At 66.7% G+C, this 44393-nt stretch carries 41 protein-coding genes and 1 riboswitch; of the genes, 22 read left to right on the forward strand and 19 right to left on the reverse strand.

Annotated elements, in window-relative coordinates; genetic code table 11:
- Window positions 1-181: 181 nt before the first annotated feature.
- The 3 genes from ACPT9U_RS14175 to cueR all read left to right on the forward strand — a co-directional run bounded on the left by ACPT9U_RS14175 (window position 182) and on the right by cueR (window position 3901).
- Window positions 182-760 (forward strand): YceI family protein, encoded by a 579-nt coding sequence (locus ACPT9U_RS14175; RefSeq protein ID WP_418363399.1) that lies wholly within the window; start codon window positions 182-184, stop codon window positions 758-760.
- 166 nt (window positions 761-926) lie between these two features.
- The gene (locus ACPT9U_RS14180; RefSeq protein WP_435751389.1) at window positions 927-3458 is read left to right on the forward strand and encodes a heavy metal translocating P-type ATPase; all 2532 of its coding nucleotides are present in this window, start codon (window positions 927-929) and stop codon (window positions 3456-3458) included.
- 11 nt (window positions 3459-3469) lie between these two features.
- Complete coding sequence (cueR, locus tag ACPT9U_RS14185; protein WP_435751390.1) at window positions 3470-3901, forward strand: Cu(I)-responsive transcriptional regulator; 432 nt, start codon at window positions 3470-3472, stop codon at window positions 3899-3901.
- On the opposite strand, the gene ACPT9U_RS14190 is transcribed toward cueR, so the two are convergent.
- From ACPT9U_RS14190 to ACPT9U_RS14235, 10 genes are all read right to left on the reverse strand, one after another.
- A complete protein-coding gene (locus ACPT9U_RS14190) occupies window positions 3889-5016 on the reverse strand; it encodes an aminotransferase class V-fold PLP-dependent enzyme (protein WP_435751391.1) in 1128 nt (375 codons plus the stop codon). The genes cueR and ACPT9U_RS14190 overlap by 13 nt on opposite strands.
- Before the next feature lie 158 nt (window positions 5017-5174).
- On the reverse strand, window positions 5175-5609 hold the full coding sequence (locus tag ACPT9U_RS14195) for a DUF1841 family protein (protein ID WP_418363396.1): 435 nt from the start codon (window positions 5607-5609) through the stop codon (window positions 5175-5177).
- A 94-nt stretch (window positions 5610-5703) separates the two neighbouring features.
- Complete coding sequence (nth, locus tag ACPT9U_RS14200) at window positions 5704-6336, reverse strand: endonuclease III (protein ID WP_435751407.1); 633 nt, start codon at window positions 6334-6336, stop codon at window positions 5704-5706.
- A gap of 17 nt (window positions 6337-6353) precedes the next feature.
- Window positions 6354-7067 (reverse strand): electron transport complex subunit E, encoded by a 714-nt coding sequence (locus ACPT9U_RS14205; RefSeq protein WP_435751392.1) that lies wholly within the window; start codon window positions 7065-7067, stop codon window positions 6354-6356.
- 2 nt (window positions 7068-7069) lie between these two features.
- Complete coding sequence (locus tag ACPT9U_RS14210) at window positions 7070-7738, reverse strand: RnfABCDGE type electron transport complex subunit G (protein WP_418363394.1); 669 nt, start codon at window positions 7736-7738, stop codon at window positions 7070-7072.
- Window positions 7735-8751 (reverse strand): RnfABCDGE type electron transport complex subunit D, encoded by a 1017-nt coding sequence (locus tag ACPT9U_RS14215; RefSeq protein WP_435751393.1) that lies wholly within the window; start codon window positions 8749-8751, stop codon window positions 7735-7737. The genes ACPT9U_RS14210 and ACPT9U_RS14215 overlap by 4 nt, the downstream gene beginning before the upstream one ends.
- A 7-nt stretch (window positions 8752-8758) precedes the next feature.
- On the reverse strand, window positions 8759-10498 hold the full coding sequence (gene rsxC, locus ACPT9U_RS14220) for an electron transport complex subunit RsxC (RefSeq protein WP_435751394.1): 1740 nt from the start codon (window positions 10496-10498) through the stop codon (window positions 8759-8761).
- On the reverse strand, window positions 10495-11046 hold the full coding sequence (gene rsxB / locus ACPT9U_RS14225; protein WP_418363391.1) for an electron transport complex subunit RsxB: 552 nt from the start codon (window positions 11044-11046) through the stop codon (window positions 10495-10497). Before rsxB ends, rsxC begins: the two co-directional genes overlap by 4 nt.
- Window positions 11047-11059: 13 nt before the next feature.
- Window positions 11060-11644, reverse strand: a complete 585-nt coding sequence (gene rsxA, locus ACPT9U_RS14230; RefSeq protein ID WP_418363390.1) for an electron transport complex subunit RsxA — start codon at window positions 11642-11644, stop codon at window positions 11060-11062.
- Window positions 11645-11803: 159 nt separating this feature from the next.
- Window positions 11804-12352, reverse strand: coding sequence for an NUDIX hydrolase (locus ACPT9U_RS14235; protein ID WP_418363389.1), 549 nt, complete (start codon window positions 12350-12352; stop codon window positions 11804-11806).
- A 158-nt stretch (window positions 12353-12510) separates the two neighbouring features.
- Here ACPT9U_RS14235 and ACPT9U_RS14240 point away from each other — a divergent pair, with 158 nt between their 5' ends.
- The 10 genes from ACPT9U_RS14240 (at window position 12511) to ACPT9U_RS14285 (ending at window position 23050) form a co-directional block, all read left to right on the forward strand.
- On the forward strand, window positions 12511-14469 hold the full coding sequence (locus ACPT9U_RS14240; protein ID WP_435751395.1) for a sensor domain-containing diguanylate cyclase: 1959 nt from the start codon (window positions 12511-12513) through the stop codon (window positions 14467-14469).
- A 141-nt stretch (window positions 14470-14610) separates the two neighbouring features.
- On the forward strand, window positions 14611-14928 hold the full coding sequence (gene flhD, locus ACPT9U_RS14245; protein WP_418363387.1) for a flagellar transcriptional regulator FlhD: 318 nt from the start codon (window positions 14611-14613) through the stop codon (window positions 14926-14928).
- Window positions 14929-14938: 10 nt separating this feature from the next.
- Entirely contained in the window at window positions 14939-15517 is a 579-nt protein-coding gene (flhC, locus tag ACPT9U_RS14250) for a flagellar transcriptional regulator FlhC (protein WP_435751396.1), read from the forward strand.
- Window positions 15518-15761: 244 nt separating this feature from the next.
- On the forward strand, window positions 15762-16616 hold the full coding sequence (motA, locus tag ACPT9U_RS14255; protein WP_418363385.1) for a flagellar motor stator protein MotA: 855 nt from the start codon (window positions 15762-15764) through the stop codon (window positions 16614-16616).
- Window positions 16617-16691: 75 nt separating this feature from the next.
- Complete coding sequence (gene motB, locus ACPT9U_RS14260; RefSeq protein ID WP_435751397.1) at window positions 16692-17705, forward strand: flagellar motor protein MotB; 1014 nt, start codon at window positions 16692-16694, stop codon at window positions 17703-17705.
- 90 nt (window positions 17706-17795) lie between these two features.
- Window positions 17796-18770, forward strand: coding sequence for a chemotaxis protein (locus tag ACPT9U_RS14265; RefSeq protein WP_435751398.1), 975 nt, complete (start codon window positions 17796-17798; stop codon window positions 18768-18770).
- 9 nt (window positions 18771-18779) lie between these two features.
- The gene (locus ACPT9U_RS14270; RefSeq protein WP_418363382.1) at window positions 18780-19730 is read left to right on the forward strand and encodes a chemotaxis protein; all 951 of its coding nucleotides are present in this window, start codon (window positions 18780-18782) and stop codon (window positions 19728-19730) included.
- A gap of 46 nt (window positions 19731-19776) precedes the next feature.
- The gene (cheY, locus tag ACPT9U_RS14275; RefSeq protein WP_418363381.1) at window positions 19777-20175 is read left to right on the forward strand and encodes a chemotaxis response regulator CheY; all 399 of its coding nucleotides are present in this window, start codon (window positions 19777-19779) and stop codon (window positions 20173-20175) included.
- A 30-nt stretch (window positions 20176-20205) separates the two neighbouring features.
- On the forward strand, window positions 20206-21060 hold the full coding sequence (gene cheZ / locus ACPT9U_RS14280) for a protein phosphatase CheZ (protein WP_418363380.1): 855 nt from the start codon (window positions 20206-20208) through the stop codon (window positions 21058-21060).
- Between the two features lie 85 nt (window positions 21061-21145).
- Window positions 21146-23050, forward strand: coding sequence for a chemotaxis protein CheA (locus ACPT9U_RS14285; RefSeq protein WP_418363379.1), 1905 nt, complete (start codon window positions 21146-21148; stop codon window positions 23048-23050).
- A gap of 60 nt (window positions 23051-23110) precedes the next feature.
- On the opposite strand, the gene tal is transcribed toward ACPT9U_RS14285, so the two are convergent.
- From tal to xseA, 4 genes are all read right to left on the reverse strand, one after another.
- A complete protein-coding gene (gene tal, locus ACPT9U_RS14290; RefSeq protein WP_418363378.1) occupies window positions 23111-24187 on the reverse strand; it encodes a transaldolase in 1077 nt (358 codons plus the stop codon).
- Complete coding sequence (locus ACPT9U_RS14295; RefSeq protein WP_418363377.1) at window positions 24184-25053, reverse strand: pseudouridine synthase; 870 nt, start codon at window positions 25051-25053, stop codon at window positions 24184-24186. Before ACPT9U_RS14295 ends, tal begins: the two co-directional genes overlap by 4 nt.
- A gap of 116 nt (window positions 25054-25169) precedes the next feature.
- Complete coding sequence (locus ACPT9U_RS14300) at window positions 25170-25754, reverse strand: superoxide dismutase (RefSeq protein ID WP_418363376.1); 585 nt, start codon at window positions 25752-25754, stop codon at window positions 25170-25172.
- Between the two features lie 137 nt (window positions 25755-25891).
- A complete protein-coding gene (gene xseA / locus ACPT9U_RS14305; RefSeq protein WP_418363375.1) occupies window positions 25892-27313 on the reverse strand; it encodes an exodeoxyribonuclease VII large subunit in 1422 nt (473 codons plus the stop codon).
- 305 nt (window positions 27314-27618) lie between these two features.
- Here xseA and ACPT9U_RS14310 point away from each other — a divergent pair, with 305 nt between their 5' ends.
- The 8 genes from ACPT9U_RS14310 (at window position 27619) to ACPT9U_RS14345 (ending at window position 34208) form a co-directional block, all read left to right on the forward strand.
- Window positions 27619-28227, forward strand: coding sequence for a MotA/TolQ/ExbB proton channel family protein (locus tag ACPT9U_RS14310; protein WP_418363374.1), 609 nt, complete (start codon window positions 27619-27621; stop codon window positions 28225-28227).
- 12 nt (window positions 28228-28239) lie between these two features.
- Window positions 28240-28665, forward strand: a complete 426-nt coding sequence (locus ACPT9U_RS14315; protein ID WP_435751399.1) for an ExbD/TolR family protein — start codon at window positions 28240-28242, stop codon at window positions 28663-28665.
- 10 nt (window positions 28666-28675) lie between these two features.
- A complete protein-coding gene (gene lpxK / locus ACPT9U_RS14320) occupies window positions 28676-29683 on the forward strand; it encodes a tetraacyldisaccharide 4'-kinase (RefSeq protein WP_418363768.1) in 1008 nt (335 codons plus the stop codon).
- Window positions 29664-29855 (forward strand): Trm112 family protein, encoded by a 192-nt coding sequence (locus ACPT9U_RS14325; protein ID WP_004312605.1) that lies wholly within the window; start codon window positions 29664-29666, stop codon window positions 29853-29855. The genes lpxK and ACPT9U_RS14325 overlap by 20 nt, the downstream gene beginning before the upstream one ends.
- A complete protein-coding gene (kdsB, locus tag ACPT9U_RS14330) occupies window positions 29855-30640 on the forward strand; it encodes a 3-deoxy-manno-octulosonate cytidylyltransferase (protein WP_418363372.1) in 786 nt (261 codons plus the stop codon). Before ACPT9U_RS14325 ends, kdsB begins: the two co-directional genes overlap by 1 nt.
- Window positions 30641-30725: 85 nt before the next feature.
- Entirely contained in the window at window positions 30726-31379 is a 654-nt protein-coding gene (gene adk, locus ACPT9U_RS14335; protein WP_418363371.1) for an adenylate kinase, read from the forward strand.
- A gap of 140 nt (window positions 31380-31519) precedes the next feature.
- A complete protein-coding gene (locus ACPT9U_RS14340; RefSeq protein ID WP_435751400.1) occupies window positions 31520-32776 on the forward strand; it encodes a 6-phosphofructokinase in 1257 nt (418 codons plus the stop codon).
- A 94-nt stretch (window positions 32777-32870) separates the two neighbouring features.
- The gene (locus tag ACPT9U_RS14345; protein WP_435751401.1) at window positions 32871-34208 is read left to right on the forward strand and encodes an SLC13 family permease; all 1338 of its coding nucleotides are present in this window, start codon (window positions 32871-32873) and stop codon (window positions 34206-34208) included.
- A gap of 70 nt (window positions 34209-34278) precedes the next feature.
- On the opposite strand, the gene ACPT9U_RS14350 is transcribed toward ACPT9U_RS14345, so the two are convergent.
- Window positions 34279-36891, reverse strand: a complete 2613-nt coding sequence (locus ACPT9U_RS14350; RefSeq protein ID WP_435751402.1) for a glycosyltransferase family 2 protein — start codon at window positions 36889-36891, stop codon at window positions 34279-34281.
- A 304-nt stretch (window positions 36892-37195) separates the two neighbouring features.
- Here ACPT9U_RS14350 and ACPT9U_RS14355 point away from each other — a divergent pair, with 304 nt between their 5' ends.
- Window positions 37196-37633, forward strand: coding sequence for a hypothetical protein (locus ACPT9U_RS14355; protein WP_435751403.1), 438 nt, complete (start codon window positions 37196-37198; stop codon window positions 37631-37633).
- Here ACPT9U_RS14355 and ACPT9U_RS14360 read toward each other — a convergent pair.
- The 4 genes from ACPT9U_RS14360 to gcvT all read right to left on the reverse strand — a co-directional run bounded on the left by ACPT9U_RS14360 (window position 37529) and on the right by gcvT (window position 43759).
- A complete protein-coding gene (locus ACPT9U_RS14360; protein ID WP_435751404.1) occupies window positions 37529-39148 on the reverse strand; it encodes a beta-1,6-glucan synthase in 1620 nt (539 codons plus the stop codon). The two genes, ACPT9U_RS14355 and ACPT9U_RS14360, sit on opposite strands and share 105 nt — an antisense overlap.
- Before the next feature lie 122 nt (window positions 39149-39270).
- Window positions 39271-42165 carry an aminomethyl-transferring glycine dehydrogenase gene (gene gcvP, locus ACPT9U_RS14365; RefSeq protein ID WP_435751405.1) on the reverse strand — a complete coding sequence of 965 codons (2895 nt, stop codon included), beginning with the start codon at window positions 42163-42165 and terminating at the stop codon, window positions 39271-39273.
- A gap of 2 nt (window positions 42166-42167) precedes the next feature.
- Window positions 42168-42554: a glycine cleavage system protein GcvH gene (gcvH, locus tag ACPT9U_RS14370; RefSeq protein WP_418363364.1), complete on the reverse strand. Its 387-nt coding sequence runs from the start codon at window positions 42552-42554 to the stop codon at window positions 42168-42170.
- 113 nt (window positions 42555-42667) lie between these two features.
- Window positions 42668-43759, reverse strand: a complete 1092-nt coding sequence (gcvT, locus tag ACPT9U_RS14375; protein WP_435751406.1) for a glycine cleavage system aminomethyltransferase GcvT — start codon at window positions 43757-43759, stop codon at window positions 42668-42670.
- Window positions 43760-43957: 198 nt separating this feature from the next.
- A riboswitch (glycine riboswitch) is annotated at window positions 43958-44052 on the reverse strand.
- Window positions 44053-44393: the final 341 nt, after the last annotated feature.

The raw sequence follows: 44393 nt of genomic DNA on the forward strand, positions 1-44393 counted from the left end.
CCGACCACGTTCTTGCAGAACTGGATCGAACGACAGGATCAGCAAGAAATGGCAGCATGAGGACGACCGCTTGGAAGGCGGAAAACGTAGGGCACCTCATTGCGTGCGCAGAGCAACGCGAACCCCAACCCCAACCCCAACCCCAACCCCAACCCCAAACCAACCCAGAGAGGATAGAACCATGAACCGTTTCGCCCGATTTTCCGCTGCCCTGATCGTCTCCGTCGCTGCCGCTTCGCCGGTACTGGCGGCGCCCGAAACCTACACCATCGATTCCACGCACACGTTCCCGAGTTTCTCCTACAGCCACTTCGGTATGTCCACCCAGGTGTCGAAGTTCGACAAGACCTCCGGCACCGTCACCCTGGACAAGGCGGCCAAGACCGGCGCGGTCGACATCACCATCGACATGACCTCGGTGAACACGGGCTACGCGACCTTCAACGAGCACATCCAGGGCGAGGACTTCCTCGATACTGCCAAGCATCCGACCGCCACCTTCAAGTCGACCCAGGTCACTTTCGATGGTGACAAGCCAGTCACGATCGATGGTGAGCTGACCATCAAGGGGGTGACCCGGCCCGTGACACTGACCGTGAACCACTTCGCCACCATGCCGCACCCGATGCTGAAGAAGGACGCCATCGGCGCCAACGCCAGCGCCGTGATCAAGCGCAGCGAGTTCAACGCCGGCAAGTACGCACCCAACGTAGGGGACGCGGTGACGATCACCGTTTCGCTCGAGGCGATTCGAAACTGAGCGTGCCGAGGGCTTGCGGCCCGGGCAGGCAGGGGCCACCCGGGCCGCAGCTTCGTTGAGATCCGGAGAACCCCGATCGGCGCTGGCGCGGCTGCGTGCTTGACCTTCCTATCTTGGCAAGGTTTACAGTGTGGGCATGTTGCTGAACGCCCGGGAAGGACCCGCCATGAATACGAGCACTGCCGCGCCCGCCAAGGGCGTCGAGCGCACCCTGAACATCGCCGGCATGAACTGCGCTTCGTGCGTGGCACATGTCGAAAAGGCTTTGCTGAAAGTCGAGGGCGTGCAGGCGGCGAGCGTGAATCTGGCCACCGAGGCGGCAAGCGTGCGCGCGCCGGCCTCGGTGCCGCTGTCGGTGCTGATCGCTGCGGTGGAGAAGGCCGGTTATGCGGTGCGGCGCGACAGGCTGGAACTCGACATCGAGGGCATGAGCTGCGCAGCGTGCGTGGGCCGTGTCGAGAAGGTGCTGCAGCGCGTGCCGGGCGTGGTGACGGCGAACGTGAACCTGGCGGCACGCAAGGCGCACGTCGAGCTCGCCGGCGGCGTACCGACGGCGGCCTTGGTGGCCGCGGTGCAGAAGGCGGGCTTCGGTGCGCGCCCGGCGACCGAGGTGAGCGAGGACGCGCGTGAAGCCGATGCTGCGGCCGAAGCGTCCGCGCTGCGGCGCGCGGTGTGGATCGCGCTTGCGCTCACCCTGCCGGTGTTCGTGCTCGAGATGGGCTCGCACCTGATCCCCGGCATGCACGATTGGGTGATGGCCACGATCGGTCACCGCGAGAGCTGGCTGTTGCAGTTCGTGCTCACAAGCGCGGTGATGTTTGGACCGGGGCTGCGCTTCTTCCGCAAGGGCGTGCCTTCCCTGCTGCGCGGCGCGCCCGACATGAATGCGCTGGTGGCGGTGGGCACCACGGCGGCCTGGGGCTATTCGGTGGTGGCCCTGTTCGCGCCCGGGCTGCTGCCGGCGGGCACGGTCAATGTGTATTTCGAGGCCGCGGCGGTGATCATCACCCTGATCCTGATCGGCCGCCTGCTCGAAGCGCGCGCGCGCGGCAAGACCAGCGACGCGATCCGCCGCCTGATGCGCATCCAGCCGCGCACCGCGCGGGTGCGCAGGGGCGGGCTGACAGGTGCAGAGGTGGTGGAGATTCCGATCGCCGAGGTGGCGGTGGGCGACGTGGTCGAGGTGCGCCCCGGCGAGAAGGTGGCGGTCGATGGCGAGGTGGTCGAGGGGGCTTCGTTTGTCGACGAGTCGATGATCACCGGCGAGCCGGTGCCGGTGGAGAAGCGCGCGGGCGCGACCGTGGTCGGCGGTACGCTCAACGCCCGTGGCGCCTTCGCCTTCCGCGCCACGCGGGTCGGGGCGGACACGGTGCTGGCGCAGATCATCCGCATGGTCGAGGCGGCGCAGGGCGCCAAGCTGCCGATCCAGGCCATGGTCGACAGGGTCACCATGGTGTTCGTGCCGGTGGTGATGGTGCTGGCGGCACTCGCCTTCCTCGCCTGGCTGCTGTTCGGTGCGGCCTGGCTGCCGGCGGATGTGCCGGTGCTGACCTTCGCGCTGGTGAATGCGGTGGCGGTGCTGATCGTCGCCTGCCCATGCGCGATGGGGCTGGCGACGCCAACCTCGATCATGGTCGCCACCGGGCGCGCGGCACAGATGGGCGTGCTGTTCCGTAAGGGCGACGCGCTGCAGTTGCTGCGCGATGCGGCCGTGGTGGCGGTGGACAAGACCGGCACGCTCACCGTGGGCAAGCCGCAGCTCACCGACCTGGTGGTGGCCGAGGGCTTCGCGCGTGCGGACGTGCTGGCGCGGGTGGCAGCGGTGGAGCGTGCTTCCGAGCATCCGATCGCCGCGGCCATCGTTGCCGCTGCGCGCGCGGATGGGCTGGACATCGCGGCCACCGAGGGCTTCGAAGCGGAGGCTGGCTACGGCGTGCGCGCGATGGTCGCCGGGCTGCGCGTCGAGGTTGGCGCCGACCGCCTGATGCGCCGGCTTGGGCTGGAGGTCGATGTGTTCGCCGACACCGCGGCTCGCCTCGCCGACGAGGGCAAGTCGCCGCTCTACGCCGCGATCGACGGTCGCCTGGCGGCCATCCTCGCGGTGGCCGATCCGCTCAAGCCGACCTCGGTGGCGGCGGTGCAGGCGCTGCATGCGCTGGGCCTGAAGGTGGCGATGATCACCGGCGACAACGAACGCACCGCGCGCGCGATTGCGCGCCAGGCCGGGATCGACGAGGTGATCGCGGAGGTGCTGCCCGACGGCAAGGTGGCGGCGCTGCGCAGGCTGGCTGGGCGCGGTGAGGATGGGGAGGCGGCCGGCCGCCGCATTGCCTTCGTCGGCGACGGCATCAACGACGCGCCCGCGCTCGCCGAAGCCGATGTCGGCATCGCGATCGGCACCGGCACCGATGTGGCGATCGAGAGCGCCGATGTGGTGCTGATGTCGGGCGACCTGATGGGCGTTCCGCGCGCGATCGCGTTGTCGCGCGCCACCATGCGCAACATCGGCCAGAACCTGTTCTGGGCCTTCGCCTACAACAGCGCGCTGATCCCGCTCGCCGCGGGGGCCTTCTACCCGGCCTTCGGGCTATTGCTGTCGCCGGTTTTCGCCGCGGCGGCGATGTCGATGTCGAGCGTGTTCGTGCTCGGCAACGCGCTGAGGCTACGTCGCTTCAGCGCCGAGGCGGCGGCGGGCTGAGGGGGCGAGTCATGATGAACATCAGCAAGGCCGCCACCGCATCGGGCGTGTCGGCGAAGATGATTCGCTACTACGAGTCGATCGGTCTGCTTCCGGCTGCGCGGCGCACCGACTCCGGCTACCGCACATACACCGACGAGGCGGTGCATGTGTTGCGCTTCATCCGCCGTGCGCGTGATCTCGGTTTCTCGGTGGCGGACATCGGCGAACTGCTCGCGCTGTGGCGCGATCAGGGGCGGGCGAGTGCGGACGTGAAGCGCATCGCGCTCGGGCATGTCGCCGCGCTCGAACGCAAGATTGCGGAACTGCAGGGGATGGTGGATACGCTGCGCACGCTCGCTGCGCATTGCCACGGCGATGCTCGCCCGGACTGCCCGATCCTGGCGGACCTGGATGCGGGCGGTGTCGGGCGTGCGTGCTGCGGCACCGATCAGGCGAGCTGATCGAGCGCTTTCTCGAGCGTGGCGACGCTGCGCTCGATATGGTGCAGCTTGTCGAGGCCGAAGAGGCCGATGCGGAAGGCCTTGTAGTCGGGGCGCTCGTCGAGCGCGAGCGGCACGCCGGCAGCGACCTGCAGACCGGCCGCGGCGAACTTGGCGCCGGTCTTGATGCCGTCGTCGGCCGTGAAGCTCACCACCACCCCGGGGGCCTGGAAGCCGGCGGCGGCCACGCTGGTGAAGCCGCGTGCCTCGAGCAGGGCGCGCACGCGGCGACCGAGCTCAAGCTGCTCTTCCTTGACCTTGTCGAAGCCATAGGCCTTGGTTTCGCGCATCACGTTGCGCAGCGTCACCAGGCCGTCGGTGGGCATGGTGGCGTGGTAGGCGTGGGCGCCGCCCTCGTAGGCTTCCATGATCTGCAGCCACTTCTTGAGGTCGCATGCGAAGCTCGTGCTGGTGGTGCCCTCGATGCGCTCGCGTGCGGCGGCGCTGAGCATCACCATCGCGCAGCAGGGCGAGGCGCTCCAGCCCTTCTGCGGCGCGCTCACCAGCACGTCGACGCCGACTGCGTCCATATCCACCCACACGGTGCCCGATGCGATGCAGTCGAGCACGAACAGGCCGCCGACCTCATGGGTGGCGTCGGCCACCGCGCGCAGGTAGTCGTCGGGCAGCATCATGCCGGCCGAGGTTTCGACGTGCGGCGCGAACACCACGTCGGGGCGGTGCTGGCGGATGGCGGCAACGACCTCTTCGATCGGCGCCGGGATGAAGGGTGCCTGCGCCTCGGCGCGTACCTGGCGCGCCTTGAGCACCACGGATTCGGCGGAGATGTTCCCCATCTCGAAGATCTGCGTCCAGCGGTAGCTGAACCAGCCGTTGCGGATCACCAGGGTCTTCTTGCCGGTGGCGAACTGGCGCGCGACCGCTTCCATGCCGAAGGTGCCGCTGCCGGGGACGATGGCGACGGCGTGGGCGCGATAGACCGTCTTCAGCGTCGCGGACAGCTCGCGCATGACGCCCTGGAAGGCCTGCGACATGTGGTTGAGCGAGCGATCGGTGTAGACCACCGAGTATTCGAGCAGGCCATCGGGATCGACGTTGGACAGCAGACCGGGCATGGAAACCTCCTGGGGAGCGGGGATTCTTCGAGGAAAACAGGGTGGGGCAAAGGACCGGGGGTAAGGCACCGCGGCCAGCCTGTGCGGCGGCGGTGCATTGGCCCCAAAGCGGTCATTCTAGCGCTTCGCGCGACTTGCGGGCGACGCGGTGCGGAGCCTCAGAGCGCCAGTCCGGCACGCTTGCGCAGGGCAGCGACGTAGGCCGCGCCATCGGGGGGGGTGTTGTTGCGCTGGGCGTTGAACAGCATCTCGCCCAGGCATTCGAGCGCGTCGTGCATGGCCTGGTGGCGATCCCCGCGGTGTGCGCAGGCGGCTTCGAAGGCGGCGCGGATGCCAGGGGGCTGGTCGATCGAGAGCTGCTCCTCGATCGCCAGGTGCAGCGACAGGTGGAGGAAGGGATTGACCTGCCCGGCCTCGGGAGGGAAGTCGCGGTCGATCGCGTCCGGGTCCTCGACGATCGGGTGGTACTCGGGGTGCAGCGCGATGATGTCGGCGGCGATGGTTTCCATCGGCGTCAGCACTTCCCGGGCGCGGGCCTTGCGCCAGGTGTCGATGAAGAAGCTGCGCACCTGATCTCGGCTGGGGTTGAACATGTCGTGTCCTCGGTGTCGTGCGCCCTCGGGCGCGGGGGTGTTCTCACGCGGGTGAAGGCTGCGGTCGCGCGACCGTGGGCGCCCGCATGGACCTTCAGTCGGTCTTGTCGCGGCACAGGCACAGGTCGCGCACGATGCATGCGCCACACTTCGGCTTGCGAGCGGTGCATACGTAGCGGCCGTGCAGGATCAGCCAGTGGTGGGCGTCGAGCAGGTAGTCCTTCGGCACGCGCCGCAGCAGCGCCTTCTCGACCTCCAGCACGTCCTTTCCGGGGGCCAGCCCGGTACGGTTGGCGAGGCGGAAGATGTGGGTATCGACCGCCATCGCCGGCTGGCGGAACACGGTGTTCAGCACCACGTTGGCGGTCTTGCGGCCAACGCCGGGCAGGGCTTCGAGCGCCTCGCGTGTCGCCGGCACCTCGCCGCCGTGGCGTTCGAGCAGCAGGTGCGACAGCGCGAGCGTGTTCTTCGCCTTGTTGCGGAACAGGCCAATGGTCTTGATGCACTCGGCGATGCCTTCCTCGCCGAGCGTGACCATGGCCTCGGGGGTGGGCGCGAGCGCGAACAGCTTGCGTGTGGCGAGGTTGACACTCCGGTCAGTGGCCTGCGCCGACAGCACCACTGCCACCAGCAGCTGATAGGGCGAGGCGTACTCGAGCTCGGTCTGCGGGTTCGGGTTGGCCTCGTGCAGGCGGTGGAAAAACGCGCAGATCGCCTCGCGCTTCATCGATGCCATGCGGGGCGCTAACTCGCGGCCGGTTCGGCGCCTTCCTCCGCCTTGGGCGCCGGCGTGGGCGCGGGCGGCGGGTTGCGGCGCGCGCGCGCGGCCAGGCGGGCGTTGATGGCGTTGAAGGCAGCGATCAGCATGCCGAGCGCGAAGAAGGCGCCGGGCGGCAGGATGGCGATCAGGAAGCCGGGATAGTCGTCGCCGAAAACATTGATCGGCGATGCGCCCGGGATCACCATCTCGATGCCCGACAGCAGGGTGCCGGCGCCGAGCAGTTCGCGGATGGCGCCGAGCAGGCCAAGCACCCAGACCAGCCCCAGCCCCATCATGATGCCGTCGAAGGTGGAACTGAGCGGATCGTTCTTGGCGGCGTAGGCCTCGACACGCGCGAGCACGATGCAGTTGGTGACGATGAGCGGGATGAAGATGCCCAGCACCAGGTACAGGTCGTGGAAGAAGGCGTTGAACGTGAGGTCGACCACGGTCACGAGCGCCGCGATGACCAGGATGAACACCGGGATGCGGATCTCGTAGGGGATGAAGTTGCGCAGGGTTGCGATCGCGAGGTTGGCGACCGACATCACCAGGATGGTGGCCAGGCCGAGACTGACCGCGTTCACCGCGCTGGTGCTGATCGCGAGGATCGGGCACAGGCCGAGGAGCTGCGCGAGGCCGGGGTTTTGCTTCCACAGGCCGTTCCAGGCGATTTCGCGGAATGGGTGTGCAGTCATGTTCATTCTCCCAGCGTGCTGCCGGCCGGCGCGGCAAAGAGCGCATCCATGTGCTCGACGGCGAAGGCAGTGGTGCGCCCGGCGGCGCCGACCACCGCGCGCGCACTGATGGTGGCACCGGTGCGATAGCCGAAGGTGCCGCCATCCTTGCGCACCTTCCATTCGGCGGTGTTAACGTCTTTCCAGGTGGCGATGGCAAACTGGCCGATCCAGGGCATGTCCTTGCGGCGGTCCTTCTTCGGGTCGATGTAGTCGCCCAGGCCCGGGGTTTCCTTGTGATGCGTGACGCGCACACCCGTGAGCAGGCCGCTGGTGTGAACCGCGACGATGAGCGAGATCCGTCCTGCGTAGCCGTCGGTGGCCGCACCTTCGATGATGAGTGCGACCGGTTGCCCGTTCCTGCGCGCACGCCACACACGGCCGCCCTGGTCCATGCCGATCTGCGGGGCAGGGCCGAAGCGCACCACGTCTGCGAGCAGGTCGTTGTTGTAGCTGCGCGGGCGCAGAACCTCGTTGATCAGGCGCATCTGGGCTTCCTGGGCGGAGGCTTCGATGGTGGGGCGCGTGAGCTGGTAGGTGGCGGCCATCATCGCGGTGAACAGCAGCGTGAACACCACCATGATCGCGCCGGTGCGAAGGGCTGTGCGAGTCGCCGAGTAGCGAGCGGTCATTTTTTGCCCTCCCGCGGTTCGTGGCGGTGCCCGAACACCTGTGGCTGCGTCTTCATGTCGAGCAGCGGCACGCAGATGTTCATCAGCAGCACCCCGAAGGCGATGCCCTCGGGGTAGGCGCCGAAGTTGCGGATCAGCCATGCGATGAGCGCAATGCCGCCCGCGAACAGCAGCTTGCCGCGCGGCGTGGTGGCGCCAGACACCGGATCGGTGACGATGAAAAAGGCCGCAAGCATCGCTCCCCCGGTGGCGAGGTGGAACAGCGGCGAGGCGAAGCTGCCTGGTGCGGCCAGCCAGAAAGTACCGGACACCACCGTCAGGGTGCCGAGGAAGGCCACCGGCATGTGCCAGGTGACGATGCGGGTCGCGAGCAGGAACAGGCCGCCGGCGATGTAGCCGAGCGGCACCCATTCCCAGCCGCGCCCGCCGAGCGCGCCGAAGGCGTCGCCCTTGAGGACCTGGTCTACCGTCTGGGTGCCGGCGCGCAGGCCAGTGCGCAGGGCATCCAGCGCGGTGGCGCCGGTGATGCCGTCGATGTCGCGAGGTCCGCCCAGAATCAGCGAGAGCTGGGTGTCAAAAGGCAGATGGCCGGCGGGCGGCCACTGCGACATCAGGGCCGGGAAGGCGACGATCATCGAGCAGTAGGCGACCATCGCCGGGTTGAAGGGATTCTGGCCGAGGCCGCCGTAGAGGTGCTTGACGGCGACGATCGCCACCAGCACCGCACTGACCGTCAGCCACCAGGGCACGATCGGCGGGAAGCACAGCGTGACCAGCCAGGCGGTGACCACCGCGGACAGGTCGGTGACCGCGATCTGCACCGGCCGGCGACGCAGCGCCAGCATCAGTGCCTCGGCGGCAACCGCGGTGATGGTGGAGATGGCCAGGTTGACCAGCACGCCGGCGCCGATGTTGATGACGTGTGCGAGGATGCCGGGCACGAGCGCGACCAGCACGAAACCCATCGTGCGTTGCACGCTGACCGGCTTTCGGACGTAGGGAGAATGGATCATTTCGGGCTCACGGGCGGGGCTCGGCGTCGGTCGTGGCGCGCGTTTCGGCGGACTCGGATTCGGGTGCGGCTGCAACTGCGGCCTCCGCGGAGGGCGGCAGCGCGTCTGCGGCTTCGAGCACCTTGCGGCGCGCTTCGATGTCGGCGATTTCGGCCTGTGTCTGCGGGCTGAGGTTGTCGGTGTTCTGCGGCTTGATCTCGGCCTTCTGTGCCTTGGCGCGGGCCAGCGCGGCAGCGATCAGGGCTTTTTTCGGATCTTCGGCCTCGGCGGCAGCCGGTGCGGTCGATGCGCCCGCGGCCGGGTTCTCGGCCAGCTTGGCCCGCGTCTCTGCGGCTTTGGCCGCGAGCTTGGCAGCCTTTTCGGCCTTCTCACGCTCCTGGCGGAAGTTGCGGAACTCGAAGCGCTCGCGTGCCTGATCGGCGGCGGCCTTTTCGCGCTCGCGCGCCCAGATCTCGCTCTTGGCGAAGCGGAAGTAATCGACCAGCGGAATGTGCGCGGGGCAGACGTAGGCACAGCTGCCGCACTCGATGCAGTCGAAGAGGTGGTATTCCTGCGCCTTGCCGAAGTTCTTCGCGCGGCTGAACCAGTACAGCTCGAATGGTTGCAGCTCGGCTGGACAGGCTTTGGCGCATTCGGTGCAGCGGATGCAGGGTTGCTCCGGCGGGGCGGGCGGGAACAGTTTGGGGGACGCGGCGATGATGCAGTTGCTGCCCTTGACCACCGGAACGTCGAGGCGCGGCATGGCAAAGCCCATCATCGGGCCGCCCATGATGTAGCGGTCGGTGTCGGCTTTCGGGTGCGCGAGCGTGAGCAGGTCCTCCACCGGCGTGCCGATCGGGACTTCCCAGTTACCCGGGTTTTCGGCATTGCCGGTAAGGGTGACGATGCGGCTCACCAGTGGCTCGCCGTGCGCGATCGCGCGATACACCGCATGCGCGGTGCCGACGTTGAAGCATTGCACGCCATAGTCGCCGCCGAGCTTGCCGTAGGGGATCTCGATGCCGGTGAGCACGCGGATCAGTTGCTTCTCGCCACCGGCCGGGTAGAGCGCCGGCACGGGCACGATGCGCACCGGACCTGAAGCTGCACCGGCTGCCTGCTGCATCGCGGCGATCGCCTCCGGCTTGTTGTCCTCGATGCCGACCACGAGCTCGCGTGCGCCAATGAGCTCGCGCAGGATGCTCGCGCCGGCGAGGATGTCGGTCGCGCGCTCGCGCATCAGGCGGTCGTCGCAGGTGATCCAGGGTTCGCACTCGGCGCCGTTGAGGATCAGGATCTCGATGCCGGCCCCTTTGCCGAGCTTGACGTGACTCGGGAAGGTTGCGCCGCCCAGACCGACGATGCCGCAGTCGCGCAGCCAGGCGAGCGCCTCGCCACGGCTCGCGTTGTGGTAGTCGAAGGGGGCGAGTTCGACCCACCGGTCTTCGCCGTCGGGCTCGATCACCACGCAGCGGGTGTCCAGTCCGGACGGGTGGGCCATGGGGTAATCGCCGATCTCCAGCACGGTGCCCGAGGTCGGGGCGTGGACCGCGGTGCCGAGCATGCCTTCGGCTTCGCCGATGCGCTCGCCCTTGAGCACCTTCTGGCCGGGTTCGACCATGCATGCGGCGCTGGCGCGCGCGCTCTGGCGAAGGGGAACGATCAGCCGGGCGGGCAGGGGCGCGCGCCGGATTGCCGGCGTGCAGGACTCATTCTTGTGCGCGTCGGGCTTTATGCCACCGTGGAATCTGAACAGTCGCCCGATCATGATGCCTTCCTGATTTCGACCACCGGGTACTTCCATTTCCAGGTCTGTACGGTATCCGGGACGGCGACCATTTCGATACAGTCGACCGGGCAGGGCGCCACGCACAGCTCACAACCGGTGCACAGGGGGCTGACCACCGTGTGCATCTGCTTTGCGGCGCCCACGATGGCATCGACCGGACAGGCCTGGATGCACAGCGTGCAGCCGATGCAGGTCTGCTCGTCGATGACCGCCACCGCCTTGGGTTTCTCGACGCCGTGCTCTTCCGAGAGCGGCTTGAACTCTCGCCCGAGCAGGTCGGCGAGCTTGCGCACGCCTTCCTCGCCCCCCGGTGGGCACTGGTTGATTTCGGCCTCACCCTTGGCGATGGCTTCGGCGTAGGGCTTGCAGCCGGGGTATCCGCATTGGCCGCACTGGGTCTGCGGCAGGATGGCGTCGATCTTCTCGACCAGCGGATCGCCCTCGACACGGAAGCGGATTGCGGCATAACCGAGCACCACGCCGAGCACGATGGCGATACCGGTCATCACGAGGATTGCAGTGAGCATGCTTACGGCGGCCTCAGTGGAAACGATCCAGGCCGGCGAAGCCCATGAAGGCCAGGCTCATGAACCCGGCGGTGATCATCGCGATCGCAGTGCCCTTGAAGGGCAAGGGTACGTCGGCACCGTCCAGGCGCTCGCGGATGCCGGCGAATAGCACCAGCGCGAGCGTGAAGCCGACCGAGGATCCGAATCCGAACAGCAGAGACTCGAGCAGGTTGTGCTTCATGCCGACGTTGAGCAGCGGCACACCGAGTACCGCGCAGTTGGTGGTGATCAGCGGCAGGTAGATGCCCAGCACCTGGTGCAGCAGCGGGCTGGTCTTCTGGATCACGAGCTCGGTGAGCTGGACGATGGCCGCGATGACGACGATGAAGGACAGCGTGCGCAGGTAGGCGAGATCGAAGGGTTGCAGCAGGTAATGGTCGATCAGGTAGCTCGTGCCGGAGCCTAGGGTGAGCACGAAGGTCGTCGCCGCGCCCATGCCGATTGCGGTCTCGAGCTTCTTCGACACGCCCATGAACGGGCACAGCCCGAGGATACGGACGAGTACGACGTTGTTCACCAGGACGGCGCCGATTACGACGAAGATGTAGCTGGTCATGATCCGCGCGCAGAGTGGGGAAGGGGAAAGGGGGGAGTGGGTGAGGTCGGCCTTTTGGCTCTGAGCGCGATTATCCTCCGCACGGCAGGGGGGCTCAACCCTGATGCACTAATAGGTTTATCAGGCAGATTGAGGCCTGTCGCCGGCTGGCTCCGGCACTCAGCGCCATTCGAGCGGTGGCGGCGGCAGGCTGGCGGTGTGCACCTGCCAGCGTCCGGCCCGCCGGTCTTCGAAAAAGTGGCGCAGGCTGAGCGAGATGGAGCGGAAGGCGATCTGCTCCCAGGGGATCTCCTGCTCGGCGAACAGTGCCGTCTCGAGCGACTCTTCCCCGGGGCGGAACTCGGGCTCGATCAGCCGAGCGCGGTAGATGATGTGCACCTGGCTGATGTGCGGAACGTCGATCAGGGTATAGAGCTCGCCCACCTCGATGCGGGCGCAGGCTTCCTCCAGCGTTTCTCGGGCGGCGGCCTGGGCGGTCGTTTCCTCGTTTTCCATGAATCCGGCGGGCAGCGTCCACTTGCCATAGCGGGGTTCGATCGCACGCCGGCAGAGCAGGACCCGATCCTCCCAGGTTGCCAGCGCGCCGACGACGACTTTGGGGTTCTGGTAGTGGATGGTTCCGCAGTGTTCGCACACGTGGCGAGGGAAGGTGTCGCCGGCCGGAATGCGGAAGGCGACCTGGCTACCGCAACTCGAACAGTATTTCATGGGCTTGCGCTTGTGAGATTTTCGGCGATTCTAGCCCGCTTCCGCTTGCCTGCCGCCGATGTGTGACGAAGAATGGCAGGGCGGCTGGTAGCGCGGCGCGTCCGCGCAGCCGCGGCGTGAGCGATTTGCACAGGATGAGTATGTCCCTACCGATAGACATGAAGCGTTTCGCGCAGATCAAGAGCGCGGGGGAGTTGCCCTCTCCCAGGGGCGTCGCGCTCGCGGTCATCCGCATGACGCAGTCGAGCACGGTGTCGCTGGCGGACCTCGGGCGCACCATCAAGGCAGATCCGGCGCTTGTCGGGCGGCTGATCAAGGCGGCCAACGGCATGTTCCACGAGGGCCGGCGCCCGATCGTCTCGGTGCAGGAGGCTTTGATGGTGCTCGGCCTGCCCGCGGTGCGCGGGCTTGCGCTGGGTTTCTCTTTGCTTTCCAGCTACCGAAAGGGCGCCTGCAAGGGTTTCGACTACACACAGTTCTGGTCCTCGTCGCTGCTCATGGGGCTGTCGATGCAGATGCTTACCTTGCGTCTGCGCGTTGTTTCGCCGGATGAGGCTTTCAGCCTCGGCCTGCTGGCACGGGTCGGCGAGCTCGGCCTAGCCTCCGCGTATCCGGATGCGTTCGCGAGGATTCTGGGCGAGTTGCGTGCGAACCCGGGCCTCCAGCAGGGCATGCTCGAAGATCAGGCCTTCGCCATCGACCACTGCGAACTCGGGGCAGCGATGCTGCTGGACTGGGGGGTGCCCGAGTCGCTCGCGCACCCGGTGCGCTACTACGAGCAGCCCGATCTGTCTGGTTTTGCGGAGGGGTCGCGTGAATCGGGTATCGTGCAGTGCCTTGTGCTTTCGCGCGCGATCGCACGCCTGTGCCTGCTGCCGGAGGCCGAGCATGAGGCACTGATGCCGGCGATCCTGCGTCTTGCGAGCCGTCTGGGGCTGCCGCGTGACGAGTTCGTTGCGATCTGCGAGCGCATCGGGCGCAGCTGGGGCGAGTGGGGCCGCCTGCTGCAGATGAACACGGGCGCCTGCCCGCGCTTCGAGGCGCTGGGCAAGGCCGATGAGACGGCGCAGGCGTGTGCATCCCCCGATTCCGCTCAGGAAGCCCGCGAGGCGCGCGACGGGCTGGGCGGGCAGGACGCCGCTCCAAGGCCGCGCGTGCTCGTGCTGGTGCGCGATGAGTCTGTCCGCACGCTGTTGCGGACGGGGTTGCATGAGCTCGGCATGATGATGTCCGAGGCGCCGGATGCCGAGAGCGCGCTGGAGCAGGCGCTGGACGTGCAGCCCCAGGTGCTTGTCGTGGAGTGGGATGAGGCGGCCGCACGGCTGGTGCGCAGCCTTCGCGACCTGCGCCTGGGACGCAGCATTCTCGTGCTTGCGGTGGTCGTGTCCGAGGACGACGCCATGCTGGTTTCGGCCTCGGCAGCGGGGGCGGACGACTTCCTCGTGCAGCCGCTTGGGCACGCCGCACTGATGTTGCGCCTGCGCAATTGCCTGCGCACGGTGGCGCTGCAGCGCGACCTGGAGCGTGAGCGTGAGGAACTGCGCAGTCACGCCGCCGAACTGGCGATTTCGAACCGCCGCCTGCACGAAGCGGCGTTGACCGATGCCCTGACCGGTTTGCCGAACCGGCGTCATGCAGGGGAGGCGCTGCGCATGGAGTGGTCCAAGTCGGTCCGTCACGCGCGCCCGCTGTCGGTGATGGTGGTCGATCTGGACAACTTCAAGTCGATCAACGACACCCATGGTCATGACATCGGCGACATCGCGCTGCGTCTGGCCGCGGAGGCGGTGCGCAAGGCCTTGCGCGTGCAGGACGTGGTGTGTCGTACCGGGGGGGACGAGTTCCTCGTGCTGTGCCTGGATGCAGATCTTCCCGCTGCCTGTGCCATGGCTCAGCGGGTATGCGAGTCCGTGCGGGCGACTGTGCTGGCGTCCGACATGCCGAAGCTGAACTTGAGCGTAAGCGTAGGCGTGGCGGAGCGGACCGTCGACATGAGTACCCCGGAGGCGCTCGTCCAATGCGCGGACCGTGGCGCGATCCGCGCGAAGCAGCACGGCCGCGACCGGGTCGTTGCGCCGCAGCGCGAGCGGCAGCCGGCTGCGGCCACCCAGGTTTGATCGGCCGGTGGAACTGCGGATGTTGCTGGCGAGCGACAGTCAAGGAGCACGATCGGGCGCGAATCGTGACTTTGTTACTTGCTGTTGCTCAGAAAGTACTTTAAGTTCGGGGCCATTCGTCCCTGAACGGGATAGGAAGTGATGGAGCGACCAGATTTTCAGGCCGAAATCCGCGAGTTGAATCTCGCCTACCTCATGCTCGCGCAGCAGATGTTGCGCAGCGACAGGGCGACGGCGCTGTTCCGGCTCGGGATCGGTGATGAACTGGCCGACCTGATCGAATCCATGTCGGCAGCGAAGCTGGTTCGGATGGCGTCCTCGCAGACCCTGATCCCCTGCTTTCGCTTCGATGACGCGCAGATCGCCCGGCTGATGTCGGGCGAGGGGCGCGACGCCACCAGCGCAAGCCTGCATGCCGCGATTCTGGCCGCAGGGCGGGCAGCTGGAGAGACGCCATGAGGAGTCGGTAATGAAGAACAAGAGTGTCATCGAGGAAGCTGAGGACGTCCGCCGCGCGGTGGAGATGGTGCAACTCGGCGCACGCATGCAGATGCTCGAGGTCGAAACCCGCCTGAGCCGTGAGAAGCTGCTGAAGATCTACAAGGAAGTGCGCGGCGCATCGCCCCCCAAGGGTATGCTGCCTTTCTCCACCGACTGGTTCATGACCTGGCAGCCGAACGTGCACTCCTCGCTGTTCATGAGCTACCACCGCTTCTTTACCGGGCGTGGCGGCGTGCAGGGGCTGGAAGCGACCCTCAAGGCCTATCACCTTTATCTTGACCACATCGAGAGCACGGCGATGGAGCCTGTGCTCAGCCTGACGCGGGCGTGGACGCTGGTGCGCTTCTTCGATGCGGATCTGCTGCAAAGCGCGGCCTGCACCTGTTGCGGTGGACAGTTCGTTGCGCATGCGCATGATCCGGTCCAGGACTACGTGTGCGGGCTGTGCAACATGCCCTCGCGCGCAGGTTCCTCGCGCAAGAAGGTCGGTACCCGCAAGGCGGTTTCGCGCACACGTCAATCGGCGAAGCAGGTCGAGACCGCCTGACGGGGCTGCACTGCATGTCGCGGCGCCGGGCCGCGAATACCGATATGGGCCGCACTGGAGACAGGCGGCCCTTGTTCGTTGTGGCGTTGCGTCATCCGGTGGCGCAGCGACGCCTGCTCCGCGTATCGTTCGTGCCGCGTAACGGGATCGGGCGGGACGCTCAAGTTCCGTCCAGTACGGTCGTTACTGCCGTCAGAGACCGATCGGCCCTTCCGCGCACCGGGCCCTTTCCATGGAGTAAGCGGTGTTCCTGATCATTGGTTACGTCATCATCCTCGCAGCCTCGCTCGGCACCTACGCGGTGCACGGCAGCCTCGCCGCGCTCTGGGTGCCGATGGAGTACCTCGCCATCATCGGCCTGATGATCGGCGGTTTCGTTGCCGGCAACGGGCCCAAGGCGGTCAAGGCAACGCTTGGCTCGCTGTCGCTGGCCGTCAAGGGCTCGAAGTACAACAAGGCGCTCTACGTCGATCTGCTCTCGCTGCTGTTCGAGATTCTCGCCAAGGTAAGAAAGGAAGGCCTGATGTCGATCGAGAACGACATCGAGAATCCCGAATCCAGCCCGATCTTTGCCAAGTACCCGAGCGTGGCTGCGGATCACCATGCCGTCGAGTTCATGACCGACTACCTGCGCATGATGGTGGGCGGCAACCTCAACGCCTTCGAGATCGAGAACCTGATGGACATGGAGATCGAGACCCACCACCAGGAGGCGCACCAGGCGCCGCATATCGTCGCCAAGGTGGCTGATGCGCTTCCGGCGTTCGGTATCGTGGTCGCGGTGATGGGCGTGGTGAACGTGATGGGTTCGGTCGGCCAGCCGCCAGCGGTGCTGGGCAAGATGATCGGCGGCGCGCTCGTTGGTACCTTCCTCGGCATTCTGCTTTCGTACGGTTTCGTGGCGCCGATCGCCAGCCAGCTGGAGCAGAAGGTGGAGGAAAGCGGCAAGATCTACCAGGTCATCAAGGTGGTGCTGCTTGCGAGCATGAACGGCTATGCGCCGCAGGTCGCGGTGGAGTTCGGCCGCAAGGTGCTCTACGCGTCCGATCGTCCGGGGTTCCTCGAGCTCGAGCAGGAAATCAAGAGCCGCAAGGGTTGAGCCGATGGCCGCGTACCGAACACTCCTTCGCGCCGCTGAGCGGCCGACGACCGAGGCCTCGTCCGGGAGCATGCCGTGAGCGACGATACCCAGCAGCCAATCGTCGTCAAGCGCATCAAGAAGGGCGGCGGGGGCCACCACGGTGGTGCATGGAAGATCGCGTATGCGGACTTTGTCACGGCGATGATGGCCTTCTTCCTGCTGATGTGGCTGCTCGGCTCGACAGCGCAGGGCGATCTGGAGGGGATCGCCGACTACTTCCAGAATCCGCTCAAGGTCGCGATGCAGGGGGGCGAGGGCACCGGCGACAGCTCCAGCATCATCCAGGGTGGTGGCGAGGATCTGTCGCGCAAGGTGGGGCAGGTACGGCGCGGTGACACGCCAAACACGCGCTCGATCAACATCGACGCGGCGCCATCGCGCGCGAAGCATGGGGCGGATGGGGCGGTCGAGGCCGCGGCGCGGCGCGAGCGGGCGCAGCTGATCGACCTGAAGGGCAAGCTTGAGGCCATCATCGAGGCCAACCCGACCTTGCGCCAGTTCAAGAACCAGATCCTGCTCGATATCATCAAGGACGGCCTGCGCATTCAGCTCATCGACGCGCAGAACCGGCCGATGTTCACGACCGCGAGCGCAGAGTTGCGGCCCTATACGCGCGAACTGCTGCGCGAGATTGCGAAGGCCCTGAACGACGTGGAGAACCGCCTGAGCATGTCCGGGCATACCGACTCGGCGCAATATGCGGGCGGGGAGCGAGGGTTCTCGAACTGGGAACTGTCGTCCAACCGTGCGAACGCCGCGCGGCGCGAACTCGTTGCCGGAGGGCTCGAATCAGGCAAGATGGTGCGGGTCGTGGGGCTCGCGGACACCGAACATCTGGTGCTCGACAATCCGCTCGATCCTGCCAACCGGCGCATCAGCATCGTGGTCCTGAACCGGGCTGCCGAAGAGGCGATCCGAACGCAGGGCAGCCGTGCGGCGATCGAAGTGGATAGCGCGCCGGGCTTCGAGTCTGTATTTCCGGACGCCTCGGGCGCTGAGGCAGAGCAGGCGGGAGGGGGGCCACCCTCCGGAGCCATGCTGCGTTGAAAACGGGCTCAAGTTCCCGTCCCGGTAGCCGATTAAACCAACATCGCGCGAGAAACTGGACGCGCACAACCGACCGCAGAGCAGGAAATCATGTCAGAACTGCTGAAGAACATTGATGCCCGGACCCGACTCGCGGGGACGAACAAGCTCGAGATCCTCCTGTTTACGCTCGGGGTGGATGCGAGGACGGGGCGGCGCGAGATTTTCGGGATCAACGTGTTCAAGGTGCGCGAGGTGATGCGTACGCCGCAGATCACGGCGGCCCCGGACATGCCGGATGCGGTGCAAGGCATGGTGAGTCTGCGCGGCGCGCTGGTGCCGGTGGTCGATCTCGGTAGCTATGTGGGCATCGGTGGAGATGCGGCGCGCGACATCATGATCGTGACCGAATACAACGGTCACACCCAGGGCTTCCTGGTCGAGGGGGTGGATACGATCCTGCGCCTCGACTGGTCGCAGATGCGGGTGCCCCCGGAGATGCTGACCGCCCGCCTGGGGGGGCTGGTTACGGCGGTCACCGAACTCGCCGACAACCAGCTGGTGATGATGCTCGACGTGGAGCGGGTGCTGTCGGAAACCTCGAAGTACGACGACGAGTTCCTGTTCCGCGACATCCCCGCGGTGCCGGAGGGCAGCGAGCACATGGTGTACTTCGCCGACGACTCCTCCGTGGCGCGCAAGCAGATCACGCAAACCCTTGATGCGATGAACGTCCGGCATGTCGGCTCGGTCAATGGCCGCCAGGCCTGGGAAGAATTGCGCCGCGTGGCCGCGCACGCCGACGCCTGCGGCCGGCCGGTGAGCGATTTCGTCAGCCTGGTGCTCACGGACGTCGAGATGCCGGAGATGGACGGCTACATGCTGACCCGCCAGATCAAGGCGGACCGCCGCTTCGCCGGCATTCCGGTGATCATGCATTCGTCGCTCTCGGGGATGTCGAACCAGCAGCTCGGGCTGTCGGTCGGGGTGGATGAATACGTTCCCAAGTTCGAGCCGCAGCGGCTCGCGCAGACACTGCTTCGCCTGCTCGGTGCAGCAGGCGCCGCAAGAAAGAAGGACAAGTGAGGAGCCGACATGCAAATGACTGATCGCGAAGGGTCGGGCCTGTTCGACACGGTCGATAGCCGCGCCACGCTGGCGGGCTCGAACCGGATGGAGATCCTGCTGTTCTCGCTCGGAACGAACGAGAACTTCGGCATCAACGTGTTCAAGGTGCGCGAGGTCTCGACGACGCCGTTCATCACCCGTACGCCGAACATGCCGGCCGGTGTGGAAGGGCTCATCTCGCTGCGGGGCAATGTGATCCCGGTGCTGTCCCTCGGCCGCATCCTGGGGCTGACCGAGCCCGGCGCGCCGCTTGGCGGGGCGATGATGGTCACCGAATACAGCAAGCGCACGCTGGGCTTCCTGGTGGAGTCGGTCGATCGCATCGTGCGTGTGGAGTGGGATCGCGTGCGTGCGCCCGAAAACGTCTCCGCCGCCGGCACCCAGCAGGGCTACATCACGGCGATCACCGAGTTGCCCGATGGCAGGCTGATCTCGATCCTCGATGTGGAGTCGATCCTCGCCAACACCTTCGGCGACAGCGTCATTGGTGACATCGCGCCGATTGCGGGTGGACATGATGTCAACGTCTTCTTCGTGGATGACTCGGCGGTTGCGCGGCGCAAGATCAGTGAGGTGCTGGACAAGCTCGGCGTGCGCCACAAGCACGCCCAGAACGGCCTCGAGGCCTGGAACCGGCTGCAGAGCCTGGCTGACCACGCCGAACAGACCGGACGGGTGCTGCTGGACGAAGTGGACCTCATCATGGTCGATGCCGAGATGCCGGAGATGGACGGCTACGTGCTGACGCGCAACATCAAGTCCGATGCGCGGTTCGCCGGCATTCCGGTGGTGATGCACTCCTCGCTCTCATCCGAGGCCAATCGGGCGATGGGCAGGAACGTCGGGGTGGATGCCTACGTGGCAAAATTCGACGCCGAGGTGCTTGCTGACACGATTCGCCCGATGCTGCAGCGCTGACGGTGCGCAACACCCAGAACCCTGTCAGCCGAACCGGAGAACACAGATGGCCGACCCCAAAATGAAGTTTCTTGTCGTCGACGATTTTTCGACCATGCGCCGCATCGTGCGCAACCTGCTCAAGGAACTGGGCTTCACCAATGTCGACGAGGCCGAAGACGGACAGGTGGCGCTGCAGAAGCTGCAGGCCGGCGCGTTCGACTTCGTCGTCACCGACTGGAACATGCCGAACATGGATGGCCTGACGCTGCTGCAGACCATCCGGCGCACGCCCCAGCTCAAGCATCTGCCGGTGCTGATGATCACCGCGGAGGCGAAGAAGGAAAACATCATCGCTGCAGCCCAGGCAGGCGCCAGCGGCTACATCGTGAAGCCCTTCACGTCGGGAACCCTCGCCGAGAAGCTCGAGAAGATCTTCGAGAAGATGGCGCGTCCCCAGGGTTGAGCGGGAGCGTGGGAATCGGAGCAAAGAACCATGAACAAGAGGTCGAGAATGGATGCAAACGGTGATTCGGACGATCTGCAGGCACTGTTCGACAGCATCGCTGCAGACCCCGTGAGCACGCCCGCGCGCCCGGCAGCGCCCTCTCCCGCGCCCGTATCGGGCGGCGACAGTGGCGACAGCGACGAACTGCAGGCGCTGTTCGACGCGGTTGCGGAACAGGGGCAGCCCCAGGCCGACGTGGCTCCCGCGCCCCCGGCGGCGGGAGAGACCGGAGATCAGGAGGCGGGCGTCGTTTTCAACCGCCTCGGGCACCTGACGCGGCAGGTGCATGACACCCTGCGCGAACTCGGGCTCGAAGCGACGATCAAGGACGCTGCAGCAGCCGTGCCCGATGCGCGCCAGCGGCTCGCCTATATCGCCCAGGCGACCGAGCAGGCGGCCAGCCGCGTGCTCAATGCGACCGATATTGCAAACCCGATCCAGGATCGGCTCTGTGACGGTGCGAAGGCCCTGTCCGCGCGCTGGGACGAATTGTATGCAGGCCGCCTCTCGCCCGAGGCGTTCAAGGACCTGAGCGCGGACACCCACCGCTTTCTGGATTCGGTGGCGGAGGGGAGCCGCGAGACCGGCGCCCAGTTGCACGAGATCATGATGGCGCAGGACTTCCAGGACCTGACCGGACAGGTGATCAAGCGCGTGGTCGAACTGGCCCAGACGCTGGAGACGCAGCTGATCCAGGTCCTGCTCGAGGCGGCGCCTCCCGAGGTTCGGGCTGAAAGGCACACCGGGCTGATGAACGGCCCTGTCATCGATTCGGAAGGGCGTACGGATGTCGTGACCAGCCAGGCCCAGGTCGATGACCTGCTCGAGAGCCTCGGCTTCTGAACTATCGCCCCGTTGCGCAACGATCTTTGCGCGCAGCGGGCTGGTGTCATCGTCGATGGCGCCGAATTGTGGAGCAAGGTGAATCATGAGTGACTTCGCAGGGATGGAAGATCTGCTGCAGGACTTCCTCATCGAGGCAGGCGACCTGCTGTCGGGAGTCGATAACAAGCTGGTGGACCTGGAGCGGTCGCCGGGCGACAAGGGCTTGCTGAACGACATCTTTCGTGGTTTTCACACGATCAAGGGCGGGGCGGGCTTCCTGAATGCGGCCGAACTCGTCACCTTGTGCCACCTCACCGAGAACCTCTTCGACAAGCTGCGCAATGGCGAGCTCTCGATCACGCCCGAGCGTATGGACGTGATCCTCGCCGCAACGGGCGCCGTGCGTGACATGTTCTCCGAGCTCGAGCGCAGTACCCAGCCCTCTGCGGCCGCCCCTGAGCTGCTGGAGAGCCTGCGTGCCGCGATCGCAGGCACCGATGCCGCGGCGGGCGGCTTGCGTGCGGCTGCACCGGCGGCGGCCAAGGAGGCGGTGAACGTGCCGCGCCAGGGCGAGCCCGATTGGGATACGCTCTACGCGGTGGTCACATCCGGAACGGTGGTCGGGCAGCCTGCTGCGGCCGCTGCGCCTACGCCTGCGGACGCGCATGGAGCCAAGCCGGTCGCCGCGGTCGAGGACGCGATCGTCAAGGCGGCCTTCGGTCGCCGGGCGACGGACGTGCCGGGCGCGCCGGCACCGATCGGCCGCCGGGAAGGGGAGCGCCAGCGCGACAACTCGATCCGGGTCGATACCTCGCGCCTGGACCAGGTGCTCAACCTGTCGGGCGAGATCGGGCTCACGAAGAACCGGCTCAATGCGCTGCGCAGCGACATCCTCGCGGGCCGGACGGACACCGATACCCTGCACGCGCTCGACCTTGCGGTCAGCCAGCTCGACCTGCTCGTCTCGGATCTGCAGAACGCGGTAATGAAGACGCGCATGCAGCCGATCGGCCGCCTGTTCCAGAAATATCCGCGCATTGCACGCGACCTTGCGCGCAGTTTGGGCAAGGACGTGGAACTGATGCTGGTCGGCGAGGACACCGAGATCGACAAGACGATGATCGAGGATCTCTCCGACCCGATCATCCACCTGATCCGCAACGCGGTGGACCACGGCATCGAGGATGCCGCCGGGCGCGCTGCGGCGGGCAAGCCCTCGCGCTCGGCCGTCCGCCTCGAAGCCCGCCAGGAGGGCGACCACATCGTCATCGTGGTGGCCGACGATGGGCGCGGGATGGACGCCGAGAAGCTGCGTGCCAAGGCGCTCTCGAAAGGCCTCATCACCGATGAGGAAGCGAGCACGATGGATGAGCGGCAGAGCTACAACCTCATCTTCCTGCCCGGCTTCTCGACTGCGGAGAAGGTTTCGGACGTGTCGGGCCGCGGCGTCGGCATGGACGTCGTGCGGACGAACATCCAGAAACTGAACGGAAGCATCGAGGTCAGCTCGCAGCTCGGCAAGGGCACGACGCTGGTCATCAATCTGCCGCTCACGCTGGCGATCCTGCCGGTGCTGCTGGTCGGGCTGGGTAATCAGCCCTTTGCGGTGCCGCTGTCCATGGTGCGGGAGATCCTGCCCATGGATCCGAAGAGCATCCAGGACGTTGGCGGCAAGGCGACGATGACCGTGCGCGGCGAGGTGCTCCCCATCCTGCCGCTCACCACGCTGCTTGGCTGGCCGCGCGAGTGCGTGCCGCAGTACGGCGTGCTGATGCAGGCCGCCGACTGGTCCTTCATTCTCGCAATCGACAATTTCTCCGGGCGTGAGGACGCGGTGATCAAGTCGCTGGACGATTTCCGGCCCAAGGGCGTGGCGGGCGTCACGACGCTATCCAACGGTCAGATCGTGCTCATCCTGGACATGAAGGAACTGCTCGACTCGACCGGCGACCGCCGGGGCATCTCGCGCGCGAATCTCTTGGCCGAGCCGGAAAGCGTAGCGGCCTGAGCGGCACGCGCCTGCATCCGGCCCCCGCGTTCGCATACAGCGACGCGGGGGCCGTGCGTTTCAGGCGGTCAGTTGCAGCAGCCCGGCGAAGGCCTCCTCGAACTGGTTCAGGCCTTCCCGTTGCAGTTGCTCGCCGATGGCGACCAGATCGATGCCTGCCGCCGCGAGGGCGACGAAGTGCTGTCCAGCCTGCTCGACGTCCTCCTCCAGCGTGTCGGCGACGCGGCCGTGGTCGCGCAGCGCCGCGAGCGTGGCGTCGGGCAGGGTGTTGATGGTTTCGGGGCCGATCAGCGGTTCGACGTAGAGCAGGTCGCTGTAGTCCGGGTTCTTGGTGCCGGTGCTTGCCCACAGCATGTACTGCGGCCGCGCGCCTGCGCTGGCGAGATCCTCGAAGCCGGCGCCGTGGAAGCGTTCCTGGTAGGCTGCGTAGGCCAGCCGCGCCATGGCGACGGCGGTCTGCCCGCGTAGTGACAGCAGATCGCCGCCGTGTGCCTCGATCCGTTTGTCCACCAAAGTGTCGACCCGCGAGAGGAACAGGCTGGCCACCGACATGACCTTCGAGACATCGCCGCCTGCCGCCTGCAGCCGGGCGAGTCCGCGCAGGTAGGCTTCCGCGACGCCCTCGCAGTGTGCGAGGGAGAACATCAGCGTGACATTGACGCTGACGCCCTCGCCGATCAGGCGTTCGATCGCCACCAGCCCCGCTGTGGTGGCCGGCACCTTGATCAGCAGATTGGGGCGGTCGACCGCTGCCTTCAGGCGTAGCCCGGCAGTAACCGTGCCTTCAGCGTCGTGCGCGAGCGCGGGAGACACCTCCAGGCTCACATAGCCGGCCGCGCCCTGCGTGTCGCGATGAAGGGGGGCGAGCAGGTCGCAGGCGCGCTGCACGTCGGGAATGACGAGCGCTTCGTAGCGCGTTTCGGCGCAGATGTCCTGCTGTTTGAGTGCCGCCAGGTCGTCCTCGTAGTAGCGACCGCCGGAGATGGCCTTGTGGAAGATGGCCGGATTGGTGGTCACGCCGGCAATGCCGTCTTCGGCGATGAAGCGCGCGAGCTGGCCTTCGTTGAGCAGGGTGCGGGAGAGGTTGTCGAGCCAGATCTGCTGGCCGTGCTGGCGTACCTGAAGCAGCGGGTTCATCGTTCTACCTGGAGAGTCGTTTCGGAGCTTGGGATCCGCAGTGCGGGAGAGGGCGATTGTGCACCGAAAGCGGGGCTCCAGCCCAGCGCCTCGACCACCGCTGCAAAATCCTCCGCCACCGGCGCCACGATCTCGAGTGGTTCTCCTGTCACCGGATGGGCGAGGGCCAGCCGCGTGCAGGCAAGCAGCATGCGATGGCTGCCGAACAGATGCTGAAACAGCCGGTTGTGGCGGCCCTTGCCATAGGTGGCGTCACCGATGATCGGATGGGCGATGTGCTTGAGGTGGCGGCGCAGTTGGTGGCGGCGGCCCGTTTCGGGGCACAGCTCCAGCAGTGCATAACGGCTGCTCGGATATCGGTCCACCGCGTGCGGCAGTTCGACCGTGGCCAGGCGGCGGTAGCGGGTGCGTGCGGGCTGGGCGACGGGTTCGGCGGTCGCGCGCGTGCCCCCTGCGGCATCGACCCCATCGTGCGCATCGAGATCCTCGGGCAGCGCATCGCGTGCGCCCGCCCCCTTGCCGCGGTGGATTTCGACCGGGTCGAGGCGGCGCACCAGGGGATGGTCGATGCATCCCCGTTCGGGTGGATGGCCGCGCACGATGGCGAGGTATTGCTTGTCGACCGCCTGCAACTCGAAGCGCTGTGCGAGTGTGCGCGCAACCTCGCGCTCGAGCGCGAACAGCAGCACGCCCGAGGTGCCGCGGTCCAGCCGGTGGGCGGGATACACGCGCTGGCCGATCTGGTCGCGCAGCAACTGCACTGCGAAACGCGCCTCGTGCGCCGCAATCGGGCTGCGATGCACGAGCAGGCCCGAGGGCTTGTGGATCGCGATCAGCGACGCGTCGCGGTAGAGGATGTCGAGCATGGGGCGTCTCGTCGGTGGCGCGCCGCCTGCTCGGCGCAGGGGGCCGGAAAGCGCGAAAGCGACCACGTGGGTCGCTTTCGCATTCGACGCGGCCGGCTGGATGCCGGCAGTGGGAATCAGGCGAAGTTCTTCGCCGCGAAGTCCCAGTTCACCAGCTTGTCGAGGAAGGTGGCGACGAAGTCGGGACGGCGGTTGCGGTAGTCGATGTAGTACGCGTGCTCCCAGACGTCGATACAGAGCAGCGCGGTGTCGCCGGTGGTCAGCGGCGTACCGGCGGCGCCCATGTTGACGATGTCCACCGAGCCGTCTGCCTTCTTGACCAGCCAGGTCCAGCCCGAGCCGAAGTTGCCGACAGCGGAGGTCTGGAAGGCCTTCTTGAAGTCCTCGTAAGAGCCCCACTTGGCCTTGACCGCATCGGCCAGCGCGCCGGCAGGCTCACCGCCGCCGTTGGGCGACATGCAGTTCCAGAAGAAGGTGTGGTTCCAGACTTGAGCCGCGTTGTTGTAGACGCCGCCCGCGGGCGCCTTCTTGACGATGGCTTCGAGGTCGAGGTTCTCGAACTCGGTACCCTTGATCAGATTGTTCAGGTTCGTGACGTAGGCCTGATGGTGCTTGCCGTGGTGGAACTCCAGCGTTTCGGCCGAGATGTGCGGGGCCAGAGCGTCCTTGGCATAGGGCAGTGCGGGAAGGGTGTGTTCCATACGGATTCTCCTGTTGTGATTTGTCTGTCTGTAGGTCTATAAAGACGTACCATTTTAGTCTTTATTGAGACGGGCTGACAATGTTGCGCCCCGCATGTTAAGCCCATCGCGGCGCGTGCGGAACACGACTGTGCAAATCAGTCGCGTGGCGCAGCTTCCCGCCCATCGCGTGCCCGGTCGCTGCCGCAGCGCATGACCCGGGTGTCCAGCCGGCCTTTTGCGAGCTGCACGCTGACCACGCTGCCGATCGCGATATCGTCCGCGCTGCGCAGTACGTTGCCGTGTTCGTCACGCGCGATTGCGTAGCCCCGGCCGAGCACGGCCTGCGGGTCGAGATGCTGGAGGTGCGAATCGAGTGCCTGCAGGCGGTCGCCGCGGCGCTCGAGCTGGGTGTGGAACGCCGTGCGCAGCCGCAGGGAGAGGGTGTCGATGCGTTCGCGCTGCACCGCTGGCCTGGGGACAGCTGCACCAAGCCGCAGACTGGACTGCGCAACGCGGAGGCGGGCGCGCTCGAGGTGGCGGTTGCCGGCGTCCCGCAGTCGCATGGCCAGCGCGTCGAGCGTGCTGCCCGCGCGCTGCAGGCGCTCGCGCGGGTGCACGAGCCGCAGTCCGGCGCGATCCAGGCGCTGGGCCAGCTCGGCGATGCGGCGTGCCATGGCCCGCTGCAAGGCCTGGTCGATGGCATCCAATCGGGCCGGGGCCGCCTGCCAGCCGCTGCTGACGAGTTCGGCTGCGCCGGTGGGGGTCGGGGCGCGCACGTCGGCGGCGAAGTCGGCGATCGTGAAGTCGGTTTCGTGCCCCACCCCGCATACCACTGGCAGCGGACACGCGCGCACGGCGCGCGCGAGCGCCTCGTCGTTGAAGGACCAGAGATCCTCGATGCTCCCGCCGCCGCGCACCAGCAGCAGCACCTCTGCGCCATCCTGTCCGGCCCGCTGGCCTGCACGCTGAATGGCGGCGCGCAGTCGTGCCGCTGCGTCGCCGCCCTGTACCGGGGCGGGGTAGAGGATCACGGGCACATGCGGTGCACGCCGGCGCAGGGTGACCAGTACGTCGCGCAGCGCGGCGGCCTGCGGCGAGGTGACGATCCCGATCGCACGCGGATGATGCGGTAGCGGACGCCTGAGCGCGGGGTCGAACAGCCCTTCCGCAGCGAGCTTGGCCTTGAGCCGGTTGAACGCTTCGAACAGGCTGCCGATGCCGGCTGGGCGCAGCGTTTCGACGTTGAGCTGATACTCCCCACGGGCCTCATACAGCGTCGGCAGCGCGCGGGCCTCCACGCGCATGCCGTTCTCCGGACGGAACGCGAGCAACTGCGCACGGTTGCGCCACATCGCGCACCGCACCTGGGCATCGGCATCCTTGAGGGTGAAGTAGACGTGGCCGGAGGCGGCGCGGGTGAGGTTGGAGACCTCGCCCCCGACCCACATCAGCGGTAGCGCGGACTCGAGCGCCTGTCGTGCAAGGCGGTTGAGTTCGGCGACGCTAAGTACCGGAGCGGACAGGAAATCGGGCGCGCTGGAAAGGCCGCCTGCGGCCTGTGAGGCTTGAAATGTCATGGCGGAATTGTAGTTCAATCCACAGCCTTTGGACGCTGTCAAGGTACATGTCGCAAGTCCTTGATCAATAAAGGGTGAATTTGCAAGTATCTGATTTAAAAAGGTTTAATGTGTTGCACAATTTTGCATCGAAGAGTGCTGTCGCCTGCAGGCAGGCCGATTCGGGGCAATATTCCCCATTGATCCACATACTTATCCACAGCTTCTGTGGATGGATCTGCGTGCCGGCCGCATTGACGGCCGTGCTTGCCCGCGCAGGGATGCGGCGCTAGAGTTCGCGCTTTACCCAAACGAGGTTTCCGCGCGTGTTCGCGATCATCCAGGCCGTCGGCTGGCCGATCTGGCCCTTGATTCTGGCGTCGGTCATTGCGCTTGCGCTGATCATCGAGCGCTCCATCTCCCTGCGTCGCGCCCGCATCGTTCCGGCCGGACTGCTCGACAAGGTGCTTGCCGACGTCCGCCAGGGCGAGGCCTCGCTCGAGATGATCGAGCGCGTGGCTGCGCACTCTCCGCTCGGCCGCGTCCTGGCTGCGGGGCTGCGCAACGTCAACAGTTCGCGCGAGGTCATGAAGGAAGCCATCGAGGAAACCGGCCGTGCCGTGGTGCATGAGCTGGGGCGCTTCCTCACCACGCTCGGCACCATTGCGGCGATCAGCCCGCTGATGGGCCTGCTCGGCACCATCATCGGCATGATCGACATCTTCGCCTCTCAGGGTGTGAGCGGCGCCAATCCGGCCCAGCTTGCGCACGGCATCTCGATCGCCCTGTACACGACCGGGCTCGGCCTCATCATCGCCATTCCGGCAATGATCTTCTGGCGTCACTTCAAGGCGCTGATCGACAGCTTCGTGATCGACATGGAGCAGCAGGCGGTCAAGCTCGTCGAGGTCGTGCACGGCGACCGCCGGGTCTGAGGACGAACAGCCATGGATTTTCGCCGCGGCAGCCGCAACGAGGAGCCGGAGATCAACATGATTCCGCTCATCGACGTGGTGCTGGTGATCATCATCTTCCTCATGCTCACCACGACCTTCTCGAAGGTTTCCGGGCTGGAGATCAACCTGCCGACGGCCGAGTCCGATGGGGCGGAGTCCGTCTCGCGGGAGATCGTCGTCGCCGTCACCGCTGCAGGCGAGGTGCTGGTCAACCGCCAGCCCGTGGGCGAGCGCAGCATCGACGCGATCGCAGCCGCGCTCGGCAAGGCCGCGCCGGGGGAGGCGGGGAGTCCGCCCGTCATCGTCATCAATGCGGATGCCAAGGCGGCGCACCAGAGTGTGGTGGATGTAATGCAGGCCGCCCAGCGTGCGGGCCTGCCGCACATCACGTTCGCGACCCAGGCCCCGGCGCAGTGAGCCGTTGAGCATGGCGGCACGGGCGCCCGCGTTCTGGCTGCAGCGCGGCCCGGTCGCGCAAATCCTGCGTCCGCTCGCCTGCCTGTTCGGAGCACTGGCTGCCCAGCGGCGCAGGTCGGTGCAGCCGGAGCGGCTTCCGCTACCGGTGATCGTGGTCGGCAACATTGCCGTGGGCGGCAGCGGCAAGACCCCGGTGGTGGACTGGCTCGCAAGCGTGTTGCGGGGCGCGGGGCGCCACCCCGGCATCGTCAGTCGAGGGCATGGCGGGCGGATCAGTACCGAGGGCCGGGTGGCGATGGTGCCGCGCGAGGGTGATCCAGTGCTTTACGGTGACGAACCCGTGCTCCTGGCGCGGCTCACCGGCTGCCCGCTCGTGATCGGCCGCGACCGTCCGGCTGCGGCGCGCGAGCTGATGCGCCTGCACCCGGAGTGCGACGTCCTCATCGCGGACGATGGCATGCAGCACTACCGCCTCGGGCGCGACATCGAGATTGCCGTGGTGGATGAAGCCACCCTCGGCAATCGTCTGCTGCTTCCGGCGGGGCCGCTGCGCGAGCCGCTCGCGCGTCTTCGCGAGGTCGATCTGGTCGTCGCGCACGGCCCACTGTCGCTGCCCGTGCGCGAAGCGCTTGAGTCGGTGCCCACGTATCCGATGCGCCTGCACGGTGGAGAACTGTATGCGCTCGCAGGGCCCGCGCGTCGGCGCGCGGCTGTGGAGCTGCGTGGTCAGCGCGTGCATGCCGTGGCCGGAATCGGGCGTCCGCAGCGCTTCTTCGACCAGCTCGCGAGCGAGGGCATGGTCGTGGTTCCGCACCCCTTCCCGGACCATCACCGCTTCACTCCGGCTGACCTCGCATTCGACGAGCCACTTCCGATCCTGATGACGGCCAAGGATGCGGTAAAATGCGCCGCTTTCGCGCCCGATGACTGCTGGGAGTATCCGGTCCGGGCGCAGATCGGTTCGGGCGCTGCCGAACGCATCCTGGAGATACTGGAAGATGGACGCACGACTGCTTGAAATCCTCGTCTGCCCGCTGTGCAAGGGGCCGCTCGACTACCTGAAGGACAAGCAGGAACTGGTGTGCAAGGCTGATCGCCTGGCCTATCCGATCCGCGACGGCATCCCGGTCATGCTGGACGAGGAAGCGCGCGCGATGAGCGCCGAGGAAGTCGACGCCCTGCGCAAGTAATGGCTGCCATGGCATCCGCGGCCTTTCGTATCGTCATTCCGGCGCGCTACGCCTCCACCCGGCTCCCCGGCAAGCCACTGGCCGACCTCGGCGGCAAGCCGATGATCGTGCGCGTGCTGGAGCGCGTGCAGGCGGCGGGAGCTGCCGAGACCCTGGTTGCCACCGACCACGAAGGTGTGCGCGATGCGGTGCAGGCGGCCGGTGGCGCGGTGGTGATGACCCGCCCGGACCATCCGAGCGGAACCGACCGCCTCGCTGAGGTCGCCGCGCTGCGCGGCTGGGCGGACGAGGACGTCGTGGTGAATGTGCAGGGCGACGAGCCGCTCATCGACCCTGCGGTCGTGGTGGCGGTTGCACGGGCGCTGGCCGCGGACGCAGAGGCTGCGATCGCCACGGCCGCTCATGCGATCCACGATCCCGCCGAGGTCTTCAGTCCCAATGTGGTCAAGGTCGTGTGTGATGCCGCGGGGCGCGCACTGTATTTTTCGCGAGCGCCGATTCCCTGGGCGCGCGACGCCTGGGGGGAGGGCGGCCGCGACCTGCCGCCAGCGCTGCCGGTGCTGCGCCACGTCGGCCTGTACGCTTACCGGGTCGGCTTCCTGCGCCGCTACGCAAGTCTCGAGCCCTCGCCGTTGGAGCACTGGGAGGCGCTGGAACAACTGCGTGCGCTGTGGCATGGCCACCGCATCCGGGTGCTCGAGCTTGCGCAGGCTCCCGCGGCCGGGGTCGACACCCCACAGGATCTGGAGCGGGTACGCGCATTCTTCGCGGCTGGAGGGGTTTGACCACCCGACGCGCGTCAGTTAAGTTTCTGCTGTTCAATCAATAAGGAAACGGCCATGCACTGGCCGTCCATTTACGGGAGGGAGTATGCGACTGATTCTGTTGGGACCGCCGGGCGCCGGCAAGGGTACGCAAGCCAACTTCATCAAGGAGAAGTTCGGCATTCCGCAGATCTCCACCGGCGACATGCTGCGCGCCGCGGTGAAGGCGGGCACCCCGCTGGGCCTGGAGGCCAAGAAGGTCATGGATGCCGGCGGCCTCGTGTCCGACGACATCATCATCGGCCTGGTCAAGGACCGCCTGCAGCAGGACGACTGCAAGTCGGGCTACATGTTCGACGGCTTCCCGCGCACCCTTCCGCAGGCCGACGCGATGAAGGACGCTGGCGTACCGATCGACTTCGTGCTCGAGATCGATGTGCCTGATGCCGAGATTGTCGAACGCATGAGTGGCCGCCGCGCCCACCTCGCCTCCGGTCGCACCTATCACGTCAAGTACAACCCGCCCAAGGTCGAGGGCAAGGACGACGTCACCGGCGAAGACCTGGTGCAGCGCGACGACGACAAGGAAGAAACCGTCAAGAAGCGCCTCGACGTCTACCACTCGCAGACCAAGCCGCTGGTCGAGTACTACAGCAAGTGGGCTGCATCGGGGGATGCCAAGGCGCCCAAGGTGCGCAAGATCTCGGGGCTGGGAGCGGTCGACGAGATCACCACACGCGCATTCGACGCGCTCAAGTAAGCGCTGGTGCGGACGTGCCGCGACGCCCGAAGCGTGCGGCAACAGCGGCGCGGTTGCGCCCCCTGCGGGGTGGCGGGCCGCGCCGCTTTCATTTCGATGCCCGGGACGTGCTTCCCGAGGCCGGCCAGGAGCTGCATGCGATGAATCACGACAAGCTGCTGTATGCACACTCGGGTGGCGTGACGGCGGTCATCAATGCCACCGCGGCGGCGGTCATTCGCACTGCACGCGCGCAGAGTGGGCGGATCGCGAAGGTGTATGCGGCCCACCGGGGCATCGCGGGGGTGCTGAACGAGGATTTGATCGACACCTCCACCCTCGACGATGAGGCGGTCGAGCGTCTGGCGCGTACGCCGGGCGGTGCCTTCGGCTCGTGCCGATTCGACCTGCCGCACGACGATGGCGGACGCGTGATGGACCGCCTGTTCGCGACCTTCGGCGCACATCGTATCGGCTGGTTGCTCTACAACGGGGGCAACGGCTCGATGGACGCCGTGGCCCGCATTCAGGCCGAGGCGCGGCGGCGGGCTCACCCGCTCATCTGCATCGGGGTGCCCAAGACGGTGGATAACGATATCGTCGGCACCGACTGTTGCCCCGGCTTCGGGTCGGCTGCGAAGTACGTCGCCACCTCGATGCTCGAGTCCGGGCTGGACATCGCGTCCATGGTGGGCGCCAAGGGCAGCGTGTTCGTGATGGAGGTGATGGGGCGCAACACGGGCTGGTTGGCCGCGGCCACCGCACTCGCCGCGGGCGGCGACCCCGACCGACCGCCGCATATCGTGCTGGTGCCGGAGGCGCCTTTCGACGAAGCGTCCTTTCTCGCCCGGGTGCGAAGCGTTACCGAGCGACTGGGCTACTGCACGGTCACGGTATCCGAGGGGATTCGTCGTGCCGATGGTGGGCTGCTGATGGAAAAATCGCGCGATGCGCGTGGCTACGTGCAGCTCGGCGGCGCAGGGCTCGCGGTCGCGCGCCTCATTCACGAACGGCTTGGCTACAAGTACCACTGGGCCATCCCCGATTACATGCAGCGGTCTGCCGGGCACTGGCTCTCGGCCACCGACCAGGCCCAGGCGCTGGCGGTCGGGGAGGCGGCGGTCCGGTTTGCGCTGGCTGGGCAGGGTGGCATGATGCCGGGGATTCGGCGGTTGGGGAGTGAGCCGTATGCATGGGTGATCGAGGCGGTGGACACGGCCGGGATTGCAAACCTCGAGCGTACGCTGCCGTCCGGGTTCATCGCTGCAGATGGCCTCCACGTCACGCCTGCGGCCCGCGAGTACATCCGCCCGCTGATCTCGGGCGAGGTCGTGCAGCCGGTGCGCGGCGGTCTGCCGGACTATCGCCCCCTTGATTGGGCGCAGGTACCGGCCCGCCTGCCGCCCTGGCAGGGCTGAGGCGGCGGAGTGCGGTGCCCCGAGGCGCGACCGGGTACGCCGAGTGCCCTGCAGGGTTGGCGCGCGTGTCATTCGCTTTGACGGAGTCAGGGTCGTGCACCGTAGTTTCAAGCTGATCTTCGCGCTGGTGCTCTACGTCGGGCTGCTCGCCGGACTGCAGGGGTTGCCCGAACAGAGCGGGGCGGGGATCGCGCTGCTGGTGACCATCGCCTGGCTATGGATCACCGAGGCACTGCATGTCAGCGTGACGGCCTTGCTGGTGCCGCTGCTGGCGGCGCTCTCGGGCGTCCTCGCCTTCGAAGACGCGCTGCTGCAGTTTGCGGACCCGGTCATCTTCCTGTTCCTCGGCGGCTTCGCCCTTGCCGCGGGTCTGCAGCGCCAGGGGCTGGATCGCTGGATTGCGGCGCATGTGATGCGGCGTGCGGGCTCGGATCTTGGCCGGGCGGTGCGCTGGCTGTTCTGGCTCACCGCCTTGCTGTCGATGTGGATCAGCAATACTGCCACCGCGGCAATGATGCTGCCGCTTGCGCTCGGCCTGCTTGCGCCGCTACCGCTGCAGGACGAGCGCCGGACTTGGATGTACGTGCTGCTCGGGGTGGCCTTTGCGGCCAACATCGGCGGCATCGGTACCTTGGTCGGTAGCCCGCCGAACGCGATCGCAGCCGCAAATGTGGGGCTGGGCTTTGCGCAGTGGATGGCCTGGGGTCTGCCGCTGGTCGTGGTGCTGATGCCCTTGATGGAGCTCGGGTTGCGCTGGGCGCTGAAGCCGCGCCTGAGCGCCTGTGTTTCACCTCCCCCGCCGCCGGCGGCCTGGACGGAAGCGCAGCGACGGATGATCGCTGTGTTCGGGGCCACGGTGCTGCTGTGGGTCCTCGGTGCACCGCTTTCGAACTGGCTGGGGCTGGCGCGCGGCTATGACGCGATGGTGGCGGTTCTGGCTCTGGTGCTGCTGCATGGCCTGCGCCTGGCCGAGTGGAAGGACGTGGAGCGGAGTACCGACTGGGGAGTGCTGCTGCTGTTCGGGGGAGGGCTCACCCTGAGCAAGGTGCTGGGCGAAAGCGGCGCCGCGAGCTGGCTGGCGGCCCAGCTGGGCGGGCCGCTGGCAGGCATGCCTGCGCTGCTGTGTCTGGCGCTGATGGTGCTGTTCGCCCTGTTGCTCACCGAGGTCACCAGCAACACCGCGAGCGCCGCGCTGCTGATCCCGCTTTTCCTGGGGTTGGCGCCGCAGGTGGATCAGGTCCCGCTCGCGGTGCTGGTTGCGGTGGGAACCTCCTGCGCCTTCATGCTGCCGGTAGCGACGCCGCCCAATGCGATCATCTTCGGCAGCGGACATGTGCCGCAGAGGGCGATGATTGCTGGCGGCCTGCGTGTGACAGCGCTTATCTACCCAGTACTGATCGTTGCCGCAGCCCTGGCGCTCGCGTTGTACTGACGCGTGCAGCGCCACAAAGCCAAGGTGGCGGTGCCGCGCCCCGTGCGCGGCTGCCTGTTCCTCAGGTTCCTCAGGCCGAGCCGGGCAGGGCGCATGAGGCCCCAGCGTTGCGCCGTTCGGGCATGTAGGCGGCGACCTGGCACAAGATGGCGGCCACGTAGGGGATGCACTGCAGGCAAAGGATGCCGACCCATAGCTGCGTCTCCAGGTTGTCCGCGCCACGCTGTGCGACCAGCGTTGCCGCGCCCATCAGCAGTGCGATCAGCATGCCGATCTCTTCGCGGATGGGGTTGAAGAAAGCAAGCGCACCGCCGCCGCGCCAGCCCTTGGGCGTAACCACGAAGACGCCTTTCTTCTTCACCAGGCCGGCGAACACGCCGCGCGCGATCGCATGTGCGAGCCCCACCGACAGGATCGAGGCGCCGAGGATGTCCCTCCAGGGACAGTCCATGGTGCGGCGGTACAGAATGGGGCCGAGCGCCGCCTTGAAGATCATGAAGCCGAAGATCGGCAGCGCGAGGGACACCACCGGCAGGCCGAAGGCCTTCGGAAACAGCAGGATACCAAGCGTCCATAGCAGGCTTCCGAAGGCGAAAACCAGCTGCAGCGCGTCGCCCAGCCAGGCGAACCAGCCCGTGAGGAAGTGGTAGCGCTGGGCGAGGTTCAGGCTGCTGCGCCCGATCATCTGTGGCAGGTGCGCCTTCAGGATCTGCATCGCGCCGAAGGCCCAGCGGAAGCGCTGGCTCTTGATCGCTGCGAAGCCGGAGGGGGTGAGGCCGCGGCCAAGGATGTGGTCGACGTAGCGGGTGTCATAGCCCTTCTCGATCAGGCGCAGGCCGAGTTCGGTGTCCTCGCAAATGCACCACTCGGACCAGCCGCCGACCTCCTCCAGCGCGAGACGGCGCACCAGGGTCATGGTGCCGTGCTGGATGAGTGCATTGCGTTCGTTGCGGTGGTGCATGCCGATGCGGAAGAAACCGTCGAACTCCCAGTTGCACATGCGCTTGAAGGGCTGGGTTTCCCAGTCACGATGCGCCTGCGGCGCCTGCACCACGGCGACGTCCGGCTGGTCGAAGTGCGGGATCAGACAGGCGAGCCAGTCGGGATCGACGACGTAGTCCGCGTCCACCACGCCGACGACCTCGGCACGCGGGTCGGTGACCTTGAGTCCGTAGTTGAGCGCGCCAGCCTTGAAGCCGGGCCAGTTGGCGAGGTGGAAGAAGCGGAAACGCGGGCCGAGCTCGGCGCAGCGGCGCTCGAGCGGCTTCCACAGCGCCTCGTCGCGGGTGTTGTTGTCCAGCACCAGGACTTCGAAGTTCTGGTAGTTCATCTTCGCCAGACTGTCGATGGTGGCGATCACCATCTCGGGCGGCTCGTTGTAGCAGGCAAGGTGGATGGATACGAAGGGTTGCTGGTCGGGGGCGTGCGGCGGCAGCGGCATGAAGCGGCGGTGCCACTTCTTCTTGAACAGGACCTCGCCGAACTCGAAGCCGTGGGACAGCAGCACCGCCGCGGTCATGCCGGTGGCGCCGATGAGCAGCGCGAGGCCGATCAGGTCACGCTGGGTGAGGTAGTACTCGACCGGCACGTTGATGCCGATGATCAGCGTCGACACGCAGGCCTGGATCAGCGCGGCAAGGAACACGCGACCGAAGATGCTCCAGCCAGGCAGAAAGAACGCGGTGAGCATCATCGGGATGAAGGCGAGCGCGGCGGCGTTGATCGCCTTGGTCGACCAGTGCGGGTCGCGCTCGACGATGCCTTCGAGTGCGTATTTTTGCTCGCGGTCGGCGTTGAACATGCCCCAATAGGGACCGGCCCAGCCTTCGACGTCCACCTTCCAGGGCTGGTCGATGGCTTCCATCAGGAAGTAGTCGATGCGTGCGGTGCGCGGATGGGCGAGGAATTCGCGAACGAAGCGCGCCTGGTTGTCGAGCGAGGGCACGGCGGCATCGATGGTGGGCCCCCGGCTTGGCCAGCCGATCTCGCCCACCACGATCTTCTTGCGCGGATGGGCTTGCGCCACCTCGTCGTAGCGCTGGAAGGCGTATTCGACCGCCTGCTCGACGGGCAGCCCCTCATGGTAGGGGAGCAGGTGAACGGTGATGTAGTCGACGTGCTTGGCGAGCTCCGGGTAGCGCAGCCACACGTGCCAGGGCTCCGCGGTAGAGACGGGCTTGCGGATCGCTTTGCGCACGCGGTCGAGATAGCCGATCATTTCCTCGACCTTCAGATCTCCGCGCAGGATGGCCTCGTTGCCGACCATCACGCGCTCGACGTGGCGCATCTTGCGAGCGGCATCGATCAGCGCCGTGATCTCGCGCTCGTTGGTTTCCATGTTGGCATCGAGCCAGGCGCCAGCGGTGACGAGCATGTCGCGCTGGCCCGCGAGTTCAAGTAGCGGGGGCAGGTCGGTGACGCCGTAGGTGCGCAGCCCGTCGGATTTGCGCCCGAGCAGGTCGAGATCCGAGGCAATCTCCTCACGCGTGGGGAAGGTGCCCTTGAGTGGGCTCTGCTCGCGCTGGAAACCGTTGTAAGCGAAGCCCTTGATGCTCTGGTTGGTTCCTGTGAACTCGGCGCTGCGATTGAGCTGCTGCCAGATCCAGTATTGCGTGAGCGCAACGACGGCTGCGATGGCGATCGCGATGGCCAGGCGGGCAAGGTGGGAGACGGCTTTGGTCATCGTGTTTCCAGTGCGTGACCCGTCGGCTGGGCGGGCTGCAGCAGTGCCTTTTGAGCGGAGTCTTGCTTTCGGTGACGAGGGGCGACGTCACCGAAGGAGGGGGTGAATGGGTTGTTGCGCTGCACTTCTCGCGTCCTGCAAGCCTTGTGACACAATGCGAAGAATTACTGCGAAGCCCGGTACAGCTTTGCAGTTGCGCGCATTTTATGCGCGATTTCATATGCTTACGAGCAGGTGAGCGTGCCAATTTGCAACAGTGTCGCAGCCCGTCCAAAGCGGGCTGATTCTGCAGGGAATTCGGTGGATGGCGCGAAATATTGGGTCGAAATGCGGCAGTGCGGCAATCTGGGTCTGGGGCACGCTACTTGCGCTGGTCGCAATCTGGCTCCGGTATCGGGTGATCGAGGCCGGCTTACTTGCAAGTGCATGTTCCGAAGGGGCTGGCGGGGGACCTGCCTGCCTTGCCCGCGACCTGCTGGTGCAGGGCTTCCAGCACCAGCGCGTGGGGTGGTTGAGCCTGGCTGCGGGCGTGGCCTCCTTCCTTGCCGGCTGGCGGGCGGTGGCGTGGCTTGCCTGGCTCTCCGGCCTGGTCGGGCTGATCCTCTACAGTTACGACCCGGCTGCGGTCGGCACGCTCCTAGGCCTGATCGTGCTGATGCGGCCGCACCAGGAGCACCGGCAGGGCCAATGCGGCGCCGGTCAGCGCCCAGGCGATGGCCTGGGGGTTGGCCGGTTCCGATGACCAGCGGGCGAGCGCCGAGAAGAGCAGAACAGCCGCGCACAGGCGCTCGGCGTGGGTGGTGCCGTTGCGCCACCAGCCGGTGACGCCGAGGACCACGGCCGGGGCCAGATAGAGCAGGACCGGGAAGTCCCGGTAGCGCGGGTCCACCCAGAGCAGCAGGGCGGCGACCGCCGCGGCGAACAGCAGCAGTCCGCGCAGCATGCCGATCGATGCCGCCTTGGTGCGCAGGCGGTCGGCGTGCCAGAGGATCCGTGTGGCGCGCCGCGTGCAGGGAACCGGCTCGCCGAACCAACGTGTGAGCACCAGCGGCAGGAGCCCGGCCAGCGCCGCAACGGTACCTAGTACCGACCATTCGAGCGCATTGCGGTAGGCAAGGTGGGCGTGCTCCCAATGCAGCACCGCGACCAGCCCGCCCATCGCGCCGGTGAGGCTGAGGGCGCTGACGCGCAGGCAGTAGGTGCGCCGGCCGGTGGCGGAGAGAAGGAAACCGAGCACTCCGCCGAGGAGCGCACCGCCGATCGGACCGAATAGGGTCTCGCGCTCGGCCACCGGCCCGGAAAAGGGAAACTTGGGGGCGAGCTCCGAGGCCTCGAGCATGCCCCAGTAGCCGCCGACCGTACCCTCCAGGGCGCGCTTCCAGGGCTGGTCGATGGCTTCGATCAGGTTGTAGTCCCAGTCTTCCGCATGGGCGCGGTGGACGAACTCGCGGATGTAGCGTGCCTGATTCACGCGCGAGGGCTTCGATTCCTCGCGCTGGCGGCCTGCGCTCGGCCATCCGGTTTCGCCGATCAGGATGGGCTTGCCGGCGAAGTGTTGGCCGACGTGCTCGCGGGTTGCCGCGACGTGTTCGAGCGCCCGGTCGATATCCACCGGCTCGTCTTCCCAGAAGGGCAGGATATGCACGGTGATGAAGTCAAGCTCGGCGGCGAGGCTGTCGTGGCGGGTCCAGAACTCCCACACGTCGGCATAGGTGACCGGGACCTTGGCATGGGTCTTGGCGTGGCGGATGAGTTCGCGCATCTCGTCTTCGGTGCGCTCGCGGCGAAGCAGGACCTCGTTACCGACAATCAGTCCGCGCACCACGTCGGTGTTGGCGTTGGCGAGCGCCAGGGCGCGCTCGAGCTCCGCGGCGTTCATCGTCTTGTCGTAGCCGATCCAAGCGCCGAGCAGGACCTTCAGCCCTGCGTTGCGGGCAAGTTCCGGCACCTGCTCCAGCCCCTGGCTGACCGAGTAGAGGCGGATGCAGTTGGTGATCTCTGCCAGTGCGGCAAGGTCGGTGGCGATCTGTTCGCGCTCGATCCGCGTTTCCGGCTGCAGTGGCGTCTGCCCGGGGCGATGGTAGGGGGCGTAGGAGACACAGCGCAGCTTTTCGCCTTCGGCGAGATGCAGGTCGTGCATGGGCACAGGGCGGCTCTGGTCCCAGAGCATCAGGGCGAGCAGCAGCAGAACCCCAAGGCTCGAGAGCAGGAGAGCGAGCCAGAGCTGCTTGCGGTCGGTACGGGGCGCGATGAACACCTGCGGTGCTTCCGTTCAAGGATGAGGGGGCACGGAGATCGCCGTGCGCCGGCAAGAAAAAAGGCCACGCCCGAAGGCGTGGCCTGCTCCCGGGTTCGCCGGATTCTAACAGCGCTACTGCGTCATGCCGCGTAGTCGCTCATGGGCACGCAGGCGCAGAACAGGTTGCGGTCGCCGTAGACATCGTCAATGCGATTGACGCTGGGCCAGAACTTGTTCTCCGCCACCCAGGGCAGCGGGAACACCGCCTGCTCGCGCGTGTACGGCCGGTTCCAGTCGCCGAGGAAGTCGGCCTGGGTATGCGGCGCCTGCTTGAGCGGGTTGTCCTCTGCGGGCCAGTTCCCGGTCTCGATCTGGCGGATCTCTTCGCGGATCGCAACCATCGCGGCCACGAAGCGTTCCAACTCTGCGAGGTCCTCCGACTCGGTCGGTTCGACCATGATCGTGCCAGGCACCGGGAAGGACATGGTCGGCGCGTGGAAGCCGTAGTCCATCAGGCGCTTGGCGATGTCGACCTCGGAGATGCCGGTCGCCGCCTTGATTGGGCGGATGTCGAGGATGCACTCGTGCGCGACCCGACCCTGGCTGCCGGAATACAGTACCGGGTAGTGATCCACCAGCCGCGCGGCAAGGTAGTTGGCGTTGAGTATCGCCACCTCGGTTGCCTGCTTGAGACCTTCTCCGCCCATCATCGTGATGTACATCCAGGAGATCGGCAGGATGCTCGCCGAGCCGAAGGGTGCCGCCGAGACTGCGCCCTGGCCCAGGTTGGGCCGTCCGGCGTCGCCAGTCGGCTGGATCACGTGGTCGGCCATGAAGGGCGCCAGATGTGCCGCCAGGCCGATCGGCCCCATGCCCGGACCGCCGCCGCCGTGCGGAATGCAGAAGGTCTTGTGCAGGTTCATGTGCGACACGTCGGCGCCGATCGTCGCCGGGGAGGTCAGGCCGACCTGGGCGTTGAGGTTGGCGCCGTCCATGTATACCTGGCCGCCGTATTGGTGGATCAGGTCACAGATCTCGCGGATCGACTCTTCGAACACGCCATGGGTGGACGGGTAGGTGATCATCAGCGCGGCCAGGTCGGCGGCGTGCTTCTCGGCCTTGGCGCGCAGGTCCGCAACGTCCACGTTTCCGTTGTCGTCGCACTCGACCACCACCACCTGCATGCCGCACATCTGCGCAGTCGCCGGGTTGGTTCCGTGCGCAGACTTCGGGATCAGGCAGATCCTGCGGTTGGCCTCGCCGCGGCTGGCGTGGTAGCGCGCGATCGCCACCAGGCCGGCGTACTCGCCCTGGGCGCCCGAGTTGGGCTGCATGCTGATCGCCGGGAAGCCGGTGACCGCGCGCAAGTAGTCGGCCAGGCCCTCGATCATCTCGAGGTAGCCAGCAGCCTGCTCGCGCGGCGCGAACGGGTGAATGTTGGCGAACTCCGGCCAAGTGATGGGGATCATCTCGCTGGTCGCGTTGAGCTTCATCGTGCACGAGCCGAGCGAGATCATCGAGTGGTCGAGCGCCAGGTCGCGGTTCTGCAGCTTCTTGAGGTAGCGCAGCATCTCGTGCTCGGTGTGGTGCGTGTTGAACACCGGGTGGGCGAGCACGGCGTCGCTACGCAGTAACTCTACGGGCAGCGCGCCGCCGGCGGCCGCGACGCGAGCGTCGAGTGCACTGAGGTCGGTGGAGGCGCCGAAGCAGCCCAGGATTGCCGCGATGTCCTCGCGCGTGGTGGTCTCATCCACTGCGAGGCCGAGCGTGGTGCCGGAGACGCTGCGCAGGTTGAAGCCGGCTTCCTCGGCCGCGCGCAGGATGGCGGGCGCGCGCACGCCGACCTCGACCTCGACGGTGTCGAAGAAGGGGCGGTCGTGCAGGCCGAAGCCGGCCTCGCGCAGGCCGGCGGCGAGCACGGCGGCGAGGCGATGGATGCGCGCGGCGATGGTGCGCAGGCCCTGCGGGCCGTGATACACCGCATAGAAGCCGGAGAGATTCGCGAGCAGCACCTGCGAGGTGCAGATGTTCGAGTTCGCCTTCTCGCGGCGGATGTGCTGCTCGCGCGTCTGCAGCGTCATGCGCAGCGCGGTCTTGCCGCGCGCGTCCTTGGAGACGCCGATGATGCGGCCCGGCATCGAGCGCACGTAGCCTTCGCGGGTGGCGAAGAAGGCGGCGTGCGGGCCGCCGAAACCCATCGGCACGCCGAAGCGCTGCGCCGAGCCGAGGGCGATGTCGGCGCCCATGCTGCCGGGGCTCTTGAGCAGCACCAGGGCCATCAGATCACTGGCGACCGCGACCACGGTGCCCCTGGCCTTGAGCTCGGCGATTGGCATGGTGAGGTCGACGACCTCGCCGCGCGCGTTCGGGTACTGCAGCAGCGCACCGAAGCAGTCGTGGCTGCCGGCCTCGGCGGCCTTGCCATAGACCAGTTCGTAGCCGAAATAGTGCGCGCGCGTGCGCACCACGTCGATGGTCTGCGCGAAGCAGGCCTCGTCGATGAAGAATACGTTCGACTTCGACTTCGACACGCGGCGCGCCATCGTCATCGCCTCGGCAGCGGCGGTGGCTTCGTCAAGCAGGGAGGCGTTGGCGAGTTCCAGGCCGGTGAGGTCGATCACCATCTGCTGGTAGTTCAGCAGGGCTTCGAGCCTGCCTTGGGAGATCTCGGCCTGGTAGGGCGTGTAGGCGGTGTACCAGCCCGGGTTTTCGAGCACGTTGCGCAGCACGACCGCGGGGACGTGGGTGCCGTAGTAGCCCTGGCCGATCAGGGATTTCTTCACCACGTTGCGGCCGGCGATGGCCTTCAGGCGGGCGAGGGCCTCATGCTCGGGCATCGGATTAGCGAGCGGCAGCGGCGACGCGAGGCGGATATCGGCCGGTACTGTCTGCGCGATCAGGGTGTCCAGATTGGGTACGCCGATCGCTGCGCACATGCACGCGATCTCTTCGGCGTTGGGGCCGAGATGGCGACCGATGAATGCGTCGCGCTGCTCGAGCCGGGCGAGCGGGGCGGAAAGCAGGGAGTCGCTCATGATCAGGCCTGGGCAATTTCCGCTTCGTAGGTAGCGGCATCCATCAGCGCGGCGACGTCGGCTGCGTTGGCCGGCTTGAGCTTGAACAGCCAGTTGGCGTAGGCGTCGGCGTTGATGCTCTCGGGGGTGTCGATCGCGTCCTGGTTGTTGGCGATCACTTCACCTGCCACTGGGGCGTAGATGTCGGAGGCGGCCTTGACCGACTCGATCACCGCGCACGCTTCGCCGGCCGAAAGGCTGCGACCTGCGTCGGGCAGTTCGAGAAAGACCACGTCGCCGAGAGCTTCCTGGGCGTGGTCGGTGACGCCGATGGTCAGGGTGCCGTCGTCTTCAACGCGGATCCATTCGTGCGACTTGGTGTACTTGAGGTTGGCGGGGATGTTGCTCATGGCGCGCTCCAATCGTGAAGGTGGGGATTCCGGATGACTGCTTACCGACCGAGCTGATCCGCTGCGGACGGTGGAAGTGGGCGCGACGGCGTGTCGCCGCGCCCGGGAGGGGGTTAGACGAGTGGTTTGCCGTTGCGCACGAAGGGAAGTTTTACGGTGCGCGCCCTCAGGCGCTTGCCGCGAACCTCCACTTCGACGCCTTCGCCGGGCGTGTTCGCCAGCGGAACGCGTGCGAAGGCGATGGATTTCTCGAGCGTGGGGGAGAAACTGCCGCTGGTGGTCTCGCCCTCGCCGGCAGCGGTGAAGACCTTCATGTGTGAGCGCAGTACCCCCTTGTCTTCGAGGATGAGGCCGAGCAGGCGCTGGGTGGCCGGTCGGGCCCCCAGTGCAGTGCGGCCGACAAAGTCGCGCGCTTCGTCTTTCAGGTCCACCGTCCAGGACAGGCCGGCGTCGAGTGGCGAGACGGTGTCGTCCATGTCCTGCCCGTAAAGGTTCATGCCTGCTTCAAGGCGAAGCGTGTCGCGCGCACCGAGGCCGCAGGGCTTCACCCCTGAGGCCGCCAGCGCGTTCCACATTGCCTCGGCGCGGGCGGCCGGCACGGCGATCTCGAGGCCGTCCTCGCCGGTGTATCCGGTGCGGGCGATCAGCAGGTCGCCCACCCGGGCGCCGCTGAAGGGGGCGGGAATGCCGCTGGCGGTGCAAAGCTCGGGCAGCGCCGTGGTCGCGCGCTGGATCGCGCGCGGGCCCTGTACCGCGATCATCGCCAGATCGCGGCGCGCCTGCAGGGTCACATTGACCCCTGTGGATGCGATCTGTTGGCGCATCCACGCCACGTCCTTGTCCGCCGTGCCCGCATTGACAACGATCCGGTAGTCGGCATCGCTGAAGCGATAAACGATGAGATCGTCGATCACCCCACCGTTCGGGTTGAGCATGCAGGAGTAGAGCGCCTTGCCACTCTCCTTGAGCTTGGCCACATCGTTGGCGAGCAGCCGGCGCAGCCAATGGGTGGCGTCCGGGCCCGCGAGGTCGAGGGCGAGCATATGCGAGACGTCGAACATCCCTGCGTCGCGGCGCACTGCATGGTGCTCCTCGATCTGTGATCCATAGTTGACCGGCATGTCCCAGCCGGCAAAGTCGACCATGCGCGCACCTGCAGCGACATGGGCGGCGTGGAGTGGGGTTTGCTTGGCAGCAGTCGTCATCGCGGAGGCGCTCCGTAGGGGTGAACGAAAAGGGGCGAACACAGCGCATCGCCAGGTTCGCCCCATCTGTCCCTTGTACCTGAGAGATTTTCCGTCCTCGCCGTCCTCCACATATATATAGACTCAGGCGCGCGGCAACGGAGTGCCCCTTCGGTGGATACGCAAACGCAGCGCGCTCGTATCGCTCTCCAGACTTGTACTGCACGCGCGGTCCTTTTGCCTGAGCGGTTCCGGGGGTTGCGCCTTCGGCGACTTCTTCCATACAGATCGAAGTTCTCTCCCGCGTGTCGCGCGGACGATACCACCTGCACCCGCCGTGGGGCAACCGCCGGATCGACCGCCGGATCGGATGTCGCCGGAGCCGATGCCGGCCGAGCGGAGTCCTTGCGGCGCCTCGTCTGGTTGGCTGACCGTATTATTTGCTCATAAATTTTTAGATTGCGGATTTGTGTTGACGTTGTTTCTGCTGGGTCTATAATGCGCACCTCTTCAGCGCTGCAGCGGTTTCTTCGGAAGCGGGGTGCGGGGTTGAGGAGGTTGAAGCGGGAGGTTGTTGGGCGGTGGATCGGGTCTTGGCGGTGAGCTGGGGCGTTAAAAAAGATTCACGAAATGCTTGACAGGGATTAGGTGGTTG

The sequence above is a fragment of the Thauera sp. AutoDN2 genome (assembly GCF_051280715.1).
Taxonomy (GTDB): domain Bacteria; phylum Pseudomonadota; class Gammaproteobacteria; order Burkholderiales; family Rhodocyclaceae; genus Thauera.

What these genes read in the sequence shown, in the direction of transcription:
- rsxB (WP_418363391.1), bottom strand. Translation starts at nt 11,046, where the DNA reads ATGCTCACTGCAATCCTCGTGATGACCGGTATCGCCATCGTGCTCGGC.
- gcvH (WP_418363364.1), bottom strand. Translation starts at nt 42,554, where the DNA reads ATGAGCAACATCCCCGCCAACCTCAAGTACACCAAGTCGCACGAATGG.
- ACPT9U_RS14175 (WP_418363399.1), top strand. Translation starts at nt 182, where the DNA reads ATGAACCGTTTCGCCCGATTTTCCGCTGCCCTGATCGTCTCCGTCGCT.
- ACPT9U_RS14240 (WP_435751395.1), top strand. Translation starts at nt 12,511, where the DNA reads ATGAAGCGTTTCGCGCAGATCAAGAGCGCGGGGGAGTTGCCCTCTCCC.
- ACPT9U_RS14300 (WP_418363376.1), bottom strand. Translation starts at nt 25,754, where the DNA reads ATGGAACACACCCTTCCCGCACTGCCCTATGCCAAGGACGCTCTGGCC.
- ACPT9U_RS14215 (WP_435751393.1), bottom strand. Translation starts at nt 8,751, where the DNA reads ATGATCCATTCTCCCTACGTCCGAAAGCCGGTCAGCGTGCAACGCACG.
- ACPT9U_RS14180 (WP_435751389.1), top strand. Translation starts at nt 927, where the DNA reads ATGAATACGAGCACTGCCGCGCCCGCCAAGGGCGTCGAGCGCACCCTG.
- ACPT9U_RS14350 (WP_435751402.1), bottom strand. Translation starts at nt 36,891, where the DNA reads ATGACCAAAGCCGTCTCCCACCTTGCCCGCCTGGCCATCGCGATCGCC.
- cheY (WP_418363381.1), top strand. Translation starts at nt 19,777, where the DNA reads ATGGCCGACCCCAAAATGAAGTTTCTTGTCGTCGACGATTTTTCGACC.
- ACPT9U_RS14285 (WP_418363379.1), top strand. Translation starts at nt 21,146, where the DNA reads ATGAGTGACTTCGCAGGGATGGAAGATCTGCTGCAGGACTTCCTCATC.
- ACPT9U_RS14210 (WP_418363394.1), bottom strand. Translation starts at nt 7,738, where the DNA reads ATGACCGCTCGCTACTCGGCGACTCGCACAGCCCTTCGCACCGGCGCG.
- kdsB (WP_418363372.1), top strand. Translation starts at nt 29,855, where the DNA reads ATGGCTGCCATGGCATCCGCGGCCTTTCGTATCGTCATTCCGGCGCGC.
- cheZ (WP_418363380.1), top strand. Translation starts at nt 20,206, where the DNA reads ATGAACAAGAGGTCGAGAATGGATGCAAACGGTGATTCGGACGATCTG.
- adk (WP_418363371.1), top strand. Translation starts at nt 30,726, where the DNA reads ATGCGACTGATTCTGTTGGGACCGCCGGGCGCCGGCAAGGGTACGCAA.
- gcvT (WP_435751406.1), bottom strand. Translation starts at nt 43,759, where the DNA reads ATGACGACTGCTGCCAAGCAAACCCCACTCCACGCCGCCCATGTCGCT.
- ACPT9U_RS14325 (WP_004312605.1), top strand. Translation starts at nt 29,664, where the DNA reads ATGGACGCACGACTGCTTGAAATCCTCGTCTGCCCGCTGTGCAAGGGG.
- ACPT9U_RS14295 (WP_418363377.1), bottom strand. Translation starts at nt 25,053, where the DNA reads ATGCTCGACATCCTCTACCGCGACGCGTCGCTGATCGCGATCCACAAG.
- ACPT9U_RS14355 (WP_435751403.1), top strand. Translation starts at nt 37,196, where the DNA reads ATGGCGCGAAATATTGGGTCGAAATGCGGCAGTGCGGCAATCTGGGTC.
- tal (WP_418363378.1), bottom strand. Translation starts at nt 24,187, where the DNA reads ATGAACCCGCTGCTTCAGGTACGCCAGCACGGCCAGCAGATCTGGCTC.
- nth (WP_435751407.1), bottom strand. Translation starts at nt 6,336, where the DNA reads ATGAAGCGCGAGGCGATCTGCGCGTTTTTCCACCGCCTGCACGAGGCC.
- rsxC (WP_435751394.1), bottom strand. Translation starts at nt 10,498, where the DNA reads ATGATCGGGCGACTGTTCAGATTCCACGGTGGCATAAAGCCCGACGCG.
- ACPT9U_RS14340 (WP_435751400.1), top strand. Translation starts at nt 31,520, where the DNA reads ATGAATCACGACAAGCTGCTGTATGCACACTCGGGTGGCGTGACGGCG.
- ACPT9U_RS14190 (WP_435751391.1), bottom strand. Translation starts at nt 5,016, where the DNA reads ATGCCCGGTCTGCTGTCCAACGTCGATCCCGATGGCCTGCTCGAATAC.
- ACPT9U_RS14315 (WP_435751399.1), top strand. Translation starts at nt 28,240, where the DNA reads ATGGATTTTCGCCGCGGCAGCCGCAACGAGGAGCCGGAGATCAACATG.
- lpxK (WP_418363768.1), top strand. Translation starts at nt 28,676, where the DNA reads ATGGCGGCACGGGCGCCCGCGTTCTGGCTGCAGCGCGGCCCGGTCGCG.
- rsxA (WP_418363390.1), bottom strand. Translation starts at nt 11,644, where the DNA reads ATGACCAGCTACATCTTCGTCGTAATCGGCGCCGTCCTGGTGAACAAC.
- ACPT9U_RS14235 (WP_418363389.1), bottom strand. Translation starts at nt 12,352, where the DNA reads ATGAAATACTGTTCGAGTTGCGGTAGCCAGGTCGCCTTCCGCATTCCG.
- flhD (WP_418363387.1), top strand. Translation starts at nt 14,611, where the DNA reads ATGGAGCGACCAGATTTTCAGGCCGAAATCCGCGAGTTGAATCTCGCC.
- gcvP (WP_435751405.1), bottom strand. Translation starts at nt 42,165, where the DNA reads ATGAGCGACTCCCTGCTTTCCGCCCCGCTCGCCCGGCTCGAGCAGCGC.
- ACPT9U_RS14205 (WP_435751392.1), bottom strand. Translation starts at nt 7,067, where the DNA reads ATGACTGCACACCCATTCCGCGAAATCGCCTGGAACGGCCTGTGGAAG.
- xseA (WP_418363375.1), bottom strand. Translation starts at nt 27,313, where the DNA reads ATGACATTTCAAGCCTCACAGGCCGCAGGCGGCCTTTCCAGCGCGCCC.
- flhC (WP_435751396.1), top strand. Translation starts at nt 14,939, where the DNA reads ATGAAGAACAAGAGTGTCATCGAGGAAGCTGAGGACGTCCGCCGCGCG.
- ACPT9U_RS14195 (WP_418363396.1), bottom strand. Translation starts at nt 5,609, where the DNA reads ATGTTCAACCCCAGCCGAGATCAGGTGCGCAGCTTCTTCATCGACACC.
- cueR (WP_435751390.1), top strand. Translation starts at nt 3,470, where the DNA reads ATGATGAACATCAGCAAGGCCGCCACCGCATCGGGCGTGTCGGCGAAG.
- ACPT9U_RS14265 (WP_435751398.1), top strand. Translation starts at nt 17,796, where the DNA reads ATGTCAGAACTGCTGAAGAACATTGATGCCCGGACCCGACTCGCGGGG.
- ACPT9U_RS14270 (WP_418363382.1), top strand. Translation starts at nt 18,780, where the DNA reads ATGCAAATGACTGATCGCGAAGGGTCGGGCCTGTTCGACACGGTCGAT.